At 44.6% G+C, this 57,671-nt stretch carries 45 protein-coding genes and 1 pseudogene (2 of these 46 only partly in view); 27 read left to right on the top strand and 19 right to left on the bottom strand.

Annotation, left to right across the window (positions count from 1 at the left end; translation table 11 throughout):
* From MKY75_RS12830 to MKY75_RS12820, 3 genes are all read left to right on the top strand, one after another.
* Positions 1-441, top strand: the end of a protein-coding gene (locus MKY75_RS12830; protein WP_029517512.1) for a potassium/proton antiporter. Its footprint begins 1,026 nt before the window's first position; 441 of the gene's 1,467 nt are visible here — the last part of the coding sequence; its start codon lies off the left edge, out of view; its stop codon occupies positions 439-441.
* A gap of 220 nt (positions 442-661) precedes the next feature.
* Positions 662-1,783, top strand: a complete 1,122-nt coding sequence (locus MKY75_RS12825) for a phosphodiester glycosidase family protein (protein WP_029517513.1) — start codon at positions 662-664, stop codon at positions 1,781-1,783.
* Positions 1,784-1,824: 41 nt separating this feature from the next.
* Positions 1,825-2,829, top strand: a complete 1,005-nt coding sequence (locus MKY75_RS12820; protein ID WP_029517514.1) for a copper amine oxidase N-terminal domain-containing protein — start codon at positions 1,825-1,827, stop codon at positions 2,827-2,829.
* Between the two features lie 125 nt (positions 2,830-2,954).
* Here MKY75_RS12820 and MKY75_RS12815 read toward each other — a convergent pair whose 3' ends face one another.
* Complete coding sequence (locus tag MKY75_RS12815) at positions 2,955-3,494, bottom strand: helix-turn-helix domain-containing protein (RefSeq protein WP_029517515.1); 540 nt, start codon at positions 3,492-3,494, stop codon at positions 2,955-2,957.
* 269 nt (positions 3,495-3,763) lie between these two features.
* Here MKY75_RS12815 and MKY75_RS12810 point away from each other — a divergent pair, with 269 nt between their 5' ends.
* Together MKY75_RS12810 and MKY75_RS12805 are read left to right on the top strand one after the other, a co-directional pair.
* The gene (locus MKY75_RS12810) at positions 3,764-4,177 is read left to right on the top strand and encodes a DoxX family protein (protein WP_029517516.1); all 414 of its coding nucleotides are present in this window, start codon (positions 3,764-3,766) and stop codon (positions 4,175-4,177) included.
* Positions 4,178-4,226: 49 nt separating this feature from the next.
* Entirely contained in the window at positions 4,227-5,093 is an 867-nt protein-coding gene (locus tag MKY75_RS12805; protein ID WP_029517517.1) for a VOC family protein, read from the top strand.
* A 78-nt stretch (positions 5,094-5,171) separates the two neighbouring features.
* Here the strand turns inward: MKY75_RS12805 and glsA are convergent, their stop codons facing one another.
* Positions 5,172-6,110, bottom strand: a complete 939-nt coding sequence (gene glsA, locus MKY75_RS12800; RefSeq protein WP_029517518.1) for a glutaminase A — start codon at positions 6,108-6,110, stop codon at positions 5,172-5,174.
* A 319-nt stretch (positions 6,111-6,429) separates the two neighbouring features.
* On the opposite strand from glsA, the pseudogene MKY75_RS12795 reads away from it, so the two are divergent.
* The 3 genes and pseudogenes from MKY75_RS12795 to MKY75_RS12785 form a co-directional block, all read left to right on the top strand.
* A pseudogene (locus MKY75_RS12795) lies at positions 6,430-9,846 on the top strand (amino acid adenylation domain-containing protein); the annotation flags it as partial.
* A 7-nt stretch (positions 9,847-9,853) separates the two neighbouring features.
* Positions 9,854-18,433: an amino acid adenylation domain-containing protein gene (locus MKY75_RS12790; protein ID WP_340887091.1), complete on the top strand. Its 8,580-nt coding sequence runs from the start codon at positions 9,854-9,856 to the stop codon at positions 18,431-18,433.
* Positions 18,430-19,311, top strand: coding sequence for a hypothetical protein (locus tag MKY75_RS12785; RefSeq protein WP_069011799.1), 882 nt, complete (start codon positions 18,430-18,432; stop codon positions 19,309-19,311). Before MKY75_RS12790 ends, MKY75_RS12785 begins: the two co-directional genes overlap by 4 nt.
* Before the next feature lie 110 nt (positions 19,312-19,421).
* Here the strand turns inward: MKY75_RS12785 and MKY75_RS12780 are convergent, their stop codons facing one another.
* The gene (locus MKY75_RS12780) at positions 19,422-19,724 is read right to left on the bottom strand and encodes a hypothetical protein (protein WP_069011801.1); all 303 of its coding nucleotides are present in this window, start codon (positions 19,722-19,724) and stop codon (positions 19,422-19,424) included.
* Positions 19,725-20,016: 292 nt separating this feature from the next.
* On the opposite strand from MKY75_RS12780, the gene MKY75_RS12775 reads away from it, so the two are divergent.
* The 5 genes from MKY75_RS12775 (at position 20,017) to katA (ending at position 24,748) form a co-directional block, all read left to right on the top strand.
* Positions 20,017-20,922, top strand: a complete 906-nt coding sequence (locus MKY75_RS12775) for an NUDIX hydrolase (protein WP_029515141.1) — start codon at positions 20,017-20,019, stop codon at positions 20,920-20,922.
* 28 nt (positions 20,923-20,950) lie between these two features.
* Positions 20,951-21,442, top strand: coding sequence for an NADAR family protein (locus MKY75_RS12770; RefSeq protein ID WP_340885587.1), 492 nt, complete (start codon positions 20,951-20,953; stop codon positions 21,440-21,442).
* Positions 21,439-22,338, top strand: a complete 900-nt coding sequence (locus MKY75_RS12765) for a TIGR02452 family protein (protein WP_340885584.1) — start codon at positions 21,439-21,441, stop codon at positions 22,336-22,338. The genes MKY75_RS12770 and MKY75_RS12765 overlap by 4 nt, the downstream gene beginning before the upstream one ends.
* Before the next feature lie 59 nt (positions 22,339-22,397).
* Positions 22,398-23,000, top strand: a complete 603-nt coding sequence (gene cysC, locus MKY75_RS12760; RefSeq protein ID WP_340885582.1) for an adenylyl-sulfate kinase — start codon at positions 22,398-22,400, stop codon at positions 22,998-23,000.
* A gap of 290 nt (positions 23,001-23,290) precedes the next feature.
* Entirely contained in the window at positions 23,291-24,748 is a 1,458-nt protein-coding gene (gene katA / locus MKY75_RS12755) for a catalase KatA (RefSeq protein WP_340885580.1), read from the top strand.
* Positions 24,749-24,869: 121 nt separating this feature from the next.
* Here the strand turns inward: katA and MKY75_RS12750 are convergent, their stop codons facing one another.
* The 7 genes from MKY75_RS12750 to MKY75_RS12720 all read right to left on the bottom strand — a co-directional run bounded on the left by MKY75_RS12750 (position 24,870) and on the right by MKY75_RS12720 (position 32,830).
* Complete coding sequence (locus MKY75_RS12750; RefSeq protein WP_165146524.1) at positions 24,870-26,180, bottom strand: MATE family efflux transporter; 1,311 nt, start codon at positions 26,178-26,180, stop codon at positions 24,870-24,872.
* The gene (locus MKY75_RS12745) at positions 26,147-26,989 is read right to left on the bottom strand and encodes an ABC transporter ATP-binding protein (RefSeq protein WP_165146521.1); all 843 of its coding nucleotides are present in this window, start codon (positions 26,987-26,989) and stop codon (positions 26,147-26,149) included. Before MKY75_RS12745 ends, MKY75_RS12750 begins: the two co-directional genes overlap by 34 nt.
* Entirely contained in the window at positions 26,982-27,818 is an 837-nt protein-coding gene (locus MKY75_RS12740) for an ABC transporter ATP-binding protein (RefSeq protein ID WP_340885577.1), read from the bottom strand. Before MKY75_RS12740 ends, MKY75_RS12745 begins: the two co-directional genes overlap by 8 nt.
* A gap of 8 nt (positions 27,819-27,826) precedes the next feature.
* Positions 27,827-28,681 carry a nickel transporter permease gene (gene nikC, locus MKY75_RS12735; RefSeq protein ID WP_340885574.1) on the bottom strand — a complete coding sequence of 285 codons (855 nt, stop codon included), beginning with the start codon at positions 28,679-28,681 and terminating at the stop codon, positions 27,827-27,829.
* A complete protein-coding gene (gene nikB, locus MKY75_RS12730) occupies positions 28,678-29,622 on the bottom strand; it encodes a nickel ABC transporter permease (RefSeq protein WP_165146512.1) in 945 nt (314 codons plus the stop codon). Before nikB ends, nikC begins: the two co-directional genes overlap by 4 nt.
* A 1-nt stretch (position 29,623) precedes the next feature.
* A complete protein-coding gene (gene nikA, locus MKY75_RS12725) occupies positions 29,624-31,159 on the bottom strand; it encodes a nickel ABC transporter substrate-binding protein (RefSeq protein WP_340885571.1) in 1,536 nt (511 codons plus the stop codon).
* 207 nt (positions 31,160-31,366) lie between these two features.
* The gene (locus MKY75_RS12720; RefSeq protein ID WP_340887090.1) at positions 31,367-32,830 is read right to left on the bottom strand and encodes a DHA2 family efflux MFS transporter permease subunit; all 1,464 of its coding nucleotides are present in this window, start codon (positions 32,828-32,830) and stop codon (positions 31,367-31,369) included.
* 137 nt (positions 32,831-32,967) lie between these two features.
* Here MKY75_RS12720 and MKY75_RS12715 point away from each other — a divergent pair, with 137 nt between their 5' ends.
* On the top strand, positions 32,968-33,537 hold the full coding sequence (locus MKY75_RS12715; RefSeq protein WP_029515149.1) for a TetR/AcrR family transcriptional regulator: 570 nt from the start codon (positions 32,968-32,970) through the stop codon (positions 33,535-33,537).
* Positions 33,538-33,737: 200 nt separating this feature from the next.
* Positions 33,738-33,989: a YolD-like family protein gene (locus MKY75_RS12710; RefSeq protein WP_029515150.1), complete on the top strand. Its 252-nt coding sequence runs from the start codon at positions 33,738-33,740 to the stop codon at positions 33,987-33,989.
* Positions 33,990-34,195: 206 nt separating this feature from the next.
* On the opposite strand, the gene MKY75_RS12705 is transcribed toward MKY75_RS12710, so the two are convergent.
* Complete coding sequence (locus tag MKY75_RS12705) at positions 34,196-34,525, bottom strand: DUF3817 domain-containing protein (RefSeq protein ID WP_069011816.1); 330 nt, start codon at positions 34,523-34,525, stop codon at positions 34,196-34,198.
* 378 nt (positions 34,526-34,903) lie between these two features.
* On the opposite strand from MKY75_RS12705, the gene MKY75_RS12700 reads away from it, so the two are divergent.
* A complete protein-coding gene (locus MKY75_RS12700; RefSeq protein ID WP_340885569.1) occupies positions 34,904-36,955 on the top strand; it encodes a stalk domain-containing protein in 2,052 nt (683 codons plus the stop codon).
* A gap of 299 nt (positions 36,956-37,254) precedes the next feature.
* Here the strand turns inward: MKY75_RS12700 and MKY75_RS12695 are convergent, their stop codons facing one another.
* From MKY75_RS12695 to MKY75_RS12675, 5 genes are read right to left on the bottom strand one after another with little or no spacing between them, the layout of a single operon-like run.
* A complete protein-coding gene (locus MKY75_RS12695; protein ID WP_340885567.1) occupies positions 37,255-38,643 on the bottom strand; it encodes a HAMP domain-containing sensor histidine kinase in 1,389 nt (462 codons plus the stop codon).
* A complete protein-coding gene (locus MKY75_RS12690; RefSeq protein WP_029515155.1) occupies positions 38,634-39,293 on the bottom strand; it encodes a response regulator transcription factor in 660 nt (219 codons plus the stop codon). The genes MKY75_RS12695 and MKY75_RS12690 overlap by 10 nt, the downstream gene beginning before the upstream one ends.
* A gap of 37 nt (positions 39,294-39,330) precedes the next feature.
* Complete coding sequence (locus tag MKY75_RS12685) at positions 39,331-40,089, bottom strand: lantibiotic immunity ABC transporter MutG family permease subunit (protein WP_340885564.1); 759 nt, start codon at positions 40,087-40,089, stop codon at positions 39,331-39,333.
* A 1-nt stretch (position 40,090) separates the two neighbouring features.
* On the bottom strand, positions 40,091-40,822 hold the full coding sequence (locus MKY75_RS12680) for a lantibiotic immunity ABC transporter MutE/EpiE family permease subunit (protein ID WP_340885563.1): 732 nt from the start codon (positions 40,820-40,822) through the stop codon (positions 40,091-40,093).
* A gap of 1 nt (position 40,823) precedes the next feature.
* Positions 40,824-41,531, bottom strand: a complete 708-nt coding sequence (locus MKY75_RS12675) for a lantibiotic protection ABC transporter ATP-binding protein (protein ID WP_340885560.1) — start codon at positions 41,529-41,531, stop codon at positions 40,824-40,826.
* A gap of 150 nt (positions 41,532-41,681) precedes the next feature.
* Between MKY75_RS12675 and MKY75_RS12670 the strand changes: the two genes are divergently transcribed.
* Positions 41,682-42,809: an NAD(P)/FAD-dependent oxidoreductase gene (locus MKY75_RS12670; RefSeq protein ID WP_340885557.1), complete on the top strand. Its 1,128-nt coding sequence runs from the start codon at positions 41,682-41,684 to the stop codon at positions 42,807-42,809.
* A 124-nt stretch (positions 42,810-42,933) separates the two neighbouring features.
* On the opposite strand, the gene MKY75_RS12665 is transcribed toward MKY75_RS12670, so the two are convergent.
* Positions 42,934-44,097: an MFS transporter gene (locus tag MKY75_RS12665; protein WP_340885556.1), complete on the bottom strand. Its 1,164-nt coding sequence runs from the start codon at positions 44,095-44,097 to the stop codon at positions 42,934-42,936.
* Between the two features lie 111 nt (positions 44,098-44,208).
* Here MKY75_RS12665 and MKY75_RS12660 point away from each other — a divergent pair, with 111 nt between their 5' ends.
* Positions 44,209-44,514, top strand: coding sequence for an ArsR/SmtB family transcription factor (locus MKY75_RS12660; RefSeq protein WP_165146488.1), 306 nt, complete (start codon positions 44,209-44,211; stop codon positions 44,512-44,514).
* 513 nt (positions 44,515-45,027) lie between these two features.
* On the opposite strand, the gene MKY75_RS12655 is transcribed toward MKY75_RS12660, so the two are convergent.
* Positions 45,028-45,894, bottom strand: coding sequence for a MurR/RpiR family transcriptional regulator (locus MKY75_RS12655; protein ID WP_069011829.1), 867 nt, complete (start codon positions 45,892-45,894; stop codon positions 45,028-45,030).
* 180 nt (positions 45,895-46,074) lie between these two features.
* On the opposite strand from MKY75_RS12655, the gene MKY75_RS12650 reads away from it, so the two are divergent.
* Both MKY75_RS12650 and MKY75_RS12645 read left to right on the top strand, forming a co-directional pair.
* Positions 46,075-47,094, top strand: a complete 1,020-nt coding sequence (locus MKY75_RS12650; RefSeq protein ID WP_069011831.1) for a Gfo/Idh/MocA family oxidoreductase — start codon at positions 46,075-46,077, stop codon at positions 47,092-47,094.
* Between the two features lies 1 nt (position 47,095).
* A complete protein-coding gene (locus MKY75_RS12645) occupies positions 47,096-48,082 on the top strand; it encodes a Gfo/Idh/MocA family protein (protein WP_340885554.1) in 987 nt (328 codons plus the stop codon).
* A 144-nt stretch (positions 48,083-48,226) separates the two neighbouring features.
* Here the strand turns inward: MKY75_RS12645 and MKY75_RS12640 are convergent, their stop codons facing one another.
* Complete coding sequence (locus MKY75_RS12640) at positions 48,227-50,461, bottom strand: alpha-galactosidase (protein ID WP_340885552.1); 2,235 nt, start codon at positions 50,459-50,461, stop codon at positions 48,227-48,229.
* Between the two features lie 243 nt (positions 50,462-50,704).
* Here MKY75_RS12640 and MKY75_RS12635 point away from each other — a divergent pair, with 243 nt between their 5' ends.
* The 7 genes from MKY75_RS12635 to MKY75_RS12605 all read left to right on the top strand — a co-directional run.
* The gene (locus MKY75_RS12635) at positions 50,705-51,544 is read left to right on the top strand and encodes an AraC family transcriptional regulator (protein WP_340885551.1); all 840 of its coding nucleotides are present in this window, start codon (positions 50,705-50,707) and stop codon (positions 51,542-51,544) included.
* A gap of 136 nt (positions 51,545-51,680) precedes the next feature.
* Positions 51,681-52,538: a GRP family sugar transporter gene (locus MKY75_RS12630; protein ID WP_340885548.1), complete on the top strand. Its 858-nt coding sequence runs from the start codon at positions 51,681-51,683 to the stop codon at positions 52,536-52,538.
* Positions 52,539-52,710: 172 nt separating this feature from the next.
* Positions 52,711-53,766 carry a LacI family DNA-binding transcriptional regulator gene (locus MKY75_RS12625; RefSeq protein ID WP_176715732.1) on the top strand — a complete coding sequence of 352 codons (1,056 nt, stop codon included), beginning with the start codon at positions 52,711-52,713 and terminating at the stop codon, positions 53,764-53,766.
* Positions 53,767-53,818: 52 nt separating this feature from the next.
* Positions 53,819-54,991, top strand: a complete 1,173-nt coding sequence (locus tag MKY75_RS12620) for a Gfo/Idh/MocA family protein (RefSeq protein ID WP_340885546.1) — start codon at positions 53,819-53,821, stop codon at positions 54,989-54,991.
* Positions 54,992-55,027: 36 nt separating this feature from the next.
* The gene (locus MKY75_RS12615) at positions 55,028-55,756 is read left to right on the top strand and encodes a ThuA domain-containing protein (RefSeq protein ID WP_134904013.1); all 729 of its coding nucleotides are present in this window, start codon (positions 55,028-55,030) and stop codon (positions 55,754-55,756) included.
* A gap of 75 nt (positions 55,757-55,831) precedes the next feature.
* The gene (locus MKY75_RS12610; protein ID WP_340885544.1) at positions 55,832-56,938 is read left to right on the top strand and encodes a Gfo/Idh/MocA family protein; all 1,107 of its coding nucleotides are present in this window, start codon (positions 55,832-55,834) and stop codon (positions 56,936-56,938) included.
* 284 nt (positions 56,939-57,222) lie between these two features.
* Positions 57,223-57,671, top strand: the start of a protein-coding gene (locus tag MKY75_RS12605; RefSeq protein ID WP_340885542.1) for an aldo/keto reductase. The gene runs 586 nt beyond the window's last position; the window shows 449 of its 1,035 coding nt (coding positions 1-449); its start codon is at positions 57,223-57,225; its stop codon lies beyond the right edge, outside the window.

The raw sequence follows: 57,671 nt of genomic DNA, 5'->3' as shown, positions 1-57,671 counted from the left end.
ATTGTACTCGCAACCTATCCTTTACTGGATGAGATGGATGTAGGACCTTTGTTTTTTAATGTTGTATTTTTCGTCGTGCTCACTTCTGCGATTATTCAAGGTACCACTATTTCGTGGCTAGCGGTAAAGCTTGGCTTGATGGACCCTAACGAGACGTCGTCTCCATCACTGCTGGAATTAGTTTCACTGGGAAAAACTACTTCGGAAATCAACCACATTCAGGTACAAAATGGGATGTCGATAGCGGGCAAAGCGATTCAGGATATACAGTTGCCTGAAGATATTTTATTCACAGCCATCATTCGGAACGAGCAAATTATTGCCCCGAGAGGCACGACGGTGATTGAACCGGGCGATACTTTGTACGTGCTTAGTCCCAAACTCAAGCGACAGCAGATGAAAGAGCTGTTCATGCTGCTCGAACCGGAGGCTGCTCCGTAAATAGGATATCACCCCTACATTTCAGTCCTTCACATTTATGTGAAGGGCTTTTTAATGTATTCTTTTTCAGAGTGGATGAATCTGTTAAAAAATTGACACTATCATTCTACAAAATTAGTTTATGATATTGTCGTTAGATGTCGCAGCCTATCGTTACGGATCATTTGATGGGCAATAGTGATGAAATACGATAGAAGTCACCAAACAGGAGAGATGATAAATGAAACCGGAAGTCTTGCCACAGCGTGCAGCAGCTCGCAGGCAGAAAAATAAGAAAAAGAAACGAAAAGGAAAATTTGGTCGCTTTATGCTGCGACTTTTTATTGTATTCCTGTTAGCGGGAATTGGGGGTGGTGCATGGTTGTTTTTAACCCCTTCTGGCAAGGACATGCGCTATTTGGCTGCGGACACGCTGATTACGACTCAGCATCGTCACTGGGCGAAATATTTTATCGGCGAAGCAGAAGCGAAGAAACGAGTGGCTGAATATTCGGCCCGGTTCGAAGAGATGGGTGAGGAGAAGGATAGACATACAATCAACTTGCCTGATCTGATACCTACCAAAGTACAGCAAACGCCGTTGGTTGAAGTGGAAGAAGTGTCGGGTCGTAACTATCATGGCTATGTTATGACGGTGCATGACCCCACTAAAATTAGGCTCGGGATTCCTGCTAAAGTCGGCCGGGGAGAACATGTATCTAGCATGGTCGAGCGTTTGGGGGCTGTTGCTGGCGTAAATGGCGGTGGCTTTGCTGACCCCAACTGGAATGGGAATGGTTTTAAACCGATTGGCGTTGTCATTTCCCAGGGTAAGATATACTACAATGATATGGGTAGAAATGCCTCTGTTCAAATCGTAGGTATTGATAAACAGGGGAAAATGATAGCCGGTCACTATTCCTTGTCCGAGTTGTCCAAAATGAATGTGCAAGAAGCGGTTACTTTTCAACCACGTCTAATCGTGAATGGGAAAGGTCTGATTCGCAATGCAAGCGAGGGGTGGGGAATTGCCCCCCGTACCGCAATGGGGCAAAGAGCTGACGGTGCCATTATATTCGTGACCATCGACGGTCGTCAGCCTGGGTACAGCATTGGTGCCAACTTGTATGATATGCAAAATATTTTGCTTAAACATGGAGCAGTTATCGGTGCTAATCTGGATGGAGGTTCTTCAACGGTGCTAGTCAAGGATAATGCCATTGTAAACAAGCCTTCTTCTGAATACGGAGAGCGGTATTTGCCGACTGCGTTTCTCGTATTTGAGCATCCAGAGACCGTTAGTATCCCGAACATATGGGAAGGTTTGAATCCTGGAGACATTGACGCAGCCAAAAAGAGATAGGTCAGGAATGAACAAGTTCATTTAGTGAACGGAGACTGATGATGAAGCTAAAACGAGCAGGATTTCAGCGATTGTTTGTCGCCTTGTTAATGCTATCCTTACTCTTGACCACAATGCATCAGGCGGCTGCCGAAGCTACTAAACAGGGTGCCATAGCGTCTCAATCAACGCAGTTCATAGATATTGTTATAAACGGACAACCTATTGACAGCAAGGCTAAACCTCTATTGATCGACGGGAAGCTCATGGTTCCGCTTAAATCTTTAGCCGAAGCTGTAGGTGCAACCTACCACTGGGATGTCAAAAAGAAGCAGATTACGCTACAAAAGTGGGCAGAACCCTTGGTTCTTAAGGAGCGGTCACGTAAGAACCAGCAGCAACTTACCTTTGAGGTTGTAAGTGAAGAAGTATATATACCTCTGAGAGATGTTTCGCTTGATTTAGGTTATACGTTGGAGAAGACAAATACACAGATTCAGATTCAGCCGCCGATTCACGGTAAACTAAAAGAACAAATATATGAGGGAGATCTCGTGGCAGCACGCGAAGCGTTAATCCGCATAAACAGAAGTTCTGTCCATCCTTATATAGAACCACACCGTCCTAACACTGAGCTTCTGTCCAGTGTCTACATGTTCCCCCAAGGTGAAGCATTACGGTATTTTACAGTGAACGGGGATGTGCTGAGTCTGATTGAAGTGAAGGACGGTTTTCCGATTGTCACCTATCAAGGGTATGTGGGAGCTCCCTTTGATAAAGAATTTACAATGGAATACGACCCGCTGGGGCGTTTTTTGGAGAATAAAGCCAAAAATCAGTGGGGAACTTATCCGAAAATAAATAAGCCGCTGATCTACGAGTTCACTACAGGATGGGGAGACAGCAGTACCACTTTCTATGGGCGTATTACTACGGATAAAAAAGAAGAACTGCTGGGTACTACTGGTGATCCGATAACTGGACTCCCGGCTAATACCAAACAAATTATGAAAACCTTCAAGCTGCCGTGGGAATCGCGTACAGATGCCCAGCAGGTGATGGAATAAGTTAAAAGCAGCAATAGCAAATGAAAATATAAGAAGCGCGGATCGTTGAAGTAAAGATACTTCCGGTACGCGCTTTTTTCGATAGGATTTGTACTTTTGTTGCTTCGTGCTTGCGTAAATATCTATTAAGCATCATTATCTGCTTCGAGAAACACGGAGATCAGAATTCGGGCGTTGTTTTCTCCCACATTTTTGACATAGTGGGGGATGGCTGCTCTCCAGCTAAAGGAATCTCCTGCTTCCAGGGTAGCTGTATCCTCGCCTTGCTCCACGTATACCGTGCCCTCCAAGATAAAATGAATCTCATCCCCTGCATGAGCATGCTCTTCTTCTGTAGATGAGCCGGGCGGCATTTCAACGAGCATCATTTTGACGTTACCCTGCCCCCCCAAATGATCGACCTGGAGCTTGTTTTTACCATATAAGGTTTTACGGCGCTCGTCCTTGCGAATCACTTGCATCCGTTCCTCATCTTTAAGAAGCAGAAAAGCGAGAGGTACGTTTAGCGCATTAGCGATGCTGTCCAATGTAGCGATGGAAGGGGAGGTTTTATTATTTTCTACTTGACTCATAAACCCTTGCGATAGTCCGGTTCGTTCGCATATTTGCTGAATGGATAAATTTTTACGTTTACGAGCAGCGCGTATGTTGCATCCTATACTCATAGAGCGTTCCTCCTATAAGGAAATATAATATATACTAATGTAATATTTATCATACCAAATATTTTGTTGACAGACCACTGTTTCTTATGATAAATTCACATTACAAAATAATTATTTCTATTACTAATAATTCGACTTTGATTCACAGTCATGTGTAGCGGCATAGATTCAGACAGTATTATTTTTTCAACCAAATTATTAGTAATATAAATTAATTATTCATATGCACTTGTGTGAGTGTAATAAACAAACAGAATGGAGAGATAAATATGAGTTCAGCAAGCAAAAATATTTCTACAATTATGCGGGTGGCACTGGGAATTTTGTTTTTGGCACACGGAATTGCTAAATTCCAAATGGGGTTGGGTAATGTAGCAGGCTGGTTTTCCAGCATTGGCGTTCCAGGATTTTTAGGTTATGTCATTGCGGTGATTGAGTTGGTCGGCGGAATTGCATTGATTCTTGGATTACTTACCCGCTATGTATCTGGGCTATTTGTGATTGTTTTGATCGGCGCTATTTTTACAGCAAAATTGTCCGGCGGGTTGATGGGGAATGGCCAAGGAGCTGGCTATGAACTGGATATTGCTTTTATTCTTGTAGCACTTCATCTGGTATTTGCACCAACGACTCGCTTGTCTCTGGATTCGTTGATCGGCCGTCGTGAGTCAACCGAACAATAATTTTTGAATAGCTTTAGTCCTCCAATCCATGTAGAAAGAGGGAAATCTCATGACAGCACATATTCATGACAACACCAAAATCGGGCAGGTTTCATTAAAAGTAAGCAACTTGGAACGTTCTATTCAATTTTATACAGAGGTCGTTGGTTTTCAGCTGCTGCGTCAAACGGCGGATACCGCTGAATTGACTGTCGATGGGAAGCATGCGTTACTGATCCTTAACTATATTGAAAATGCAGTTATTCTGCCGCGCCAGTCCGCAGCCGGATTATACCACTTTGCTATTCTTCTACCGAACCGTGTAGCTCTGGGCCTGTCTTTACGTAATCTGCTGGCTCATGAGATTGAAATCGGACAGGGAGACCATGATGTAAGTGAAGCCCTATATATCCATGACCCCGATAATAACGGAATTGAAATCTATACAGATCGTCCCCATGATCAGTGGAAAAAGGATGAAAATGGATTTTACATGATGGGAACAGATCCCGTGGATGCAGAAGACTTGGTTGCGATTTCCGAGAATTTACCTTGGCAGGGACTACCTCAGGGAACGGTAATCGGGCACGTCCACTTCCATGTGTCTAATTTGCTCAAAGCACAGCAATTTTATTGCGATGTGCTTGGCTTTGACATTACGTGCCGGTATGGCTCTTCAGCCTTGTTCGTTTCCGCAGGTGGTTACCACCACCATATGGGCTTGAATATATGGGCAGGTGAAGGAGTCCCACCAGCTCCTGAGCACGCTGCCGGACTGGATTATTTTGAATTGATCGTACCAGATCAGAATGAATTGAATGCCGTTGTGGCTCGTTTAGAGGCAGCAGGCTATGGGGTGCAAGAACGCGATGGCGCCAAGTATGTAGCTGATCCGTTCCGCATTCAAATTAAACTGGTTAACGGTCAAATCTCGTAACATAGAAGGAACTCAACAGAAACAGAAAAGGGTATTCCTATAAGCCGTAAAGGCTGGGAATACCCTTTTTTCGTATACCTAGAACAAGCTCCAATCCAAATCCCGAGACATCGTCTCCAGCAAGTGTACACCAGCTGTACTGTTTCCCATACGGTTCAGAGAAGGTCCAACCAGTCCAATGCCATAGCGTCCAGGTACCATCGTCATAATACTGCCTGATACGCCGCTTTTGGCAGGTAGTCCGACTTGAATGGCGAATTCCCCTGAAGCGTCATACATGCCGCATGTCGTCATAAATGTTTTGGCGATCTGTACATAGCGGCGGGGAATCAGCGGTATACCTGTCACCGGATCACGGCCGTTGTAGGCTAGTACAAGTCCCATACGTGCTAAATCTGTACAGTTCAATTTGACAGCACAATGTCTGAAATAAACTTCAAGCACATCCTCCACATGACCTCTTAAAATACCTTTTTCCATTAGAAAATAAGCAAGAGAACGGTTCAAATGGCCTGTAGCTGATTCTGAGTCGTAGACATCCTGATCATATTCCAATGTGTCATTGTGGGTAAGCAGGCGGAAAAATTGGAGAACACGGGCAAATTTCTCTTCTGGACTGTTCCCGCGAATCAGAGAGGAGATCGCGATTGCCCCCGCGTTAATTAGTGGGTTAAACGGAATCCCCGGCTCAACCAGTTCTAGTTTCAACATGGAATTAAAACGGTCTCCGGTAGGCTCCATACCCACCTTAGAGAAGACAACGTCCTCTCCATTATCCATCAAGGCCAGAATGAGCGTAAATACCTTTGAAATACTTTGCATCGTAAATTGGATTTCCGTATCCCCGGCTACCACGGTTTCACCTGCACCGTTCATTACAACAACACCAAGCGCGTTGGCCGGGGCTTTGGACAGTTCGGGAATATATGCTGCTACCTTGCCATGAATATACTCATGACGGCTTTGTTCTACCCATTCCGGCAGTTTGGTCTGTAATCTCTGCCACTCCGATGTCATTTCTTTTCCTCCAGTCGAGTAACCAATCTGTGGTATTTTATTGTAGAGCAAAAAGTAGCTATATACTTATTTTAAAGAAATTTTCAGTCAAAAAACAAGCTCTGATGTCATTTCTTTTTCTCCAGTTAAATACCCAACCTAATGTAATATCGGGATTATAGTTTATCCCCTGTAGTCTTCATTCTCTTCATCCAACTGCCTATCCAGAAATCACTTCTAAGTGGCACATATACCTTTTTTAGCATTGGTTCATAAGAAAGTTTCCCATCTTTAAAAAAGTTAATAGGAGAAGGAGATGAAGTGAAGCATGGTACACGGTATGTTAGCGGATTACCCGCGTGAGAAAACGATTCATCAACTGTTCGAAGAGCAGGTTGAGCGCACACCGGATCACATAGCAGTTGTATTTGGGGACAAGCACTTGACGTATGCTGATCTGAACAAACAGGCTAATCAACTAGCACATGTTTTGCGGGCTAAAGGTTTAGAACAAGACGAGGCTGTCGGAATTATGGTCGAATGCTCATTGGAAATGATCATCGGAATTTTCGGGATTTTAAAAGCTGGGGGAGCCTATGTTCCGATTGATCCTGAATACCCGAGGGAACGTATACGCTATATGCTGACGGATTCTGGTGCAAATCTCCTGCTGACCCGGCTTCCAATCCACCAGCAAACAGAACTCGCCAGTGTTGTACTGGATTTGATGGACGAGCGGAACTATGGGAAAGAAACAGGGAATCTCTCATCTAAGCAAGGTTCCGACACCCTTGCTTGCATTATGTATACGTCTGGCTCTACAGGCGTACCTAAGGGCACCCTGACGATGCACTACAATATTACACGTGTTGTTAAAAAGCCGAATTACATCCAATTCTCGACAAAAGATAGGATATTACAAGTGGCCAGTTTTTCGTTCGATGGTTCTACATTTGGTATTTATGGAGCTTTGCTTAACGGAGGCACTCTCGTTTTGAACTCACAAGATCAAACCATGAATGCACGTGAGCTATCAAGCGTCCTACGGACACAAAAGATCACGAAATGCTTCGTCACGACAGCACTTTTTAATGCATTGGTGGATGTGGATCCCGATTGCTTTGCAACAATTGAAACCTTGCTATTCGGTGGTGAGAAGGTTTCAGTCAGCCATGTGCGTAGAGCGTTTGCCCGTCTAGGTCCGGGCCGCTTAATTCATGTCTATGGACCGACGGAGAGCACGGTATTTTCTACTTATTATCATATCGATCATTTGGACGAAAATGCAAATACCGTACCGATCGGCAAACCCATCAGCAACACGAAGGTTTACATCTTGGATCAAGAGCAGCATCCTCTGCCACAGGGAGTTGCAGGTGAACTGTACATCGCTGGCGATGGATTAGTTAAAGGTTATTTGAATCGTCCAGAGCTGACAGAAGAGAGGTTTATTCAGTCTTCATGGGTACCTGGAGGCAGGTTGTATCGAACCGGAGATTTGGTGCAAGAGCAAGCGGACGGAAACATCGAATATATCAGCCGGATCGACGATCAAGTGAAAATACGGGGTTATCGAATTGAGCCTGGGGAAATAGAGTCGCATTTATTAAAAGTAGATGATATACAACAAGCGGCAGTTATTGCCCGTGAAAAGGAGGCCGGTCAAAAGCAACTGGAAGCATACTTTACGGCGACCAAAAAACTGACAGCAGATGAAATTAAAACGGCTCTCTCTATAAAGCTGCCGAATTACATGATTCCATCTTTTTATATACAACTAGAACAAATGCCATTGACACTGAATGGTAAGCTGGACCGCAAGGCACTGTTGGCCCTTGAAGAGAATATGCATGGTGGAGCAGAATATGTGTCTCCTAAGCCAGGACTGGAAACGAAGCTGATGGACATCTGGCAGGATGTATTGGGTGTGCAGCAGTTCAGTGTTTTAGATAGCTTCTTCGACCTCGGTGGGCATTCTATTCATGCGCTTACATTAATGTCGAGAATGGAGCGTGCAGGATATCACGCCACTTTAACAGACATTTACCACTATAAAACGATTCGGGCACTCGCTGATTATCTTCATTCAACTCAGAATAATATTGTAGGGTCCGAAAAGCAACAGGACATCATAAAAACAACTCAAGAGTTGATATCTTGGCTTCACCAAGAAACAGATGGTGTTTACGAGCTGGTGAAATACCAAGTAAGGGATTTTATTCACGAAGTTAGAGATATTCAGGTGCTTTACTGCGACACGGTGGCTGACGTTAACCATATCATGCGGATCATGGACGGGAAAATAACTCAAGAGCTACTGCCACACTACATTGTACCACTGCATCAAAAAACTAAAATGGCTGATCTATACTGGACCATGGATGAAGAGGTATTTTTCCAACGTCTGGGCTTAAAAAGCATGGATCTGGATCAGGTGGAAGGTTTACGCAAGCTTCTGGAAAACGATTATTTGAAAAAAGATCAGTGGATTAAAACAGGAGCAGTGGCACAAGAATATCCGCTAAGTGGAATTCAGCAAATGCAAATTTCGTTTGATACACCTCCAAGTTTAGGTATATTTAGGCTGGATGAGTGCGTGAATTACGATTTTTTGGATCAGGCTTTCGCTCATTTTGTACAAAGTCAAGGATTACTGAGAAGTGTCCCGGTCCAAAGAGATGAATGGACTTATTGGAGGGAATACGTACCTTCTAGCGATGGTTTACCAAAACTCAACATCATTGATGTGTCGGATTACAACCCATGTGGTCCCATTACGGACATGATAAATGATTATGTTACGAACACCCGTTTCGCCGAAGAACATACTTTGTTCCACATGTTTGTGCTGAAACGAAACCTTCGTGAACATTATGTCATAACTATTTATCATCATGCGATATGCGATCGGGTGACCTCGGAAGTAGCTGAAAGACAGTTGGTTGCTTACTACAGGAGTCTGCTTCAAAATCGACCCCTTCCTACGGATGAAGTGAAGCCCTATGTGGAGTATGTCAATCTAATCCAAAGTGGACCGAAAGGAATTACGGAACAAGAATTGATATCAGCCTTTAATCTGGAAGCGTTCCAAAAAAGCAAGCAAAATGTCTTCCAGGCACCAAATCTTCGAACGTGCACAGAAGCCTACCTGTTTAACGTAAGCATCCCTGCTGAAAATCCTTCTTTGGAGTTTGCGCTTTCTGTCTATACAAGGGGCTTGCAAACTTATTTAGGTATGGATAAGCTACCATTGTTATTTTTATATGATGGAAGAAGGTACGAGGAGGCGGCTTATTATAACACGGCCGGTGAATTTATTGATTTTGTACCTATGCTGATCGAACTGAAACAAAATCCGGATGAAATGATGCAGTCTGTCAGAAGCAGACTGGAATTATTAAAACACCATACGATTAATTTTATGCATCTTCTTACAAGTCCTGATTACAAAGACAAGTGGGAACGTGCCAGAACATTTGCACAGTTTGGGAAGCAGTACGAGCAACTAGACTTATTCATGTTTAACTATTTAGGAAACAGCGCTAAGGCAGACTCAAAATACAGCAATTATTATGATGAAACTATCATAAAGCAACCCAATCCGCTGCCGATCTATTCACTGTTCAATTGCATTGCTTCTTCCTACACGGACGGCCTTATTTTTTCTATACGATGCAGTTACGAGATAGAGGTTGAGGAAGTCAGGGCTGCATTTTATCAAGCTGCCGGTATGGCATCCCGGATAGGGGAGGTTTAATAACGTGATGGAATCAGCTAATACATCTAATCAGAGTAGTTCTGATAGGCCGCGACGTTACTTGCCTTTATTTTCTCAGCAAAAAGGAAATGCCGGATTGCCCGAAGGCGATGATCAAGCACTTTACAAGATTCGTTTGGGGACAAGACAGGTCAAAACGATTATGGGTTTTGTACAGCATCATCAGTTGGGTATGCCTTCTTTTATAACAGCCATATGGTCCGTACTGCTATCCCATTACTCCAATCAATACGCTCTGCCTGTTTTATATTCCGTGGTATCAGACAAGGAAGGGAAAGAATGTCGTCTGGATTATCCATTACTCATTCATATACAGAAGGAAGATCATCTTCTCTCTTTGATACAAAGGATACAAATGGAATGGAACAAACAACATAGTAGCGACGAATTGAGAGAGGATTTTTCGCAGCAAACTAAAGTTGATCCTCCATCAGGGGCAGGGAAGGATTTCTTCAATGTGTGTATCGCAGAGATTTATGGTGACTTTCCTTCTCCAAGTTTAAATGCGGAAAAGTCCCCTCCCCTTTACGGTATAGATCAGCCAGAAATCGCGCTCTGCTACCGGTATGACCCGGATATATTGGAGTGCGCAATACAGTATGATGGCAGCCGTTTCGGAAAAATGCAGATCGCTAGATTCGCAGGCCATTTCAAAACACTGCTGGCAAATGCACTCCTTCTTCCGGAGAAGACGGTACTATTTCACCCCATGCTGACCACAAGAGAACGCAGACAGATGCAACAATGGAATGATACGGAACAAGCCTATCCTTTGGATAAAACTGTGGTTCAATTGATCGAAGAGCAGGCTGGCCGAACACCCGATGCAATCGCTTTAGAGTTTGGAGAGCAGAAGCTGACCTACTATGAGTTAAATCACCGGGCAAATCAAATCAGCCGCATGATTTTAGAGTCGTATTCGATACAGGGGCATGGCGTTCTGCCGACCGGCACGCTGATTGCCATCGTCTTGGATAGAAGCGCAGATGTGATCCCGTCGATGTTTGGAGTTATGAAAGCGGGCGCTGCTTATCTTCCGATCGATCCCCAATATCCTGGGGAACGGCTGCGATTTATTTTAGAAGATGCACAGGCCCAAATGATTATAACGCACAGCCAATTAGTAAGTAGGCTAAATCCATATATTTCTCAAATGGGTAGGGGAGCATATTCGCTGATTTGTGTGGATGAATGCTTGGTGCAGCAGGACTACTATCCCTACGAAAACTTGAAGATCAAGGTTACACAGAATGATCTCGCTTATGTCATCTACACATCCGGTTCTACTGGAAAACCGAAGGGAACCCTTATTGAACACGCGGGTCTGGTTACGTTGATCCCTTATCTTGTTGAAAAGTTTGGTATCACCTCAGATTCAAGAGTCATGCAATTCGCCTCCATTAGTTTCGACGCTTCAGTCTATGAATGGATCGGCACGCTATCAGTAGGCGGAACAGTGGTTGTTCTGTCAGACGAGGAACTGCCTCCTTATGCAGACATTTCAGATATTCTTGAAGAGAAAAATATCCACGTTGCGATGCTAACGCCATCTGTGCTGCGAACGATGAAACATAGAGAACTGCCAAGATTGCGGACAATTGTATCTGCTGGAGAACCCTGTACGCCTGATATTGTGGACTATTGGGGAAGAGGAAGACGATTCGTGAACGCTTACGGGCCGACCGAAGTGACGATTATTTGTTCTACTTCCGTCTGCAGACCGGGAAAAGAAATTACGATCGGCAAACCCGTCTATAACAAACGTTTATTCGTTTTGAATCCATTCGGCAGTCCTGTGCCTGTCGGCGTTCCCGGCGAACTATGGGTGGGCGGCATAGGGCTTGCCAGAGGATATTTGAATCGTGAAGAACTGACTCAGGAACAGTTCGTTCACAAAGAGGTTGTAATTAGCAGTGAATATCCGCCACACAGTGAGCGGCTATATAAAACCGGGGACATTGTGAAATGGACGCCGGATGGTGAATTGGTATTTATCGGCCGTATCGATGAACAAATTAAAATCAGAGGGTATCGTATCGAGCTGGGTGAAATAGAACATCAGCTCCGCCAACATCCTGACATCGGTCAATGTGTCGTTCAAGCCTGGAAGGACGGGGCCTACCATAAACTGGTGGCCTATTATACTGCTGTAGAAGAGCTGAAAGAGGCCGATCTGACACAGCACTTAAACTCTGTATTACCAGCTTATATGGTTCCTTCATATTTTTGTTATCTGGAGTCAGTTCCAGTAAATACAAACGGTAAAGTCGACCGTGGAGCTCTCCCTGATCCGAGGGGTACCTTATTTAATCAAGCTGATGAAATTGTGGAAGCAGACGAGGACGGTTTCGAAAAGCGCTTGCTTTGGATTTGGCGGCAGATTTTAAAAAGAGGAGATATCGGGGTTAACGACCATTTTTACGCGGTTGGGGGAGACTCAATTCTTGCCATTCAGGTCGTATCTATGGCGAGGGATCATGGTATCATGCTTACTCCAAGACAAGTTGCGGAGCATCCAACCATTCAGAAATTAGCTGCTGTGGTTACTTGGACAGACAATGATCAAAAGGAAGATCTCATCGTTGACTTGACAGGCGAATTTGGTTTGACACCGATCCAGTACTGGTTTTTCGAGCAACAGTTTGTAGAGCCGCATTATTTCAACCAATCCCAGCTGTTTGTACTCCGTGATTGTGATCCTGTGAAGCTGGAAACTGCCATTAATCAATTGATTCGATTACATCCAGAGCTGTCGATGGAGATCGTAGTCAAGGAACATGTGTATTCGCAGCGCTACCGAAAGGATGTTTCCATTCAACTGGCTAGCTACACCCTTCAACAAGTCGATTATCCCGAATCCGAAATTTCAAGCATTTGTGATACGTGGAACAGACAATTGAATTACGAGACGGGTGCCATGATGTATGCAGGAGTAATTCAAGGTCACCCTGACGGTAAAACCCGTCTGTTTATGACTATACATCATCTAGTCATTGATGGAGTGTCTTGGAGAATATTGGTTCAGGAATTGTATCAATTGTATCAGGGTATAGCGCTGCCTACTGTTTTAAATCCATACAAGAAGTGGCATTCTGTATTGATGAGTTATTCTAGACATAAAGATACTTTACGTCATATTGAATATTGGAAAAAAGTGCAGCATCAAACCGCAGCATTTGTACTGCCAGTAGACCATTACCCGGATCGTAAAAAGAGCAGTGAATCTTCGGAATTAGTTACAATGCTTACTCCTGACGATACGGAACTGCTTTTGCATCATTGCTCTCAGGCTTATCATACTGAGATCAACGACCTGCTACTTACAGCCTGGTCCCTGGCGCTCTCCGCTTGGTCTGGACAGAAGACGATTGCGTTTCGCTTAGAAGGCCATGGACGTGAGCACTTTGTATCCGATATAGATCTGACAAGAACCATCGGTTGGTTTACCTCCATGTTTCCGGTATGCATTCAGATTACGGACAGTTCCCCCTTGGGAGCGACGATTAAATCTGTCAAAGAGCAGTTGCGTTGTATTCCTCACCGCGGCATGTCATATGGCGCTTTGAGATACTGCCATCCGAATACAGAAGTCCGTTCCGAGTTATCAGCTTCTGAACCTCAGGCTCTTTTCAATTACTTGGGCCAGTTTGATCAGGAGAATGCGAGCGAATTAAACCAGTGGTTAGGGTTTACAAGTGACGCAGCACAGGATTATAGCTCGCCGCTTAATCATGGAACAAGCCTATTGGAACTCAACTGTTCCATTGTTCATGGCAAGCTGCATTTGTTTATGAAATATAGCAAATGTCACTATGAAGAAACCACCATTACTCAGTTGTTAGATACTTTTATAACACGTGTGCTTGCTATTATCGAACATTGCAGCCGGACTGAACACCAAGAGTTCACACCTAGTGATTTTCCATCAGTGTCACTGGAACAGCATTCGCTCGATCAGATCGTACAGACATATCATTGGCAATATGGTGTAGATAAAATGATGCATCTAAGTCCCTTACAAGAAGGACTGCTGTTCCATTATTTAGATCATCCTAGTTCCGATCAATACTTTGTGCAGGTTAGTTGGAAATATCATGGTAGGCTAGAGGTAGACTGTTACCGGGAAGTCTGGAACAGCATTATTTCTGAAAATGATAGCTTGCGGACTTGCTACATTTGGGAGGCGTTGGACAAGCCCATACAATGTATTATCCGAAATGCAGAATGGGATTGGACATTTTTGGATTTTGAAGCAGAGCAACCAGAGCAGCAACAAGAGTGTATCGAACGCTGGATGACAATGGATCGTAATCGCCGTTTTGATCTGAGTCAGCCTGCATTCCGCATAACACTGATTCAGACTGCTTCAAACGAATGGACGATGATCTGGAGCTACCACCATATTTTGCTGGACGGTTGGAGCCTGCCGCTACTAATAAATCGAGTTCATGAGCTCTATGCTTGTAGCCTGCAAAACCGGATGCCACAGCGCAGCTTGACCCGTTCTTATGAAACTTATATTCGTTGGTTAAACAATAAGGATCGCACAGAGGCCGAGTTATTCTGGAAGGCATATTTAGCCGACGTAACGGAGCCAACCCAACTACCGATAGAGAAGGGCATACTTCCCGAGGTACATCAACCGATTGAGAACCAGCAGATCGAGACTCTTTGTATTGATCCGAGACGAACCAAGCGGATCGCTGATTTTGTTCAGCAAGCGCAAGTTTCGCTAAATACGTTGGTGCAGTTTGCATGGGGTAAAGTGCTACAAGTCTATCAAGATGCGGATACAACCATATTTGGTATGGTCGTTTCCGGAAGGGGATCGGATCTTGCAAAAGCGGATCAGATCACAGGTATGCTGATTAATACGCTGCCTTTGGTCATGCACTGGAATGTCGAGCAAACCATCACTGAATATGTACAAAAGCTGCACCAAACCATTCAGAAACTAAATGACTACAGCTATGTGAGTCTGAATGAACTGAAGAGCTGGACTGGTATTCAAGGACATGTCATGTTTTACAGCATCGTAGCATTCGAAAATTATTTGAACGACTATCGGCAACCAGAAAATGAATTGAAGATGTCAGCTATGGAGGAACGAGAGAAAACGAATTATCCAATGACGATCACCGTTGCCAATGACGGGGAACAGATCACCATCAAGTTTATGTATGATGCAGATCGATTGAACCAAGAAACGGTTTGTCGACTGGCAGAGCATCTGCTAAATACGCTGGAATATGTGCTGGAATACCCGAATTACAACGTCAGAGACGTTTGCTTCATGAACAAGGATGAATATGAACGAATCGTCTACGACTGGAACAATACGTATACAGCATATCCCAGAGAGCGTTCAATTATTGATCTATTCCAAGAGCAAGCGGAGCTGCGGTCTTCACAGCCTGCAGTAATTGCGCACAATCAGGTTATGTCCTACCACACCCTAAACCTCATATCCCAGCACGTTGCCAAGATGTTAACGGATGATGCTGATGATAACAATCATGGAAAGTTTATTGGAGTTTACTTGCCGCGCTCTCTTGAATTCATTGTCTCCATCCTGGCGATCATGAAAGCGGGATATGCCTATGTTCCCATTGACCCCGATTTTCCGGCAGCAAGAACCCGCGAATTAATCAAGGACGCTGGACTGGACACCATTATCACTTCACAGGAAGGAGCGGAACGTATCTCGGAAGCCTGTAAGGGAATCCGTTTAATACTGATGGATACAAAGTATTTTGACCAAAATGGAGTTGTGGAACAAGAAGAGAAGGAGAACATGATTGCTCCAAATGATCTTGCTTATCTAATGTATACATCCGGATCGACGGGAAAACCGAAAGGCGTTATGGTGGAACATCGCAATGTCATTCGCTTGGTCAAAAACACCTGTTATTTTCCGTTTTCTTCTGATATCAGATTGCTTTATACAGGTTCGCCTGTTTTTGACGCTTCTACGTTTGAAATTTGGGGGACGCTGCTGAATGGAGGACAGCTGTTTGTAGTTTCAAAAGATGATCTTCTAAATATACATGTGCTGGAGCAGCGGATGAAGGAGTGGAGAATTAATACACTATGGCTAAGTTCTGCACTGTGTAATCACTGGATTGAAGAAAATGAAAAGATATTTGCTAGACTCCAATGGTTGCTCATAGGTGGGGAAGTTTTGTCGGTTAAGCATATCAATCGTATCCGTCTTGCCAATCCGGAACTTTCGATTCTCAATGTATACGGTCCTACGGAGAACACCACCTTTTCGACGAGCTACCGGATCGAAAAGCCTTTTGAGCAGAATATCCCTATTGGCAAGCCCATTAGTAATTCAACTTGTTATATTCTGGACAAACGGGGCCGTGTTCAGCCTGTCGGAGCAATCGGGGAATTATGCGTGGGGGGAGACGGGGTTGCAAGGGGGTATTGGCGGCAAAACCAATTGACACAGCATGCGTTTGCACCGAATCCATATCGCTCTGCCAAAGATGGTGAAAGAGGTACGAATTCAATTCTATACCGTACGGGAGATCGGGCGAGATGGCTGCCAGACGGGAATATCGAGTATATCGGACGGGCTGACGATCAGGTGAAACTTCGCGGCTATCGAATCGAACTCGGAGAAGTCGAGTTCCGTCTTAGCAGCTATCCTGTAGTGAAAGAATGTCTGGTCTTTATCCGGGAGGTTTATGGCGATTTGCGGATGATCGCTTACTATACAGCGGAAGAGGAGCAACGAGTGGAGCAGCTTCATACTTTTATGGCTGAAGGTCTTCCTTCTTATATGTTACCGTTTCGTTACGTTTGGCTGAAATCGTTCCCATTAACGGCTAACGGGAAAATCGATCGTAAAAATCTTCCTTTACCTGAAATCCATAGCAGCGATAAGGAAGCAAATGCTGGACCGAAGACTGAACTGGAGCAAACCATAGAAGAAGTTTGGAGCATGGTCCTGAAGCTTGATTACATTGGCAAGAATGAAGATTTTCACACGTTGGGAGGCCATTCGCTCCATGCACTGCGAATAGCCAGCCTGCTGCAAAAAAGCGGATATCCGGTTACGGTCAACCAAATATTTCGCGAACAGACGATCGAACGTTTGGCCCTCTCATTGATCCATGCAATGACGGATACAGCAACTGACCTTTGTCCGAACATGGATATCCCATATCAGTCTATAAGAAAAGAATACCCGAATGACGGATTTCCGCTGTCTGCTGTACAAAAACGTTTTTTCCAAAGAGATCTCGTGAATTATAACATGTTTAATGTACCTTACTTGGCTCGGCTCAAGAATTACATTCCTACAGAATTGCTGAACGCGTCGATTGAACCACTATTGAACAAACATGCGGCGTTGCGGCTGTCGTTTACTCAACTGGATGATGAATGGTATCAGTTTGAGCAGAAAATAAGTGCAGGAGAGGTAGTTTCTTACGTAGATTTGCACATGATCTCGGGATCACATGACGCCTACATTTCGGAATACTGCTCGAAAGTGCAGCATGAATTCGATATCAAGGAAGGACCTTTATGGAAAGTTGTGTTGTTTGACCATTATTGCGAAAAGAGACAACAGGTGATATTACTTCTGTTCCATCATTTAATTTTTGACGGGATTTCCATAAACATTTTTTTAGAAGAGTTGAGACATCTTCTCTTGCCGGGAAAAAGGAGTGATTTGGCGTTACATGCGGAGGAGAAGGAAAGCAGTTATCGGGATTGGTGCATAGCGTTGTCGCAATATGCGGCAAAGGACCCTTTTCCTAAAGCATCCACTTTCTGGAGTAAGGTTGTGGAAGGCGGCCAATCTTTACAGGTTGACAGGGAATCGGAGATACAGCCTCTTCACCGACACATGAGAACTATAACGTATGATTTACTTGAAGGAGAGGAGCATATTCTTCTTCTAAAGGCATTGGCTATGAAGCATCATACTACTCCACTGAGCATCTTACTGACGGCGTTGTCACAAGCTTGTTTCCAATTGAAAAAGCAATCGGATTTGCTGCTGCATGTGATGTCTTATCAACGTGAGTCTTTTTTGCCGGGTATTATGATTGATCGTACTATCGGTTTTTTTGCCGGTGCATACCCCCTTCGAATTCAGATCCCAGAAGGAGAACTATTGGGGAATTGGGAAACGGCACTGAGACATATCACACATACGTTGCGGCATATTCCATCTGAAGGCTTGGATTATTTTATTTTACGACATATGATACAGGGAATTTATCTAGATAAGGAACCACTAAGGGACGGAACACACATGCTTTTCCATTACCAATCAGAGGAAATGAACGGGATAGCTGATGATTTGTTTGAGCCTTTACCCATATCTTACGGAAATACGAACGCGGCGGACAATCCCTCTGCTTACAAGTTAAATATGACGGCAGGTCTTAGATGCGACAGATTAAGTTTAACCTGCTATTATAGTTCACTGCATTATAAGGATCAGACGATCGCTGAGCTAATACGCCTCATATCCAGACATCTGTGCCAAAGCATCAGTGTTCGCCCATATACCATGATAGCGGAGGGGAGCTTCAGATTATGAAAATATATGAATTTTGTCCATTTTTCAATGAAAATCGCATTGCAGATATTAAAATAAAAGAAAATTCCGGTTGGATTGATGAGTTGCACGTGATCGAAGCTAACAAGACGTTCAGCTATTTAGATAAGCCTCGGAACTTTAATCCAGATTATGTTGGTCCCAAGGTCATTTATCATCCATTTCATGCGGATCAACTGTTTCGTGAACCTGAGAAGCACTCATTGTACTTTGATGTGGATAGCTGCGGTGCGGATAACTTTGACCGCTGGTACTGGCGTCTGCTCAGCCATAACAGTGCGTTTCATAATGAGGCTTGCCAAAGAAACAAGAGTATCTCTATCTTGCAGGATAAGGTTGAGGATGATGATGTGATCATTTTGGCTGATTTTGATGAGATCATTGATAACCGGATGGCGGATCGTATTGTTTCGGAAGTGAAGAAACATCAAGTTATTACAATTAAAATGCACTACTCTGTATTCTTCCTGAATCTTTTTTGCCAATCTAATCACGGTGCTCCTTATTGGAGCTATCGCGTGTTCGCCATGACCGGCCGGTACTTCAAAAGTATGCCTTTCTTACCCGACTATCTCAGGAAGAAGGGGATTGCTGAAGCGCTGTATCATGACATTTATTGTCTGGAGGAGCCAGCTGGATTCCATCATTCATGGCTTGAATATCAGAAAACCGCGCTTCCCAAACTGCAAGCTTTTGCCGCCAATGTAGAAGATAAAAGTATATTAAATGCAGAGTATATTGATCAATGCTTACATGATAAAAAGCTGTACTATATTGATACTGAACTTTATGTTGATAACTCAAAATCGTTTTTGAGCAGTCTACAGGAACTTAAAACAGATGATCTTTGGTACAATTAAAGGGAAAAGAGATCAAATAAAAACTGCCGACGGGGTCGGCAGTTTAGTTTAAAGACCTTCTGATGTATCAGATTGATTTATCGGAAGGTTGTTTTGCTATGTACTTGGAATCAATAGTAGCTGCTTGAATTCAATGAACTTATGAGTGCAGGCAACAGAGCAACAGCCATAATGATATAGATCACGATTACAATAGCGGCCCAAAGAAGGCCTGCTTTAGCGTAATTAGCTTTGCTCGGATTAGTCGAGCCGCTAAATGCCCACACAAACAGCATAATAAGTCCAACTACCGGTATAGCCATCAGAAGTAAACTGATCATCCATTCCTTGAATGAGACTGGAGGCGGGTACACAGGGGCTGGTCTGGATGGTGCTCCTTGTTGATTGTTTTGCGGATTAAACTGGTTAGACAATTGGATCTTCTCCCTACGTGATTAGTATGTTGTGTTTCCTATATTGACCAAAACATCATACATGATATGACAATAAGCAACAAGTAAAATTCAGTAAACAGTCTAATAGTACTATCAAACGTTTAAAAATAGGTCTATACACCCTATTGACGAAGCAGTTTTTATATATTATTGTATTGATATTAACATTTTGTTTTTATCAATTGATTCAAATTAAAAGTTACATAGAGCATTCGCCACTTTTGACTCAAAAGCGATGAAATACCCATATATGAACAGGTAGGTGACGCAAGTGACAGATGGATTGAAACATAATTACAGTGGCTTGACGGAAGAGGAATTTTTGGCCGCTTATGATGCGAGTGAATATGAGCGCCCATCCGTAACGGTAGATATGCTGCTATTTACGGTAATGGATCAGCTCCAACAAAATTACCGTAAGCTGCCGGAGAAGACCCTACAGCTTCTTTTGATCCAAAGAGGGGAGCATCCCTATATAGGACAATGGGCGTTGCCAGGTGGTTTTGTAGGCATAGATGAAAGTCTGGAAGAAGCTGCACGACGCGAGCTTAAAACGGAAACGAATGTGGATCAGATTTATATGGAGCAGCTATATACTTGGGGAGATGTGGCACGTGATCCACGTATGCGGGTGATCAGTTGCGCTTACATGGCTTTAGTTGACCACGATTCCTTGGAGGTACAGGCGGGGGATGATGCCGCTGATGCCCAATGGTTTGAGCTGGATTACAGCGTAGCTCAGGAGACGCGGACGAATCAGCCGGAAGGTTACACATGGGAACAAGACATTGACATCACATTGAAGCATGGGGACATCCATCTGTCAGCCAAAGTAAAAATAACTGAAATTCTTAAGGGAAGAACCATTGAAATCAAGCGAGAAGTGCTGGAGTCACAGGGAATTGCTTTTGATCATGCCAAAATTATTGCGTACGGTATAGAGCGTCTGCGCAGCAAAATAGAATACACAGATATCGCATTTCACCTGATGCCGGCTCTATTTACACTAAGTGAGCTTCAGCAGGTGTATGAAATTATTCTAGGTAAGGAGCTGTTGGCTGCAGCTTTTCGTCGCAAAATAGCTGATCTCGTGGAAGAAACCAATGAGTATAGAAAAGCGGCCGGACACCGTCCATCCAAGTTATACCGATTTAAGCCTCGGTCGCGTTTTATGTAACATAAGGAATATGAAATGAGGAATCATCATGGAAAAGTTTACGTTTTTTTATCGCAGTCATTCGCCGTTTTCGCAATGGTATCCTTCTGATTTTGTCATGGATGGATTGGAGTTTAACTGTGCCGAGCAATATATGATGTTAAAAAAAGCACAGCTTTTTGGGGATGAAGAGGCAGCCCTGAAAATTATGCAAGCCCCCACCCCAAGGGAGCAAAAAGCCCGTGGCCGCAGTGTGCGCGGATTTGACCAATCCTTGTGGGAGGCCAATTGCCGGCAATTTGTGTATGACGGTAATTACGCCAAGTTTACACAAAATCCGAATTTGCTCAAGCATCTGCTTAAAACGAAAGGAACCACTCTGGTTGAGGCTAGTCCGACCGACACCATTTGGGGTGTAGGCTTAGCTGAGAGCGATGCTCGTATACGGAACCGCAAGCTATGGCGTGGCACGAACTGGCTAGGAGAAATATTGACGAATTTACGTGAGGATGTATTGCAAAAGGAGGAACAGTCATCATGAAAAATACAATGAATTCCCGGAGCAACCGGGATGCTCGATCGCAGATGGCGCAGGAGACACTATCCATTTTGGAACATGGGTATTATACGAATATCAAGCAGGCTCAAGTAAATATGACAAAAGAGATAGAGAATGCGGTCACAGGCTCGAGGTTATACACACCTTCTCAGCTGGTGGCTGTAAAGCAAGAGACAGAGCAAATAATAAAAAGTATATTGGAGCCTTCTTCCCGCATAGACGAACAGACGATCATTGCAAAATTGGAAGTTACGGGAGAAAGTACGTTACAGGCAGCATACAGACTCCAGGTAGAGGAGAAGCTGACCCACGTGGCGTGTTTGAATTTTGCATCAGCCAAAAACCCGGGAGGTGGATTTCTCGGAGGCAGCCAGGCTCAAGAGGAAAGCTTGGCTCGTTCGTCAGCGTTGTATCCTTGCATTTCACAAATGGAAGAGATGTATGGACATAATCGGAAGCTGCGGAGCTGTTTTTATTCAGATTATATGATTTATTCGCCTGAAGTTCCGGTATTTCGGGATGATCAGGGAACATTGTTGGAGAAGCCCTATCAAGTCGATTTCCTGACAGCACCTGCTGTAAATGCTGGAGTGGTGCGAGAACGGGAGCCAGAGCAGGTGAATCGGATAGGTGAAGTGATGCTAGAGCGAATCCGTTACATTCTTGGAATGGCTAAGCAAAACGACGTAGAACATCTTGTGCTGGGAGCCTATGGTTGCGGGGTATTCCGCAATAAGCCGGAAGAGGTTGCCCTCTGGTTCAAGCAAGTGCTTGTAGATGAAGGATATGGTTTGCTGTTTGACCGGATTGTTTTTGCAGTGTTGGATCATAAAGCAGACCAACATACTTTAAACAGCTTTAAAAATGTTCTTTCTTGAAGTAAAGGCAGTGCATTAAATCGTTTACTATAATATCTCATGAAAAAGGAAGGTGCTGAATGGAACCATCTTCGAATATAACCTGGCATGTGTCCGATATTGATAAGCAAGCGCGTCAGCTTTTGAATGGCCATAAAAGTCCGGTGCTTTGGTTTACAGGGCTGTCTGGTTCGGGAAAATCAACGGTATCCTCCACACTTGAAAAAGCGTTATATGCACGAGGCATACACACGTTTATTTTGGATGGGGATAATGTTCGGCATGGTTTAAATCGGAATCTAGGCTTCCTACCCGCTGACCGTAAAGAAAATATTCGTCGTATTGCTGAAGTTGCAAAGCTAATGGCACATGCGGGTGTCCTAACCATTTGCGCCACCATTTCCCCTTATCGTGAAGATCGTGAAATGGTAAAGGAGATTTTACAGCAGGAAGGTTGCTATGAGATATATATACAGTGCAGCCTGGAGGAATGTGAGCGACGCGATCCAAAAGGAATGTACAAGAAAGCGCGCGCCGGAGAAATTCATCATTTTACGGGGATTGATGCTCCTTATGAAGCACCGTTGGAACCGGATCTAATCGTATCCACTGAAGGGCGGGAGGTAATCCCGTCGGTTCAGGATATCTTGGATTTTCTCGATAGCAAGCAGCTACTTTTATGATTTTATGATGAATTCTATATGAATATTGTCTGAAAGCCTCAATGGCAAAACTTCGAGAAGTGATCAAAGGAATCATTACAGAACGTGAAAATGGAAGCATACTAATTAGTAAATAAATACAGTAGTGCATATACGGCAAGCCTTATAGGGCTTGCTTTTTTATTTATGATTTTAAACTAATTCTAAATCCTAAATTATAATAATTATAAAAAAGTATTGATTTTTGTTTGTGCACAATTTATAGTGAAAGACACATAGTCAACCAATTCATTCAAGAGGTGATTTCAATCATGAGTAACCAACCAACGAACCTGACTACAAGCTGGGGCGCTCCTGTTGGAGATAATCAAAATTCGATCACAGCAGGCTCGCGGGGTCCCGCACTAATTCAGGATGTGCATCTGCTGGAGAAATTGGCACATTTTAACCGGGAGCGTGTGCCGGAACGTGTCGTTCATGCAAAAGGTGCAGGAGCACACGGATATTTTGAAGTTACTAATAATTTGTCTGCATATACAAAAGCAAGCTTCTTGTCTGAGGTGGGCAAGCGTACACCGATGTTTATTCGCTTTTCTACAGTGGCGGGTGAGCTGGGCTCGTCCGATACTGTACGCGACCCGCGTGGTTTTGCGGTGAAGTTTTATACAGAAGAAGGCAACTATGATCTCGTGGGCAATAATACACCTGTGTTTTTTATTCGGGATGCCATTAAATTTCCTGACTTTATTCATACGCAAAAACGCCATCCCCAAACCCATCTGAAAAACCCGAATGCGGTCTGGGATTTCTGGTCCTTATCTCCTGAATCGCTGCATCAGGTAAGTATTCTAATGTCTGACCGCGGTATTCCAGCTACTCTTAGACATATGCATGGTTTCGGTAGTCACACGTTCAAGTGGGTAAATGCCGAAGGACAGGCAGTATGGGTGAAATATCATTTTAAAACAGAGCAAGGTGTGCAAAATCTTGATGTGGATTTGGCTGCGAAAATTGCTGGTGAAAATCCGGATTATCATACAGAAGATTTGTTTAATGCCATCAAAAAAGGTGATTTTCCTGCATGGAAACTTCATGTGCAGATTATGCCGGTAGAAGATGCAGATACGTATCGCTTTGATCCATTTGATGTGACAAAAGTATGGTCTCAAAAGGATTACCCGCTGATCGAGGTTGGACGCATGGTGCTGGATCGCAATCCTGAGAACTATTTTGCTGAGGTAGAGCAGGCGACATTCTCCCCGGGTTCATTTGTTCCTGGTATTGAGGCATCCCCGGATAAAATGTTGCAAGGACGCCTGTTTGCCTACGGCGATGCACATCGCTACCGTGTAGGTGCAAATCATAATTCGTTGCCGATCAACCGTCCGCATGCGGAAGTTCACAACTACCAACGCGATGGTGCATTGCGCAGTGACAGCAATGGCGGAGGATCTGTCTATTACGAGCCTAATAGTCTCGGTGGACCCAAAGAATCACCTGCGCACAAAATGGCTCCTTTTGAAGTGTCTGGCGAAGCTCAAAGTGTAGCCTACGATCATCATGATCACTACACACAACCGGGCGACCTATACCGCTTGCTCAGTGAAGAAGAGCGTGCACGCCTGGTCCGAAACATCGTAAATGCGATGAAGCCCGTAGAAAGTGATGAAATCAAACTGCGTCAGATCGGACATTTCTACAAAGCTGATCCTGAATACGGACGCCGTGTAGCCGAAGGTTTAGGCTTGACCGTTCCTCAAGGCGAGTAGAGGTATCTGCAAACTCCTAACCTGAAAGCCGTATGAATAAATAATAAAAGGATGTCCCAACACCACGTACATGGTGGATGGGACATCCTTTGTTTTTGAGAGCGATGTAAATCAGGTGCTGCTATATCCTCTGCAAGCGAGGTAAATAGATTACAAGAAACAGTGACCGTCCTAGTGCAAATACGATAAAGGATAGCCAAAGTCCGTGATTCCCATAATGGGGAACGCACCAGAAGAGAGCGATCAAAAAGCAGAGCAATGAAATCAGCATCGAATTACGGATCGGATACGTTACCGTCATCCCCGTAAACACACCGTAGAATACCAGTCCCAGCCCGGCTGCCAGCGGAAAGACCACAAGCCACCCATTATAAGGGCCTGTAAGGCTAATCACTGTAGCATTGTCCGTAAATAGTGAGATAAGCGGCTCTTTCAGTGCGAAATACAATCCTCCTGTCACTACGCTGGTCACCAGTGTCCAGAACCAGGACAAGTGAATAACCCTTTGCAGCATTTTACGATCCCCGGCACCCCGAGCCTGACCTGTCATGATGCTACTGGCGTTGGCGAACCCATCAAAAAAGTAAGCCATAATGTAATGGATCTGCAACAAAATAGCGTTTGCCGCCAATTGATCGGTTCCAAAGCTCGCACTGCGCGCCGTAAACAGATTAAACATCGTCAGCAGACAGGCTGTACGGATCATAAGATCAAGGTTTGTTGCCATGACACTTTTCAACTCTGAAGCTCCAAACCATCCTCGCCAATTCATCTGTCCGCTTTGCTTCCATTCTCTCCAAATCGATGAGCGGAACACCAGAACGAGACCCAATATACATGCAAGAGCCTCCGCAATCAGAGTAGCGCTTGCTACACCAGTGACATTCCAATGCATCATCTGTGTAAATACAATAGCTAATACCATATTGATTACGTTCATTGTAATTTGCAAAAATAATGTAGCCTTCACACGGGATAATCCCATCAGCCAGCCGAGCAGCACATAGTTCACCAATGTAAGAGGGGCTCCCCAGATACGAATGTTAAAATAAATTGCTGCCTGCGCTGCCACATCCTGAGCTGGATGGATTAGCTGCAGAGAAGCTAACAGAATGGGCTTTTGTAACACAATGAATACCGCACCAATGAGTAAAGCAATGGCCAGTGGGCGCATGAGAGCAGCTATGCCCTGGTCGTTATTTTGTGCCCCCGCGGCTTGGGCCGTGAAAGCTGATGTGCTGACTCGCAGGAAGCCAAACAGCCAATATAAAGTATTGAAAATAAGAGTGCCCACCGCTACACCGCCTAAATACGCGGAATCGCTCAAATGACCGATTACAGCTGTATCCACCGCACCGAGTAGCGGGGTTGTAATCGTCGAAATAATTAAAGGGATAGCTAAAGCAAGATAGGCTCGGTGGGAAGGCAACATGTTGAAAAAACCTCCAGTAATGATTGTGTGTAGGGATGGCGATCCGAATGAAATAATGCTTCCTTGGGAAAATGCTCAAGCACACTGCCTTCTTTCATGACCATGATTCGATCACTCATAAAGTGCACAGCCGCCAGATCATGTGAGATAAACAGATAAGCCAATCCTAGCTCATCCTGCAAATCCTTGAGCAGATTTAAAACGGTGGCTTGTGTGGTCACATCCAGACTTGCTGTTGGCTCGTCCAATACGATAAAATCCGGCTCTGTGCTGATGGCACGTGCGATGGTTACACGCTGCTTTTCCCCACCGCTAAGCTGATGTGGAAACTTGTCCAGATAGCTGGCTGGAAGCTTTACCATATCAAGCAAATGTTCTGCTATATCCCGACGTTCTGAGGACATACCCGTCATAAAAGAAGGAACATAGTACTTAAGCTGGTCCAGTGGCTCCAGCAGGGATTGCAGGATGGTTAGTCTGGGGTTCAAAGCCGCAGATGGATGTTGAAAAACTGCACCCAGCCTGCTGCGAATCCGTTTTAACTCGCTCCGCTTTAATCCCCGGATAGACTGCCCATCTAGTCTAAGCTCACCTTGATCAAATGGGTCCAATGTCAATATACAGCGAGCGAGTGTGCTTTTCCCACTGCCGCTTTCCCCGACAATGCCCAGACATTCTCGAGGGGAGATCGACAGAGCAACATCTTGCAGCACCGTTTTGCCTCCAGTGTAAGCCTTCGTCAAACCGGAGACGGTCACGACAGGATTAGACGTGTCTTGCCGCTGAGCGCAGGCGGCTTGATTATTCATGTGCAGCGCTCCTTTCCATTGCGTCCTGTTCTTCAGTGCTGTTGTAAGGTAAACGTGCTGGAGCGCCCGGAGACAGCGGCGGAATAGCTGCCAATAGACGACGAGTATACGGGTGGTCCGGATGGTTCAGCACCGCTTGCGTTTCACCTATTTCAACCAGTGAACCTTCGCGCATCACTGCGATTCGATCTGCATACTTGCGTACATGACGCAGATCGTGAGTGATCCACAAGACGGAAATACCCGTTTCCGTCCGGATTTGGTCAATGAGCTGCAGCACCCGATGAGCTGTGAGCGTATCCAGCGCCGTTGTAGGCTCGTCGGCAATAAGCAGCTTCGGCTCCAGCAGGAGTGCAGCCGCAATAGCTGCCCGTTGCAATTGACCGCCGCTGAGTTGGAACGGATAGCTGCGGTACACACGCTCGGCGGGAAGCTGTACGCGCTCCAGCACCTCGATACAGCGCTGCTTGCGCGCCTTGCGATCTTGTTTGCCGTGGGCGCGCATCAGCTCGTCCAGTTGGCTGCCCACACGCAGAAAGGGGGTGAAAGCCCCATGGTAGTCTTGAAAAATGTAAGATATTTCACTACCAAGCAAAGAACGTCTTTGTTTAGCGGATAGATCCAGCAAATTATTGTCCTTCCACGCAATAATTCCTTCCGCTTTAACAGAAGAGGGGAGAAGTCCGCCGATAGCGAACGCCGTCATGCTTTTGCCGCTACCGCTTTCGCCGGCTAGAGCACACCATTCCCCCGGACGAACGGCAAGCTCCAGTTGCTTTACAATCGTTTTTACATTGGTCCGAATCGTTAAGCCTTCAATAGTCAGCATGTACCAGTTCACTCCTCTGTCCGGGTTTTAACATCATAACGGTCGCGCAGCTTGTCTCCAAATACGTTCGCCAGTAGCACGGTTAGCACGACAGCTATCCCAGGAACCAGCATCAGGTGGGGAGCCATTTGAAAATACGCTCGTCCTTCATTCAACATAGTACCCCATTCCGGAATTGGCGGCTGTGGACCTAAGCCCAAAAAAGATAGGGAGGCAATCATTAAAATAATTTTGCCGACATCCAGCGTAGCCAGCACAAGAACATTCCCTATTGCATGGGGGAGAATATGTCGCATGACAATCCGCAGGAAGGAGGTACCCGCTAGTATGGATAACGAAATGTAATCCTTTTGCTTTTCAGCCAGCACGGTACTACGAACTAGGCGTGCATAACCAACCCATTTTACCGCCGTTACCGCGAAAATAAGATTTACTAAGCCTGGTCCGAGCAAACCGCTCAGCACAATGGCAAAAATATAATCTGGTAATGTCATGAAGGCATCGACCACCCGCTTGAATACACGATCCATCCAGCCTCCAATAAATCCTGAAAACAGACCAAGAGGGACCCCGACAACCAGCGAAACTGCCAAAATCAACAAACTGGTTCCGACAGTCGTCCGAAGTCCAGCTATGACTCTCGATAGTACATCTCTGCCCAAATGATCCGTTCCCAGCCAGTGCGTAGCGCTGATCGATTGTAGTCGATTCCCCATCTGGATACGATACGGATCTTGCGGTACAAGAAACGGAACGACTGTAATTGCTGAAAGAATGAGCAGGATGGAGAGCGACACGATCCATGTTTTGGACAATCGCGTTCTAGTGAGCTGCCCGTTTTCCGCATGTACGGATTTTATCATGATAAACGTTTCTCCTTCAAAGCGATTTCAGGATTGACCCAACGGTAGGACAGCTCTACCAAAATATTGATGCATACAATGAATACAGCCATAAATACGGTATAGCCCTGAATTATGGGGTAATCCCTTGCAGCAATGGCATCCACAATCCATTTTCCCAGCCCCGGATAGGCGAATAGCACTTCAATTACGACTGTGCCTCCCAGTAGACTGCCTATACTCTCACTGAATACCGTAATGAGTGGAACTAGACTGTGACGAAGCATGTGTCTGAAAAAAATGCGGATGGGGCTGATTCCACGCGCTTGCGCCGCTTTGATAAAGTCTTGCCCCGAGCTTTCAATCAGACTTGCGCGAATCATTCGTACATAAACGGCCGCCATTGCTAATCCCAAGGTAAGAGAAGGGAGTACCAAATGAAAAGCGGTTCCTTCGCCCATAGACGGCAAAATGCGCAATTTAACTGCAAACCATTCGATAAACAAAAGCCCCAGCCAAAAGCTGGGAATCGAGGAGCCGATTAAGGCAAACACACGACTGGCGCTGTCAATCCAGCGGTTACGGTAGAGCGCAGCCATCGTTCCCAAGGGTAGAGCTATTAGCAGCAAAATGAACAGAGAGCCTCCGGTCAGCAGCAGCGTATAAGGCAGTTTTTCCATAAACTCTGTGAATACCGGACGATGGGTTAAATAAGATTGTCCAAAATCAAACTGAAGCAACTGAACCAGCCACTTACCATATTGCACAGGTAATGGTTGGTCCAGCCCTAGTTGGCTGCGCATATCCGTAATTTGCTGATTGGACACAGCTACATCATCGACTCGGAGAATGCTCCGGACGGGATCGCCCGGAACAAGCTTAAGCAGACAGAAGCTCACAAAGGAAAGAATAAGAAAGAACAAAACCAGTTCAAGAAACTTTTTGGCCATGGATTTGAACATGCTAGTTCACATCCAGGTCCTGGGTTAGCAAGTAATATTCACTTTGGCTAGTTACCCAGTTATGTACGTAATCGCGATAGGCCACTACGTTGTTTGGATGGACCAGAAAGGATTGCAGATTTTCTTGGTCAATCAGTGTGACAGCTTTCAGCGCCAGCTTGTTGCGTTGTTCCTCATTCACGGTTGTGTTCAGCTGTGAAATCATACTCGCGAGTTCCGGTACATGCACACGCCCATAATTTAGTGCTCCTTCAGGCATGTAAGCCGCATTTAGAAAATAGCTTGCATCGCCGCGCGGGGCTGTAATGCTACTATAAGTCGCTAAATCCCAATCCTGATGAGCGGCAAGATATTCGTCAATATTATCAACCTGACGGATATCAATCGTAATGCCAAGTTCTTTAGCATTAGCCTGAATCAGCTGGGAAATGAGTGGAAGTTCCGCTCTCGACTGGTAAGTTAGTAATGTAAGTTGAAGCGGCTTGCCGTCAGGGGTTGCAACTTTTCCGTTCTGCACTGTATATCCAGCTTGCTTGAAGCCTTCTCGTGCAGCATTTAAATCAAATTTTTTCGTAATATATTCCGGCGAAAATGGAAAGTCGGGCAAGAATGGCCCTTGAGCAGGGGTTCCCTGGCCGGACATGATACCGCTGGCAATCTCATCACGGTTGATCAGGTTATCGAATGCCTTACGCACAGCCGTCTTTTTCAGATCGTTATTGTTCATATTATAAATAAGTTGATGCGTTCGCAAACTAGGAAGTGAGTCAACCTTAACGGTAGAATCAGCTTTCAATAGCTCCAGACTTTCAATTGGCGGGCGATACACAATATCAGCAGTTTTGGCTTGAAAAGCAAGCTGACGTGCATTGGCGTCTTCGTTAAACATGAATTTGGCATGTTTCAACTTTACTTCACCGTTCCAATATTGTTCATTGCGATCTAAATTCAGTTCACTTCCAGCACGGAAGCTGGCAACCTTGAACGGTCCCGTCCCAGATGGGAGGTCACCTGTAGCTGTGGTGTCTATAATAGCCGTATTCGGATGAACCAGCTCAGACACAAATTCTGGGAAAGGCTTGTCTGTCGTAATGGTCAAAATCTGTCCATCCGCATGAATATCACGGATATGTAGCGCATTTTTGACCGATGAATTGAGCTTTAACGCTCTTTCCAAAGAGGCTTTGACAGCAGCAGCATTGACGGCTTTACCGCTGTGGAAGTTCACACCTGATCGGATGTTGAAGGTCCAGTGCTGTCCGTCCTTGCTGTTCCATTTGTCTGCAAGCCAAGCTTCCAGCTTAAGATCCTTGTTCACTTTGATCAGTGTTTCACTTACTCCAGCACGAACAGCTGTGTAATTTACATCTGAATGGGGGTCTATAGTAGAGCTCTGCACGTTGAACAATAAGGTGACACTTTTATCTTGTGGTGCAGCAGATGGAGAGGGTGAAGCTGACGGAGAAGAAGCGCAGGCTGCCATCATTACCGCCATTACCGCAGGTATAAATAGTTTAAAATACGAACGTTTAAACAACAGGAAGTCCTCCTTAATAGTAATCGTAATTTTTACGCTTTAACTCATGAATCATATCGTAACCAAATGAAGGTGCTTTGTAAATATGTAATTGACGAATGTGTATGTAAATTCATATCAAAAAGACTGCTAACCAATAGTGATATGGTTAGCAGTCTTTAAGTTTATTCACATATTTTTAATTTGGGGTCACATGAAAATTATGAATTAGTGCATGGGAGCTTTGGCAGTGCCATGTTCAACATGAACTCTGCGGATGAAAAAGGCAAGGATCAACCCGATCACACTGATGATCATCGCAAAGAAAAATGAATTTTGTGATCCGATTGTCATGGCATTGGCCATTTCATTTACGGATTCAGGCATACTGGATTGGCTCAAATAGCTGTCCATGCCTTTGGAGAGAATACTTACCGCTACGGCAGTACCGATTGCACCAGCGACTTGCTGGAGCGTACTCATAATAGCTGTTCCGTCTGGGTATAGATCCATAGGGAGCTGATTTAGGCCGTTTGTCTGAGCTGGCATCATAATCATGGAAATGCCGATCATCAAGCAGCTATGAAGCACAATAATGAGTACAAGAGTTGATGTTGTTGTAATGCCGGACAGGAAAAACAAAACAGCAGCTACAATCACAAGTCCTGGAATGACAAGCCACTTGGGACCGAATTTATCGAACAATGAACCCATAATAGGAGACAAGAGGCCGTTGATAATCCCACCGGGCAGAAGTACTAAACCTGCTGTTAGAGCAGACAGAGCCAGCCCCTTTTGCAAAAAGAGTGGAAGAATCAGCATCGTAGAAAGGATCGTCATCATACATAGGAACACCATAATAACGCCAATAACAAACATAGGGTATTTAAATACACGCAAATTCAACATAGGCTGCTTCATTTTCAATTGACGTACAGAGAACAGTATCAACGATATCAGACCGACAATCACAGGAAGCAGAACCATCAGGCTAGCCCAACCTTCGCCACCTTCTCCGGATTTACTGAAACCAAACACGACACCGCCGAAGCCAATGGAAGATAACAGGATAGATAAAAAATCAATTTTGGGCTTGGTCGTTTTTGAAACGTTTTGCATAAATAAAATACCGCAAATCAGTGAGAGAACCAAGAACGGAAGGGAGATCCAGAAGATCCAGTGCCAAGACAGATTTTGCAGTACCAGTCCTGCAATGGTAGGGCCCACTGCCGGTGCGAACATAATGACCAATCCGATGATCCCCATAGCCGCGCCTCTCTTTTCAGCTGGGAAAATGATCAAGATGGTGTTAAACATCAATGGCAATAACAACGCCGTGCCAATAGCCTGAAGAATACGTGCGATCAATAGCACTGAAAAAGTAGGTGCAAGTGCGGCAACGAGACAACCGGCTATTGAGAATAGCAACGATGTCACAAACAGCTGTCTTGTCGTAAAGGTTTGAATCAGCAATCCCGATACAGGTACTAAAATACCGAGTGTAAGCAGATAAGCGGTTGTCAGCCATTGGGCTGTTGCAGTTGTAATATGCAAAATCTGCATCAAATCATTCAGTGCAATGTTAAGTGCCGTTTCACTGAACATCCCAATAAAGCCGCTAAGGAGCAGCGCAATCATAATAGGTAGCACCTTGAACGTTTTGGGTTCAGAGGGTGAACTTGTTTGACTCATTGTACTCATGTTGTTTTTGTTCCTCCAAATAAATTAATAGTGTTGAATTATAACAATCGGTCTATATATAATAAACATGTTGTTATTTTTTTGTCAAAGTATAAGTTGTAAATATTAAATAATGAAGGATGCTGTATATGGCTGCTAAACCCGAATCATACGAGAATATCGTACAAACCGCATCGAAGCTCTTTTTTCATCAGGGGTATCACGCGACCGGACTGAATCAGATTCTTGCGGAGAGTGGATCACCGAAAGGGTCACTTTATTATTATTTTCCGCGTGGTAAAGAAGAATTGGCTTTGGAGTGCATAAGAAGAGGGAATGAGTTTATAAAGCAAAAATTAAAACAGACACTGGACGGGAATGATAATCCAGTGCTAGCCATTCAGGATTTTATTCGTAATACAGCTGAGGAGGCAGACCGTACCGGCTTTAACGACTTCATGCCGATTGGCTTCTGGGCTGCTGCGGAAACTTCCTGTATTAGTGAATCGCTACGTCATGCTTGTGTGAATACGTTTACAGATTGGCAGCACATCTATATGGAGCGTCTTCAGGAATCGGGCTGGGACGAGGAAAAGGCACGCAGTCTGGCGGTACTTATCATTTCGATGCTCGAAGGTGCATTGATTTTGGCCGTTACGCAACAGAGCAGTGCTCCTATTTATAATATCGTGGATTACATTCCACAGTTGGTCAAATAATCCTGTCTCTTCAATTTTCAATCTCTCCTATGAGCTCCAACAAGTAACTTTAGAGAGCCGATGTTCTCGTTTTTGAGAACTCGGCTTTTTTGTGGTTCTGAGACGTAATTTTACTCACATTACCAGCACCAAATGATGAAAAGTATGGTAAAATAGAATGAATTTGATTTTGATTTTGCGTGAAGGAAGGGTGATAGCAAGTGGCAAAAGCGAAGGTACCCAAACGGCCTACTCGGGATGAATTTGTACTGGAGGAAATCGGGAATCAGCTTGTAGAAGCACAACGAGAGCAATCCGAGGTTGTATTGACCGTATGGGGACGCGCAGAAACAACCCGCGGACAGATTGTTAAAATGGACCCAAGAACAGGGAAGGTTCATGTAGAGAGTAATGGAGAAACGGATAAAGTTCCTTTTATGGATATTATGAGTGTAAATTACCCGAGAGATTAGTTGTTGTGATTACATAAATATAGCAGAAAGGGACAACAAGAATGACAAAGTTAGAGTCTCCCTTACTGCGAGGGAAAGTAACAATTTAAAATTCGCGTATACAAAAACAACCGAGTGGTTTAGAGCCATCGGTTGTTTTTGTATACTGCTGCATGAGTGGGAAGAGAAAGCCGCGTTGTTGTATTGGCACTTGCCCTTGTATATGCTTATGCAGCTTTTATCGGGCTGGTATGACTCGCACGTGCTTCGGCTTTCTTAAGCACCTTACGATCAAAAATGAAGGGGCCAAACGGCAACAGTGAGGCAATCAAGGCAGCAAGACTTTGCAGTAGCGTTATTTTCCGCATAATCAGCATAACCACAGTCGCTACAACATAAGCCACGAACAGTACCCCATGGATCATACCCACCCAGCTTACCATTTGCGGTATTCCAGCTGCGTATTTAAGTGGCATAGCGATACACACAAGCAGTAGATATGAAATTGCTTCAATATTACCAATGACACCAAACATCTTAAAGGCATTTTTGAACATAATACACCTCTTTCTCTTATTACTTAAAATTTAATATATCCTATAATGCATTGTTATTAAACGGTAGAAAGTTACGATATATCGAATATTTACGGCAGATGCCAACGTCACACAGCTTAGCGCTCCTGGAAACGATAATTGTAATTTCATTTAACTTGTCAAAATGTGTATCCCTATTGTATGCGCGACCCCCTATCAGTAAAAATACGGTGTGAAGCCTAAACATTTTGTATGCAAATTCCGATAACAGTTAAATGAACGTGTGTACATTATGGTACATATTTTAAAAGCTGGATTGCAGCAGAAGGGCTTGTAAGCTTAACTTATTAGTTTTTGACAAATAAAATTTCCATACTGGTATCAAGGAGAGCATAGAATATGAATAAAAAACGTTTGCGTCAATGGATGGCTCCGTTCGCAACGGCTACACTGATTTTGAATACGGGATATGGCATTTTGACACCCGATGCAGTGGCTAGCGCGTTGCCGACTGAGAGGCATTACTCAAATCTGACTGGCCTAAATACAACACAGTTACATACCAAATTAGCAACCGCTCAAGGTAGTCAAGTGCCTGTTACTTCAGGTCCGAAAGTGACTACGTTAACCAAAGGTTATGGTCAGAACACCTATCTTAACCAAATGCTAAAAGTAATGTCGAGCCAAATGGTGACTGCGAATATCGCGCCGGCAGAGGTAAGCAATCTGACAGCGGTTCCTACAGAAACAACAAAAGTAAATTTGTCCTGGAACAATCCGTCGGACATCAATTTTGACCACGTAAAAGTGGTTGGTGTTACTAACGATGTGTATGTAGATAACATTAGAAGTAACTCTTATATGTTAAGCGGTTTACAGCCGAACACGACATATACCTTTCGCGTGAAAACGGTGAATAAGAGTGGAAATGAATCTCTCGGTACAACAATACAGGCTAAAACGGCTTCCGTTGATGGTCCTGTGGATAAGACACCACCAGGAGAAGTAAGCGGACTGGCAGCGACGAATGTAGGATATAATGGATTTACCATCAATTACATATTGCCTAAGGATGCTGACTTAAGCCAAGCGATTGTCTATTTAAATGGTACAGAAATTCAAAGAACCACAGGCACGTCTTACACGTTTAATGTCTTGAATGCTGCCACAGCCTATACCGTAACGGTCAAAACGATAGACAAATCCGGAAATATATCTCAAGGAGTTAGTATTCCAGTTACAACTTCTACGGTCTCTACCGATATCGTGCCCGATGTGACAGGTGCTTCAGTGACATCAGTTAATAACTATAGTGTTACTGTTTCCTGGACAAGGCCTAGCGGAATTAGTACGGTCAGTCTGTATAAGGACGGGCAACTGGTAACCGATTCAACAGGAACATCCTATACTTTCAACAATCTTTCGGCAAGCCAGACCTATACGTTCACGATAAGATCTAAGCGAAGCACAGGTACATTGTCCTCCGGTGTGAGACTAACTGCCACAACGGACAGTACGTCTTCCAATTCGTCAGAAGTGTCCAATCTTGAAGTAGATAGCAAAAGCGACACCTGGATCAAAATCACCTATGATATGCCGAGTCGAGCCGACAAGGTGAAGATATATGTGGATGGTGATTATAAGGGGACTACAAGCTCTGAGTCCTATAAAATCACGGATTTGCGAGAAGGACGCTGGTATGAGATTAAGGTCGTGACTGTCAATAGCAATGGAAGAGAATCTAGCGGTGTAAAGATATCAGAACGCACAGATTCGGATGGTTACTACTCTTCTTCATCTAGTTCATCGAACTATGAGAAAGCAAGAGATTTGATGCGAATTGCGGAAAACAGTCTAAATGCGTCCGACTGGCGTTCTGCCAGAGATGCAATCAGTGATCTGCCGAGCGGAACCCGTAAAAGCGATCTGCTGGATCGGCTAGAAGCTATTCGCAATAGAGCGATTGGTACCGGTAGTTCATCATTCGGGACGAGTTCTACTACGACAACCACTTCTGGTACAACGTCTTCATATCCTAACAATGCGGTTTCCTCCTATTCATCTTCGTTCACCCTGACACCAGGAGCTAAATCAGCTTATGTCGATGGTCGTGCTACGACGATGGCTCAGGCTCCTCGGATCATTAATGGGGCGACGATGGTCCCGCTGCGCTTTATCAGTGAACGGATAGGTTACGAGGTGAATTATGAAAAATCGACCAAAAAGATTATTCTGAATCGACCTACAGACGGCAAACAGGTAGTGCTTCAAGTCAAGAATTCGACCCTTGCCGTATATGAGTTAAACAACTCCCGAAGTTATTCGACGAACATCACAGCTCCGGTTATTGTTAACGGCTACACGCTGGTTCCATTACGAGTGATTAGCGAGCTTTCGGGGTATCAGGTGAACTATAATACTGCATCCAAACAAATTACGATTACCAAATAAATGCATCTGTTAAAAGAGTTCTAAAGTGAAAACTTTAGAACTCTTTTTTGTCTACTATCCAATAAGTGTACGTAAAATGCGAAAAGGGGCGCTTTATAAGCGCCCGCTAATAGAGTTATAAATTGACAATCAGCTAATCTGTAAACAAGTTATTTTGGCTAAAAAGAATATCAAGCTGCTTAAGATCTTCTACAGTTAGTTGAATACTCAGCGTTTGAAGATTAGTTTCGATCTGATTAGGCTTGGTCGCACCTGGAATGATTAAGGTATACGATAGGATTGATTCTCGCTTGTATGATTCATGCACTGATTGGTATTTCAATGCTTACCTGTCCGCCGCTTGTCTGGGTGGAGTTGGCGATGTTCAGCTTTCCGCCATGTAGGTTGACAATGGATTTTGTTATATACAGGCCCATACCGTAATGACCACTTAATCTTCTGGATGAATCACCCATATAAAACTGCTCGGCGGCCTGTTTGAGACCTGCTGGAGAGAAGCCCGGGCCTTCATCTACGATGCTGAACCGAATACAGTTTTCAACAGATTCTACGATCAGCTGGATCTCGCTGTATTCAGGCGCCTGATCTACCGCATTAGAAGCAACATTCATAATGGCACGCTCAAGTAGCACTGGGTCTGCATACAGCGTCTTAGGGAGGTTATATGCAGCGAATGCTACAGATATTTTTTTGACAGCAGCCAAGGCCATTATCTGATTTTTCACTTTCGATAAATAGAAGTCAGCATCCATCGTTTCCGCCCGCAGGGTGACTAGTGTTTCCGCTTTTGAAATGTCAATGAGAGTTTTAATATACTGCTCCATCTGCCTGGTGCTTTCCGCTATATAATCCGTATAGTCCTTTTGCTCTTCGGACTGATCGGTCTCGGACAGCAGCTCTACGTTTCCACGAACGATAGTGAGTGGTGTTTTGACATCGTGTGCTAGAGCGGAAATTTGCTCGCGGCGGGATTTTTCGAGATTCCACTGTTTCTGAAGCGATGTCTTTAAAGTTTCTTTCATTTTATCCATGGAATGTAGCACCTGATCGATCTCCATCACGCCACTGAACTTGATTGAGAAGTCCAAATCCTGTGCTTGAATTTGTTTGGTAGCCTGCTGCAATCCGCTCATCTTACGTGCCAGCTTTCGTCCGAAGGAGGAAGCCAGTAAAGCACCTCCCCCCAGGAAGGCGATACAGAACACGGCCAAAAAGGACAATTCTGCGTTCGGCAGATATTGACGCAGGATAGGAAGTTCAAACTGTGCCGAGACAGAATAGCGCATCACAGTAATCTCATCATGATGTGGAACTTTTACATAGTTATAAGGAAATTGATACGCAGTATTGCTCTGCTGCGTAACACTCCAAGCGGCTTGGGCCTGGTTTTCAGAAAGATTTCCTTCAATGAGGCGGCCTTCCGAAGTGAACAACGCGTACTTATACAGTTTTATCTGTGAATTCGGTTGCAGGGTTTTGCCCGCTTCAATGATTGACTTGTCCTCCCGTACCTGCTTCTCCGCATAGTTCGCGGGAAGAATGGCCCCATAAGATATCAGGGCATAGAAGATGAGGACCAGGAACAGAGCGAGCGCAATCGTCCCAATACAAAACATAACTAAATAACCCAGGAAAATGGTTCGTAATTTAGTAGTCTTGCGTGCTTGCTGTACTTTGGTTACTTCCATCGGTAGCCGATCCCCCAAACTGTCTCCACTGGAGAAACCTCTACTTTGCCAAGCTTGGCCCGGATATTTTTGACATGCTCCACAATGGTGGCGGAATCGCTGTCCCCATCCAAGCCGAAGACCGCTTCGTAAATCTGCTCCTTAGAGAATACCTGCCCCCAGTTCAAAGCTAGAAACTTACATATCTCATATTCACTTTTGGTAAACGGGACTACAACATTCTGAACGGTGATTTCCTTGCCCGACAGATTGAAATGAACTTCCCCGATGCAGAATACATTACGCCGTTCACGATTCTCCCGTCTGAGATGGGCGTTGATTCGTGCGCGCAGCTCTCCAGTGCCGAACGGTTTGACAATATAATCGTCGGCTCCATCCCCAAGCCCCAACATCACATCGTTCTCCATGGATTTTGCGGTAAGAAACAGTATCGGACAGTCTACCTTGCTGCGAATTTCCCGGCAGAGTGTGAATCCGTCCATGGTAGGCATCATCACGTCAAGCAGTATAAGATCAAATGCTCCGAGCTGCATGGTGAGAACCTGTGGGGAGGCGGAGACCACCGTGACAACATGGCCATCTTTCTGCAAAATATTTTGAAGGAGTGCCAAAACGGCGGGTTCGTCATCAACGGCCAACAAGTTTGCCATGCTTTATTCACATCCCTTGCTTTCTTTACTCTAATCTTTACTCCAACGAACTTTGTCCTTCCCAACGACAAATCCATAACCCTAATAATACCATGATGACTAAGGTCCCTACTACGCAATATCTGATTCCCAAATCAAGCTGTATAGCTTCAGGGATAGAATCTGCTGAGCTTACGCCGTATTGCACCCAGATCGTGATGAACCGGGCCGCCCAAGCAGAGGGAACGAATATCCAATTATGATCACCCAGCCCTGTAAGAAGCAAAGCGGACAATAGACTCTCCATAATACCCAGGCCGATGGAAGCTCCCTTACCAAACCGCAAACTAATGAAAAAATGCAGAATATAAAGGAACACACTGGACACAAACAGAATGCAGGCAGCCAACACATAGAACTTCAAGCCATACGGGGACTCTTTCATCAAATATATATAGCCAGCCCCAAAGCCACCGGAGGCAAGCAGCACACTGCCAAATCCCAAGATCAGAAGCAGGGTGAGCTTGCTCAGAAAAGGTAGCAGCTTCACTGGCGAGGTTAAGAGCTGCTGGAAATTCCCAGCGGCTAACTCCTGATCGGCAGTAATGGAGCATACAATACCAATCATGATAGGAAGAACCACAGCCAGGACCTGCAAATAGCCGTCTATCTTCGAAATCGGTGAATACGGAGTAAAGGAATAGTAGGCTAGAAAAATTGCTATCCCCAAGATCGGCACAAGCAGCTGCACGAGCAATAAGGGCTGCCTTCGAAGTTTAAGCACGTCAGATTTCAGATTGCGGAAGAAAGATATCATCTTACTTAGCCTCCCGTTTACGGAAAGACATGGCCGTCAGCACTGACAGAATCATGAATAGACATACTGTGATCAACAGGCCGGGAACAATTATGCCTCCATCCAAAAGTGGATCTCCTGAAGGAACGGCAAGCCCATTAGGCAGCACTTGGATGACGGCGCACATCAATCGCGCTGGTATAGCATAGGGTACCGCCCACCATACAGAAGACGTAGCGAACAAGACGGTGCAGGCTACGTTGCCCAGCATGTTGATGATTAGGGTGGCAAACATGCCTATTCGATCCGTCAGGAACAGGCAAAGTGGAACTTGCCACAAAAAGGTGATGAAGAGGATCAGAGTTGCAGCGACGCTTTCTGCTAGTGTCACGGAAGTTGAGAATACGAATCCGCCAAGAGTTATCCCTATTAATAAAATAATAGAGGAAACCATTAAGAGCCTTACGCAAACCCCGATTTTACCGTACCATACCTGAGCCAAATCTACAGACATGCCAAGGACAGCACGGTATTTCAGCTTCTTGCCATCCTTTTGGATCACTCCTGAGCACATTAAGGTGAGCGCACCTGGCAGCAGCATGAAATACCACCAATTGTAGCTGGCGCTTTGGAGCATATGTCCCCCCATGAGCACGGTACACAGAAGAAGAGTAACGATGGGGGCCAGCCAGACCAGCTTTTTCGTGAAGGTACGCTTTAATTTTAGATGTTCGGCGGCTATATATTGCTGCATCCTACTCATCCCCTTTTCGGTATTCCTGTGCAATCTGCATGAACAACGATTCCAAGTCTTGTCCTGGTGTAACCGCCTCTTGGTAAGCTAATATGCCACCAGCGATAATACCGACATGGTCAACGATTTGTTCGACTTCGGATAAAATATGACTGGAAAGAATTACGGTAATTCCTTGCTTCGGGAAGGAGCGAATCAGCTCGCGTTGCTCCTGAATGCCAATGGGGTCAAGTCCGTTGGTTGGCTCATCTAAAATTAGTAGTTTGGGATGGTTGAGGAGCGCAATAGCAATGCCCAGCCGCTGTTTCATGCCCATCGAGAACTGGCCAGAGCGTTTTTTCCCGGTATGAGTCAAATCAACAATGTTCAGTACTTCATCAATTCGTGAATCAGGTAGTCCGAGCAAGGTTGTACGAACCTTTAAATTCTCTCTAGCAGTCAAATTCTCATAGAGTGGAGGAGATTCGATCAGTGCGCCGATCTGAGCGAGATCTTTTCGTGACCAAGGTTTTCCTTGGAATAATATTTCACCGCCTGTCGGACGTAGCATACCAGTTAACATTTTTAAGGTGGTTGATTTTCCAGCCCCATTTGGGCCAAGTAGTCCATAGACGGAATTCTCCTGAATAGACAGTGTGACGTTGTTCACCGCCTGTTGCCGTCTAAAGGTTTTGCAGAGATTTTTAGTCTGTAAAATAATGTTATCCATATCAGTTCATCCTTTTCATTCGTTCTGACAACTACTTTACAGATCAATTCTAAGAATTTTATAAGGATAGAAATATTAATGCTTCAAACTTTATGCATTCATGCGGTATTCGCTATAATGGATACAGTGATTTAGGAAAGGGATGTATTCATGAAGAGGGTTATCGTAATCGGAGCAGGAATTCTGGGGGCATCGACAGCATACCAGTTAGCAAAATTGGGCGCTGATGTCATTCTTGTAGACCGCAAAGATAAAGGGCAGGCGACTGATGCAGCTGCTGGCATTATTTGTCCCTGGTTATCACAGCGACGCAATCAAGCTTGGTACCAGCTAGCCAAAGCGGGCGCACGTTTTTACCCCGGATTGATTGAAGAACTTAAAAGCGAGGGGGAAACAGAAACTGGCTATGCTCAAGTTGGAGCTCTCAGTATTCATGATGATGTAGAGAAAATCAAAAAAATGCAGGAACGGGCACATTTACGTCATACAGATGCACCGGAAATCGGTGAAATTATGCAACTCAATGAAAAGGAAACCCATGAACGTTTTCCTTTGTTAGTAGATCGCTATCGCTCCGTTCATATTAGCGGTGCCGCACGTATAGATGGTCGTGCGCTGCGGGATGCGTTGATCCGATCAGCACAAAGAAATGGGGCAACCCTTATCCATGGAGATGCTGTGCTCCAATATGATTCCGTTCATGTAACCGGAGTAACGGTTGGTGGAAACAGCTTTTCGTCTGACGTAGTCATTGTTTGTGCTGGTGCATGGGCCAATCAACTGATGCTGCCTTTGGGCATTCGCTTTAAGGTTAGCTTTCAAAAAGCACAAATCATGCATTTACAGATCCCTGATGGGCAAGATACAGGCACCTGGCCTGTAATCATGCCGCCTTCTGATCAATATTTGTTAGCGTTTGATCAACAGAAGATCGTCATAGGGGCGACTCACGAAAATGAAATCGAAGGATACGATACAAGAGTAACAGCAGGCGGGATGCAGGAAATCCTAAATAAAGGTTTAGAATTAGCACCTGATTTAGCAAATAGTACTTTTCAGGAGGTAAGAGTTGGTTTCCGTCCTTTTACCCCCGGTTTTCTACCGGTGCTTGGAGCTGTGCCTGGCTGGAACGGCCTTATAGCTGCCAATGGGGTTGGAGCATCCGGGCTGACCATGGGTCCCTTTATTGGAAGCCAACTGGCAAAGTTAGCACTGGGAATGGCTTTGGATATCAACATCGATGATTATGATATTCGAAATGCTATTGATGAAGATTGATCCTTGAAGCTAGACAACAGTAGATATGCATAAGAAGCCGCCATACTGGCGGCTTTTCTAATAATATAAGTTCTTTTCCTGGCCCAAAGATAGAGCTTATGTCGATTTTTAAGGTTACTCGTTTCTATTTTAGTCTTAGACCTAGTAAAACCCCGCTACGTAGGAACAAGATTAGTGACACACCGAAACAAATCACAGAAAACAGGCTAACGGAAATAAAACCACCGCTGTGAGCGTATAGCATTCCTGCTGTGAAAGAGCCAACCATTGTTCCAAAATACATAGAAGAATTGGCAAGTGATGAAACTGTTCCGCGTGCTGTGGCAGATAAGGTTTGAAGCATACTCATCATAAGCGGAAAAATCATTCCAAGGATAAGGAAGATCAGAAAATATGTAATTTCGACATAGGTCACACTAGGTAAATAGGGCAGAAGCAAATAAAGCAGACCGATGAAAATTACGCCATAGATCAAAGAGTGCTTAGGCCCCACTTTGTTAACTAAGCTGCTCCCAAATAAGCTACTAATCGTATTTCCTAAACCAAGGAATAATATCACCGTACCAATATCTGCAACATTAAGGCTGAATTTGTCGGACAGCCATGTGCCAATAAAAGAGAAGGCAGCAAAATTTCCGAGTTGGAACAGGAAGTAGGCCAGAAAAGCGACCTTAGGTGTTGACCCCTGCAGCAATGAACGGTATCTGTTCCTAATCGAGGGAGCCTTTTGCTTCTGTATAGAAGGAGGCAAAGCGGGCAAGAGAACAGCAGTCCAAATAACGATCAGGAAGGTGCAGCAACCAATCATAATAAAGGGTGTTTGCCACCCGGCGGTAGCGAGATAGCTGCCAATGGGAACGCCTAGCATTTGGGAAAAAGCTAATCCTGCGGTGACAACTCCCATGGCTTTTAACACTTTATGTGGTTGAACTAACTGAGGAATGGCTGCCCAAACTTGAGGTGAGGCAAAAGCGGCACTAATGCCAGCCAATAAGCGAAAAGCAAACATGGTCCAAAAATCAACGGCAAAGCCGCAAAGTAGAGTGAAGATACCAAAACCAAGTAAGCCGAACAGTAGTACTTTTTTTCGATTCCATGCATCTGACAACGGTCCTGCAATTAAGGCAAACAGAGCATACCCTAAAGCATAGGCTGAAACAATCCAGCCTGATTGTTCGATAGAAATGCCGAAGCTTTCACGAAGAATAGGTAGAAGAGGCGACACAATGAACGTATCTGTACCAATGAAAAACATGATCAAGAAAAACAAGGTGATAATTTTATTCAAAACGAAACCCTCCATTTGTTCTATAGTTCGAATATTTTCGAATAATAGAAATATAGCATTCCAATATGCTATAATGCAACTACAATTCTTTGTTAGGCAGGTGAACGGATCTTGAGAACGCTGTATCATCCCAACGTAATTGAAATTACTCTACCTACAGTTTTATATGCTCTAAGTGACCCCATTCGGCTTAATATCATCCAGATTTTAGACGAAAAAGGGGAGCAATCCTGCAGCTCGATAGATATTTCAGCTCCAAAGTCAACCTTGTCTCATCATTTTAAGGTTCTTCGGGAATCAGGGGTTATTCATACGAGAATAGAGGGAACCCAACGCTTTATCTCTATCCGTTACTTTGATTTGAATGAACGCTTTCCTAGCTTGCTGTCGGCCGTACTGATGGGCTTGAAGCAATAAAAGAAAAAAGGTCTAGTTAGCATAAAACTAACTAGACCTTCAGAGTGTCGAGAAAGTCCAACGGACTTTCCGGCACTTTATTTTTTATTTGGGGAAACTCAACTTTTAAAACAAAAATCGATTTAAAACGATCTGAGGACCCATTTTTATTTGATCAAAGTGGCCATTTTAAACCTGATTAAAAAACAGGGGGTTTCTCGACAGCCTGAAAGGTCTAGTTAGCATAAAACTAACTAGACCTTCAGAGTGTCGAGAAAGTCCAACGGACTTTCCGGCACTTTATTTTTTATTTGGGGAAACTCAACTTTTAAAACAAAAATCGATTTAAAACGATCTGAGGACCCATTTTTATTTGATCAAAGTGGCCATTTTAAACTGATTAAAAAACAGGGGGTTTCTCGACAGCCTGAAGGTCTAGTTAGCATAAAACTAACTAGACCTTATTTGTCGAAGAACAACCATATATAATTATAAATTGCCGCTTATTTTGCAGTTAGAGAGAAGCTAATCCCTCTACACGTCATTCATCATGTCATTGAGATGCGAATTCTTCAACGATTGTGTTGCGAATTGCATGTTTTTTAAGTAGTCAATTTTATAGATACAGGAGTAGATCACATTTAATACATAGTCAAAGGCAATTTGCGACGAAAATGTACCAATCTTGGCATGTTTTACTTCGTCATTAGGCACCTGAATACAGATATTACTGAGTTTGGCCAATTCATTTTGACTGGTTGCTGTAATTGTGATAAAGGGAATATTTTCATGTGTAAAGTGCTTTGCTGCTTTTAAAAAGATCGGTGATTTTCCGTGGTAAGTTAAAAAAACAGCGCAATCCTGTGGCGTAAGATTAGCCGTATGGTACGCCCACTCAGACAGCTCCGTAGCTATAACCACATACTTGTTAATTTTCACTAATTTATTTTGGAAACTTTTCGCACGGATTTGTGAATCTCCTAACGCATATATAAAGATCCTTTTCGCTTGATCCAGCAATAGGGCTGTTTGCGACAATAAATCATCATCCATGAATGTAAAGTTTTTTTCTATCGTTTCCTTCATTAATTCTGCAATTTCTTTCGCCACTTGAAGTGGGGATTCATCAAAACCAAATGGATAGTTGGGGTCTACATTGGAAATGTTCTGGGTATTCTGCTGAAACTCCCGAGCAAGTTTGATTATGAACTCCTTGAAGCCAGATAGCCCAAGTTTATGTGTTAATCGATTAATCGCGGAATGCGAAGTATATGTTGCCTTTGCAAGCTCCTGAATATTTAAGTGCAGGATCCTTTCCTTATGAAGCAAAATATAGGATGCAATGCTTTTTTCGTTTGGTGTAAAGTTTTGCATTTCGGATAATTGCATCAGTATTTTCAACAGGTTCACTCCGGTTCAATTGAAATGACGTTTGATAAAGGATCTAAAATAAACATTTTGTTTGAAAATAAACAAACATTTTTAAAAATATTCGGTTGATTGTACCATTTTGGCGGCAAATCCTTTACGATCAACGTTCTTCTTCTATAATAAATGAAAAAGAGCCTAGGGGGAATTAATATGCTTAACATCGGTTATATTGGGAATGGCAAAAGCACCAATCGGTATCATCTTCCTTTTTCATTGACCAGAGATCATTTGAACGTAAAGACGATCTACGCCCGTAATCCAGATAAAGGGGAGTGGGAGAAAATCCCTGGTGTGCAGTATACTGATAATCTTGAATCTCTAATGAACGATAAGGAAATTCAGTTGATTGTTATCTGTACACCTGTAGAATCCCACTACACTTATGCGAAAATGGCACTCGACCACGGGAAAAATGTACTTGTTGAAAAACCCTTTATGTTAACGAAAGAAGAAGCTGTGTCCATCTTCCAATATGCCAAAGAGAAAAATCTGATTATACAGTGCTATCAAAACAGACGTTACGATTCGGATTTCCTCACTACCAAGAAGGTTATTGAATCAGGAAAACTCGGTGATTTGTTGGAGGTGGAAATGCATTTCGATTATTACCGCCCTGAGACCCCCAACTCCACCTCTCATTTTTCCAAATATAACAGTTACCTCTATGGACATGGCGCTCATACCATTGACCAGGTTCTTGCCTATTTTGGGAAACCTGACACGATCCATTACGACGTGCGCCAATTGCTCGGTTCTGGAAGAATGAATGATTATTTTGATCTAGATTTTTATTATCCCTCACTTAAGGTATCCATTAAATCCAGCTTTTTTCGTTTAAAAGAGCGGCCGAGTTTTGTTGTATACGGCAAAAAAGGCGTTTTTATAAAGCAGACAAAGGATCGTCAGGAGGAGCATCTTAAATTATACTATCTGCCTAAGGGACACGCCGATTTCGGCATCGACCAGCCTGAGCATTATGGCATTTTAACATACCTTGATGATAAGGGCGAGTATCATGAAGATAAAATCGTTTCTGAAAAGGGAGACTATGCCCGAGTGTATGACGATATGTATCAGTCGATCGTAATTGGTAAAGAAAAAGTGATTAAAGACGAAGAAACGATAATGTGTATGGAAATACTTGAAAAAGGTATAGAGGAGTGCAGCTAAAATGAAGTTAGGAATTGTCGGAGCAGGGATGATCGTAGGGGATCTATTAAGCTTTATTCAGGAAATCCCGACCATTTTACTAAAGGGCATTTGTTCTAGACCTAGCCACAAGGGGAAATTACTGGATTTAAAAAGTAAATATGGAATATCTCAGATTTATTCGGATTACAGCGAGATGCTGATGAGTCGTGATGTGGATACAGTTTATATCGGGTTGCCTAATCATCTTCATTATTCATATGCGAAAGAGGCATTATTGAGTGGTAAACATGTCATCTGTGAGAAGCCGTTTACTTCCAATTTGCAAGAATTTCTAGAGCTAAAAGAAATTGCTCAGCAAAGAAAACTGGTATTGGTGGAAGCCATAACGAATCAATATTTGAAAAATTATTTGTCAATGAAGGAGTATCTACCTAAGCTTGGTGAGATCAAAATAGTGGAATGCAACTATTCTCAATACTCATCTCGGTATGAAGCTTTCAAAGCGGGAATAATCCAGCCTGCGTTTAATCCGGAGATGTCTGGTGGAGCCTTGATGGATATTAATTTATATAATATTCATTTGGTTGTTGGATTTTTCGGGAGCCCGAAGAAAGTGCAGTATTGGGCGAACATGGAGCGTGGAATTGATACTTCAGGTATGCTGCTGCTTGATTACGGTGACTTCAAGTGTGTCTGCATAGGTTCAAAAGACAGTACGGCTCCCAATGCAGTGAACGTTCAAGGCAATAAGGGCTATATACACATGGCAAGTTCAGCAAATATATGCGACTGCTTTGATTACACTGCGAATAAGGAAACGCCAATCCGGGTAGATCAGAAAGATCATCCCCATCGAATGTATGACGAATTCGTTGAGTTTGACCGTATCATCGAGGAAAAAGATTTGGAAAAAGTCTCAGAAATGCTTGAACACAGCGAGAGGGTCATGAATGTCATTGAGAAAGCCAAGCAATCCGCCAATCTTGTATTTGGTCCTGATAAATAAAGAAGCAGCTCAATTACTGAGTTGCTTCTGATCCGTAATTCCCACACAGCGGACACTGCATAACGGATAACCACTTCTTCGTTTAATCCTTGATTTCTCTCTTCAGTCATGTCTTTGATATTATTACTTCAAGTCATAATCCAATCACGAGGAAGTCTCTTTAGTTAGAGTGAATAATTCAGATGAAAAATCATATTTCTCCGCAATATTAAAATCCTGGTCAGCCTTATAAGGCGGGGTGAGTATAAGTCCGATGTTCATTAACTCGCTGCCTGTAAAACGTCGGTCCAATTCTTCCACGAAATATACTGCCATTTCGTCCAGTCCGATGAGCTTTAGCCGTGAATAAGCTGCATTGGGGCGTGAGAGAACCTGGTACCAGCCGACGAGAGCATGCTCACGTTCTGCATCAATGGTCATCCATGCTGTTTCATTTTTTTCAAAGGGACTTAGCAGACGGTAAAAGGTTCCCTGTGTAATTAATCGTCGGTGACGTTTATATACTTGTATTTGTTTTTTAATTACATTGCACTCTTCTTCGGACAACGCCAATGGGTCAAGTTCATAACCGAATATACCAAAGTAGGCGACATTGGATCTAGTTTGCAGCGGTGCCGTTCTGCCTACCTGGTGGTTCGGGATGCTTGACACATGAGCACCCATACTGCTAAGCGGATAGGCCATGGAAGTGCCATACTGAATCTTCAGACGTTCTATAGCCTCGCTATCGTCGCTTGTCCATGCTTGCGGAGCGTAATAAAGCATCCCTGGATCAAACCGTCCCCCACCGGAAGCACAGGACTCAAACAAAATCTCAGGGTGTTCGGTAATCAGCTTCTCATATAAAGCATATACACCCAGGACATAGCGGTGAAAAAATTCGCCCTGCCTTTCCTTGCCCAGAGATAACGAATAGGCTTCTGAAATACAGCGATTCATATCCCATTTTACGTATTCGATCCGAGCAGAAGAGAGCACGTCATCCATTAACTTAAACAGGTAATCCACGACAGGCGGTTGGGAATAATCAAGAACATATTGATGACGTCCATGCTTGCGTTGACGGCCGGGTGTTCCCACAACCCAGTCTGGATGCTCCCTCATAATATGAGAGTCGGAGTTAACCATTTCCGGCTCGAACCAAAGACCGAATTTCATCCCGAGCTGATTGATCTTCTTTGCCAAATTCGAGATCCCGTTCGGTAGCTTTTCAGGATTTTCAAACCAGTCACCGAGGGAAGAGGTATCATTGTTTCTTCGACCGAACCATCCGTCATCCAAGACAAAGAGTTCAATCCCCAGTTCACCTGCTTTTTTTGCCATATCAACTATTTTCTGCTCAGTAAAATCAAAATAGGTCCCCTCCCAGTTATTGATCAATACAGGTCGTTCCCGCTCGGTCCAACTGCTGCGAATTAAGTGTTTATTGTACAGGCTATGGTATGCTTGGCTCATGCCATTTAAACCGCTCTCAGAATAGACCAGAACTGCTTCAGGCGAATAAAAACATTCTCCTGGCTTCAGGGTCCAGCAGAATTTGTCAGGATGAATGCCGATCATCAATCGGGTAGTTGAATAGCTGTCCACTTCCGCCTGGGCAAGAAAGTTCCCGCTGTAAACGAGATTAACCGCATATACTTCTCCTTGGTGTTCCTGTGATCCGGGTTTGGCAAGCGCCAGAAATGGATTGTGAACATGACTACTAATTCCTCGAGTGCTCCCAATCGACTGTAGCCCAGGTCTCAATGGTGTACGCTCCACATGACGTTCCCTGCCCCAAGCCCCTGATAAATGAATAATTTCATATTCGGCTTCAGGAAGATCAAGACTCAGGCTCATTAGACGGTTGACTCTCAGGGGATTATTCCCGGAATTCGTTATGGATACGGATCTCGTGATCACGGGCAGTTCGCTGAAGATGGTGTAAGCAAGCACGGCCACCGTTCCTGTAAGAGAATCGGTCAGCGTGATGAGGAGTGTCTCTGCTTCATGTGCTTCCTTACAAAACGTAGCTGGAAGATGAGGAATTTTAGGTTTTCCAGTGATTACCTCGTAATGGTCATAAGTGAACTCCATTATATGAGATCCGTCCTCCTGTATGATCTCAATTGCTGGCTCTCGAAAGTCTCCACTTCCCGCAGAAGGAAATTCCTGCTTAATACTTTCCAACGATGTCACCAAGTCACTATCAAACTCACCGACAGACACGGGACGATAGCTTCGCTCGATAAAGCGGTCATATTGACCAAGGTACTCTATTTTTTTGCCGTAATATAAATGCTCCAATTGCCCGTTCTCCATGACACGGAAAAGATAACTACAGTATTTGTTCGTTAAGTAAAATGTCCGTTCCTTTTGGTTAACTTGTAGACTAGCCATGTACATAGCCCCTTTCAAAATATGTCGAACCACTTGAAAGCGTTATTATTGAATCAGCATAACAAAGATAGTGATAGTAAATACATGACTTTTTTTAAGTTGGATATGGGAAAAACAAAGAACCTTACAAAAAAATATAGTTTAGAGCCAAATTTTTTCTGGACATTTGTCATCCTTAACTTATGCTATACTGTTAAATTAACAAGCATAGGTTCTTTATTTGGAAAAGTGAGGAGGATGCCAATGGGCCAGAATATGATTCAATATGTTGATACGTATACCAGTTCAGAGCATAAAAATATATCAGATTTGATTTTGTATAACTGTGGCACAGAGCTCTGCTTATCCAAACAGGATTTTGGACCCATCGCCCGCGATTTTAATCTGGTTCATTTTGTGCTAAAAGGACGAGGTAGGCTGGTGATTGACAACAAAAATTACGATATAGGAGAAGGACAGGCTTTTTTAATTCCGGCCAATAGGGTAGCTTATTACCAGGCAGATGAAGCCGAGCCTTGGGAGTACAGTTGGGTCGGCTTTATGGGCATTAAATCCGACATCTACCTGCAGAACATATCACTTCCGAGCCAGAACCCTTATGTAATCGATATCGAAGATATTACGTTCTTTCATTCCACGATTATTGAGATGTTGCGGATCGGAGATAACACGCTTTCTTCATCGCTGGCTATACAGGGGTATTTATTCCATATTCTTGCCAAACTTGTACACAATTTGGGGGAAACGATGTCGATAAAGGAACAGCTTCCTTATTCGGTGCAAGCGATAAACTTTATTGAGAAAAACTACATCAGTGGCATCCAGATTAGTGAAGTAGCGGAGTACCTTGGTCTACATCCGAATTATCTGACCTCCGTTTTCAAACTTGAGACTGGTGAAACGCCTAAACAATATCTGATAGTCCTCAGGATTAAAAAAGCGTGCGAATTGCTGCAGCATACAGACTATTCGATCCAGGTTATATCCAATTCGGTCGGCTATACCGATCAGTTGACCTTTTCGCGAGCTTTTAAAAATGTAATGAGCATATCACCCAGCGCGTATAGAAAAAAATTTCTTTGATTTTGCTATATAAATCTATAAAAATATTTGTATTTAGAAGCGGTTTTTTTTGCTATCGTAAAACTGTGGATTTTTTCCTGCATGGCATTTTAACGATTGTAGGAAGAGTACTTTTTACGGGAGGAGAATTCCGCGCGTGGATTTCATTATTGCTTTTATTCCAGCCCTTGGCTGGGGAGTTATGCCGATACTGGCGCATATTACAAAAGCCAGTCCCCGAGAACAACTGACAGGTACCGTTATTGGTGCTGTGCTGTTTTGCCTGTGCTTGTATACCATTCATCCTACCTCATTAACACCGATTCATTTTGTGGTAAGTTTTATATCTGGTATTTTTTGGGCCGCTGGACAATTGCTCCAGTTTCAAGCTTTTCAAAAAGTAAGCGTATCGATCGCCATTCCTGTGATTTGTGGTCTGCAGTTGATAGGGACGACGCTATTTGCCGCACTTATTTTGGGTGAATGGATAACAGGGTACCAATATGCGATAGGCGTTAGTTCTCTTCTGTGTATATTGGCAGGAGTTCTGTTAACCAGCTATCAGGGCAAGTCTACTGGATTGCCCAAGCCTTTGCCGGTACCCATTATCATAATGTTGGTTTGCTCGGGGTTAGCGTTAAGCAGTTATGTCGTGATTAATCAGTTTTTTCATATATCCGGGCTATCCGTCATTCTGCCGCAATCGCTCGGTATGCTATGCTCAGCCATGGCCATGAATCTGAAGGGCAAAAAGCGGCTACGATTCTCTCTGGTGGTTCGCAATTTGTCGACAGGATTGGTTTGGAGCATTGCGAATCTAGCACTATTTATTTCCAATGGGCTGATCGGCATGGCGGCTAGTTTTCCGATCTCTCAAGCGAGCATTGCTATTGCCTGTGTTGGCAGCATTTTAATATTTAAGGAAAAGAAGAGTCCTCAGGAATGGATAGGTATACTTGTGGGAATTACAGTACTGATGATAGGAGTAGGAATGATCAGCATGCTCAAGCCTTAAAGAATCATTTTGTATCTTGTATATGATCAGGTGTTTTGACTGTTTGCCAGTAGGAACCACGAGACCACGTTCTTTTAGTAACGAAAAGAGCTTATCCATCCATGGGGTACGCTTTTTGGGATTGACAGAGGTAGGACTGCATGAGAAAATGTACGCGCGTACATAAAATGATTTGGAGGTGGGTAATATTGTTTCGCGCAAGGAAGTAGCCGAACTTTCCGGCGTGTCTGAAGCGACAGTATCCCGGGTCTTGAATGCGGTAGGTCCTATCAAAGAGGATACGCGAAGAAGGGTTCTGGACGCAGCCAATCAGCTTGGATATGTTCCCAGTGCGCTGGCCCGTAACTTTGCCCGAAGGAAGAGTGGCCATCTTGGTGTGGTTATGCCTTATGTCCCGAAGGCGCACTTGTTCTCAGCCTATTTTTTCTCTGAGATGCTGAGCGGTATCGGAAACAAGGCTAGAGACAGCGGACTTGATCTGCTTCTATTGTTCCGGAAGCCGGGGGAACGGATTGATTACAGTAGTCTTTTCCGTCAGCAAAGGATCGATACCTGTATCATCCTTGGAGCCAGGGATGACCACGATGAGGTGGAAGCTCTAAAGAGGCTTCAGGAAGAAGGACGTCCGTTCTGCGTCATGAATCACCATTTTGAAGGGCAATCGTTCTGTGAAGTGGATGCAGACCATGTAGAAGGCAGCCGGGCGGCTGTAAGTCACCTCATCGAGCAGGGATACAAGCGGATTGCCTTTCTCAACGGCCCGGATATCTATTCCAATAGTACTGAGCGAATGAAGGGTTATCGTACCGCGCTTCAGGACGCTGGGATTGAATATGACCACGAACTGCTTCTGGAAGGTAACTATAGCCGTCGGAGCGGACTCGAAGCCTCAGCTACAATCGCAGACCAATTGAATGATATTGATGCTGTATTTGCGGCGAACGACCGGATGGCTCTTGGGGTAATGCAGGGTCTCCGTGAGCGCGGACTGGCAGCTGACCGGTTTCCGGCGTTTGTAGGCTATGACGATTCGGATGCGGCTGAGATGGCTGTTCCGCCGCTAAGCAGTGTCCGCGTACCTTTTTATGAGATGGGGGAGCTTGCAGCCTCGAAGCTTATACCCGATTCTCAGCATCTCATTCCGGCTCTGGAACTAACCGGGTGCGACTCAATAAGAGAACTCCTATCCACAGAACTGATTATCAGGGCGTCATCCATTCGTCAATAACACCATTCGTCAAAAATTCGTTGAAACTCAGACCCATAAGGAGGATCACGACATGTCTAATCGTCTTCGTATCGGAATGGTTGGCTACAAATTTATGGGCAAGGCTCACAGCAACGCTTACCGAAGTCTACCCATGTTCTTCCCAGATGCCCCGCTGCAGCCAGAGATGTCCGTTATCTGTGGACGCAACGAGCAGGGGGTTCAGGCAGCTGCCCGCCAGTACGGCTGGACCGAAAGTGTTACGGATTGGCGTGATCTAGTGAAACGTAACGATATTGATCTCATTGATATTAACGCCCCGAGTAATGCCCATAAGGAAATTGTCGTTGAGGCTGCCCTTCATGGCAAGCATCTGTTCTGTGAGAAGCCACTTGCGCTCTCGCTGGCGGATTCACGTGATATGCTGCAGGTAGCAGAGGAAGCAGGGGTCAGACATATGGTAGGCTTCAACTACCGTTTTTCTCCGGCTGTCCAGCTGGCAAAGCAGCTAGTCGAGAGCGGACGCCTAGGCAAAATTTATCATTTTCGTGCCTTCTTCCTTCAAGATTGGATCTTGGACCCGTCCTTCCCCCTGGTATGGCGGCTGCAAAAAGAGGTGGCCGGTTGTGGCTCTCATGGTGATCTTGGCGCTCATCTGATTGATCTCGCTCGCTTCTTGGTTGGCGAGTTCCATGAAGTGATCGGCATGAGCGAGACATTCATCAAACAGCGCCCGTTGGCTTTGGAGATGAGCGGGTTGAGCTCCAAAAGGAGCGCTGAAGCAAATGTTCCGATGGGAGAAGTGACAGTCGATGATGCCACGTTGTTCCTGGCACGCTTCGCCGGAGGTGCGCTGGGCAGCTTCGAGGCCACACGTTTTGCTGCCGGACATCGGAGCACCAATTCATTCGAGATCAACGGTAGCCTAGGCAGTGTGCGTTTTGACTTTGAACGAATGAACGAACTGGAAGTGTATTTCACACAGGATGAGGAGGACGTTCAGGGCTTTCGCCGCGTACTCGCCACCGATCCGGCACACAAGTATTCTGAAGCTTGGTGGCCTGCAGGACATACGATTGGATTCGAGCATACCTTCACCCATGAGATGCTTGAGATGTTGAGTGCCATCTCTGAAGGGCGGCAACCGTCGCCGAACTTCCGTGATGGTGTTGCTTGTCAGGCTGTGCTTGAAGCGGTAGGACGATCCATAGAGGAACGCCGCTGGGTATCCATTGAAGAAATGTAGTATAACAATACATTCCGAAAGGTGAGTGGATTACAGATGCGCAAGGCACTGATTGTATGGGGTGGATGGAACGGACATGAGCCGGAGCAGGTGGCGGCCATTTTTGAACGCATTTTGAAGGAAGAGCAGTTCGAGGTGGAGGTGTCTAATACCCTTGAAGCCTATCAGGATGCTGAGAAACTGCTTGACCTGGACCTGATCGTTCCAATGTGGACCATGGGACAGATTGAGCAGGAACTGGTCAATAATGTCTCAGCTGCGGTTCAAAGCGGCGTAGGTCTCACAGGCTGCCATGGCGGCATGTGTGATGCCTTCCGGAACAACGTGGACTGGCAGTTCATGACAGGTGGGCAATGGGTTGCACATCCCGGCAATGACGGCGTAGAGTACATGGTGAACATGAAGCGCGGCTCCAGCCCACTTCTAGACCATATTGAGGATTTTCAGGTCAAAAGCGAGCAGTATTACCTCCACGTAGACCCGGCAGTTGAAGTGCTGGCAACCACACGCTTTCCGATCGTACCAGGCCCCCATTCAGCCAATGGGCCTGTGGATATGCCTGTTGTATGGACGAAGCGCTGGGGGAACGGTCGCGTCTTCTACAATTCGCTGGGCCATCACGCAGATATCATAGATATGCCTCAAGTGACCGAGATGATGCGCAGCGGGTTTCTGTGGGCAGCAGCAGGCAAACAGGCGGTGGCCACCCGGGGCAGCTCTCTCGCAGAGGCTTATACAGGCATGACAGACAACCAGCAACGCTAGGGTGAACAGGATGGTATCCGATGTAACAAAAGAATGCCATTATCCATTTTTTCTGAAGAAGAAGGGAGTCTAGGCATGAACAAAATGAAAGTAGGCATTATCGGGTGTGGTAAAATTAGCGGAATTTACATGGAAAATTGCCATCGTTTCGACATTCTGGAGCTGTACGCAGTAGCGGATCTGGACCAAGGTCGGGCAGAGGAGCAGGCGGTAGCGTTCAACGTTCCAAATGTATATTCGGTAGATGAGATTTTGGCTGATCCGGAGATCGAACTCATCATTAATTTGACCATTCCGGGCGTTCACGCCGACGTATGTCTCAGAGCTCTTGAGGCAGGCAAGCATGTCTATGTGGAGAAGCCACTTGCCGTCACCCGTGAGCAGGGGCAGGCTGTCTTGGATCTTGCTCATCAAAAGGGGCTGCTTGTCGGCTGCGCACCAGAGACCTTCTTCGGTTCCGGTATACAGACATCATTGAAGCTGATTGAAGACGGAGTCATTGGGAGTCCGGTAGCCGCTACAGCTTTCATGATGAGCCGTGGGCATGAACATTGGCATCCTGATCCTGAATTTTATTATGCAGTCGGCGGCGGTCCAATGTTTGATATGGGCCCTTATTATTTGACGGCTCTGGTGCAAATGCTGGGTCCGATTGCTGCCATTTCGGGCATGACAGGCAAGGCGATGGATCAGCGAACGATTACGAGCGAGAAAAAGAAAGGCCAGACTATCCCAGTCGATATTCCGACCCATGTGGCCGGGTTGCTTCGCTTTAAGCAGGGAGCTGTCGGTACGCTGATTACCAGCTTTGACATCTTTGGTGGAAGCACTCTGCCACCGATTGAGGTTTACGGTACTCATGGCACGCTGCAGGTGCCTGACCCGAACACGTTCGGAGGGCCAGTTTTCTATAGGCTGCTAGGCGAGCAAGAATGGACAGAGGTACCGCTGCTGCCAGGATACCAGGAGAATACACGGGGCATCGGTGTTGCCGATATGGCCTACGCTATCCGCAGCGGACGGCCTCACCGCGCTAGTGGAGAACTGGCCTACCATGTGCTGGAGGCGATGTGGGCGTTCCATGATTCCTCCGATCAGCAGACCTTCTATCCAATGCAGAGCACATGTCTGCGCCCGGCGGCTTTACCGGAAAACCTGCCCTTGTATACGTTAGATGCGTAAACTAATGTGAATTTTACATCCGGCTTTGAATGTTCATTTCTATTAAAAAGAAGACTCCAGCTCCGTTTTGACCGGGGCTTGGAGTCTTCTTAGTTCATTTTCAGGAAGGATCTTAATTATTCTTTACCGATCATTCTAAATATGTTATATTGTTGGCGTGGGAGGAATACACGGATAAGAAGGCAAGAGTTATGAGGATGGTGTGAGATCTTGCCGTGGAGCTCTTCTACGAATATTAGAATGATCATTCTAATTATAACAGATGGAGAAGGGATGGATTGAACATGGAATATCGTGTATTAGGAAATACAGGCCTTAAAATAAGCAGTTTTGTATTAGGTACAGGTACTTTGGGTTTTTGGGGCAACAATACGGAGAAAGAAGCTACAGTCATGTTAGATGAGGCTTTGGCTGGAGGCATTAATCTGATCGATACAGCGGATGTCTATTCAAGTGGTCAATCCGAAGAAATTCTGGGTCACATCCTAAAAGGACGCAGACAGGATGTTATTCTGGCCACGAAAGGCGGAATGCCCATGGGCAGTGGGCTTAATCAATCCGGTAACTCGAAATATTGGATTAAGCGTGCAGTAGAGGGAAGCTTGAGAAGGTTGCAAACGGACTATATCGATTTGTATCAACTACATCAGCCGGATCTCCATACTGACATTGAAGAGAGTCTTGACGCACTTACGGACCTGGTTCGTGAAGGGAAAATTCGCTATATTGGTAC

Source organism: Paenibacillus sp. FSL L8-0663 (assembly GCF_038008125.1).
GTDB classification, from domain to species: Bacteria; Bacillota; Bacilli; order Paenibacillales; family Paenibacillaceae; genus Paenibacillus; species Paenibacillus polymyxa_D.
The sequence above is the reverse complement of the archived record's forward strand: the minus strand, read 5'-3'. Positions and strand labels throughout refer to the sequence as shown.

Coding starts and splice junctions, on each gene's coding strand:
- MKY75_RS12815 (WP_029517515.1), bottom strand. CDS start 3,494: ATGAGTATAGGATGCAACATACGCGCTGCTCGTAAACGTAAAAATTTA.
- MKY75_RS12770 (WP_340885587.1), top strand. CDS start 20,951: ATGGAAAAGTTTACGTTTTTTTATCGCAGTCATTCGCCGTTTTCGCAA.
- MKY75_RS12645 (WP_340885554.1), top strand. CDS start 47,096: ATGAAGTTAGGAATTGTCGGAGCAGGGATGATCGTAGGGGATCTATTA.
- glsA (WP_029517518.1), bottom strand. CDS start 6,110: ATGACATCGGAGTGGCAGAGATTACAGACCAAACTGCCGGAATGGGTA.
- MKY75_RS12705 (WP_069011816.1), bottom strand. CDS start 34,525: ATGTTCAAAAATGCCTTTAAGATGTTTGGTGTCATTGGTAATATTGAA.
- MKY75_RS12765 (WP_340885584.1), top strand. CDS start 21,439: ATGAAAAATACAATGAATTCCCGGAGCAACCGGGATGCTCGATCGCAG.
- MKY75_RS12740 (WP_340885577.1), bottom strand. CDS start 27,818: ATGCTGACTATTGAAGGCTTAACGATTCGGACCAATGTAAAAACGATT.
- nikC (WP_340885574.1), bottom strand. CDS start 28,681: ATGATAAAATCCGTACATGCGGAAAACGGGCAGCTCACTAGAACGCGA.
- MKY75_RS12700 (WP_340885569.1), top strand. CDS start 34,904: ATGAATAAAAAACGTTTGCGTCAATGGATGGCTCCGTTCGCAACGGCT.
- MKY75_RS12685 (WP_340885564.1), bottom strand. CDS start 40,089: ATGATATCTTTCTTCCGCAATCTGAAATCTGACGTGCTTAAACTTCGA.
- MKY75_RS12805 (WP_029517517.1), top strand. CDS start 4,227: ATGACAGCACATATTCATGACAACACCAAAATCGGGCAGGTTTCATTA.
- MKY75_RS12620 (WP_340885546.1), top strand. CDS start 53,819: ATGTCTAATCGTCTTCGTATCGGAATGGTTGGCTACAAATTTATGGGC.
- MKY75_RS12680 (WP_340885563.1), bottom strand. CDS start 40,822: ATGCAGCAATATATAGCCGCCGAACATCTAAAATTAAAGCGTACCTTC.
- MKY75_RS12640 (WP_340885552.1), bottom strand. CDS start 50,461: ATGGCTAGTCTACAAGTTAACCAAAAGGAACGGACATTTTACTTAACG.
- MKY75_RS12610 (WP_340885544.1), top strand. CDS start 55,832: ATGAACAAAATGAAAGTAGGCATTATCGGGTGTGGTAAAATTAGCGGA.
- MKY75_RS12825 (WP_029517513.1), top strand. CDS start 662: ATGAAACCGGAAGTCTTGCCACAGCGTGCAGCAGCTCGCAGGCAGAAA.
- MKY75_RS12750 (WP_165146524.1), bottom strand. CDS start 26,180: ATGTTGCCTTCCCACCGAGCCTATCTTGCTTTAGCTATCCCTTTAATT.
- MKY75_RS12715 (WP_029515149.1), top strand. CDS start 32,968: ATGGCTGCTAAACCCGAATCATACGAGAATATCGTACAAACCGCATCG.
- MKY75_RS12720 (WP_340887090.1), bottom strand. CDS start 32,830: ATGAGTCAAACAAGTTCACCCTCTGAACCCAAAACGTTCAAGGTGCTA.
- MKY75_RS12785 (WP_069011799.1), top strand. CDS start 18,430: ATGAAAATATATGAATTTTGTCCATTTTTCAATGAAAATCGCATTGCA.
- katA (WP_340885580.1), top strand. CDS start 23,291: ATGAGTAACCAACCAACGAACCTGACTACAAGCTGGGGCGCTCCTGTT.
- cysC (WP_340885582.1), top strand. CDS start 22,398: ATGGAACCATCTTCGAATATAACCTGGCATGTGTCCGATATTGATAAG.
- MKY75_RS12810 (WP_029517516.1), top strand. CDS start 3,764: ATGAGTTCAGCAAGCAAAAATATTTCTACAATTATGCGGGTGGCACTG.
- MKY75_RS12615 (WP_134904013.1), top strand. CDS start 55,028: ATGCGCAAGGCACTGATTGTATGGGGTGGATGGAACGGACATGAGCCG.
- MKY75_RS12675 (WP_340885560.1), bottom strand. CDS start 41,531: ATGGATAACATTATTTTACAGACTAAAAATCTCTGCAAAACCTTTAGA.
- MKY75_RS12670 (WP_340885557.1), top strand. CDS start 41,682: ATGAAGAGGGTTATCGTAATCGGAGCAGGAATTCTGGGGGCATCGACA.
- MKY75_RS12635 (WP_340885551.1), top strand. CDS start 50,705: ATGGGCCAGAATATGATTCAATATGTTGATACGTATACCAGTTCAGAG.
- MKY75_RS12820 (WP_029517514.1), top strand. CDS start 1,825: ATGAAGCTAAAACGAGCAGGATTTCAGCGATTGTTTGTCGCCTTGTTA.
- MKY75_RS12650 (WP_069011831.1), top strand. CDS start 46,075: ATGCTTAACATCGGTTATATTGGGAATGGCAAAAGCACCAATCGGTAT.
- MKY75_RS12745 (WP_165146521.1), bottom strand. CDS start 26,989: ATGAATAATCAAGCCGCCTGCGCTCAGCGGCAAGACACGTCTAATCCT.
- MKY75_RS12790 (WP_340887091.1), top strand. CDS start 9,854: ATGGAATCAGCTAATACATCTAATCAGAGTAGTTCTGATAGGCCGCGA.
- MKY75_RS12695 (WP_340885567.1), bottom strand. CDS start 38,643: ATGGAAGTAACCAAAGTACAGCAAGCACGCAAGACTACTAAATTACGA.
- MKY75_RS12690 (WP_029515155.1), bottom strand. CDS start 39,293: ATGGCAAACTTGTTGGCCGTTGATGACGAACCCGCCGTTTTGGCACTC.
- nikB (WP_165146512.1), bottom strand. CDS start 29,622: ATGTTCAAATCCATGGCCAAAAAGTTTCTTGAACTGGTTTTGTTCTTT.